The sequence below is a fragment of the Lactobacillus sp. ESL0260 genome (genome assembly GCF_003692935.1).
In the GTDB taxonomy this organism is placed as follows: domain Bacteria; phylum Bacillota; class Bacilli; order Lactobacillales; family Lactobacillaceae; genus Lactobacillus; species Lactobacillus melliventris.
The window spans coordinates 173014-229060 of sequence record NZ_REHO01000010.1; the positions used below are offsets into that span (position 1 = coordinate 173014).

A 56047-nucleotide genomic window follows, 5' to 3' on the forward strand; every position below is an offset into this window, starting at 1 on the left:
AAAAATGATACGCGTGTCGGCGTCCAGAAACTACTACTTAGTTACAATAATCGTCAGCAAAAATTAGCTAAGAAAAAAGCGGCTTTTTTAAAAAGATTTGCATATGAAAAAACGTTTTGGGCAAAAAGCCAAATAGTTGCTGGCGTAGATGAGGTGGGCAGAGGTCCATTAGCCGGTCCGGTGGTAACAGCTGCTGTAGTCATTGATAACAGTTTTGATCTAATTGATGTTAATGACTCTAAAAAATTAAGCGCCAGTCGGCGTTTAGAATTATATCCATTAATTTTAGAAAAAGCAGTTGATGTGGCAATTGGAGTTAAAAGTCCTGAGATTATAGATGAAGTAAACATATACGAGGCAGACCGGTTGGCAATGGCTGAAGCGGTAAAGGATTTACATGTTAAAACTGATGCCTTGCTGGTTGATGCCATGCAAGTACCGGTTAATCTACCTCAGGTTCGATTAATTAAGGGAGACTCTAAGTCAAACTCTATTGCCGCAGCCTCGGTTGTAGCTAAAGTTTTCCGGGATAAGTTGATGGCGGACTATGCCCGAATTTATCCGGAATACCATTTTGAGGAAAATGCTGGTTATGGCACTCAAACTCATATTCAAGCGCTCAAAAAATACGGGCCATGTCCAATTCACCGCAAAACTTTTGCACCTGTAAATTCTTTTTATCAATAAAAAATATTCCTCCTTTTTACGTATTTGTATATAGGAGGTTTTTTTATGGAAATTACCAGCTTTCTTTTACGCCTGAAATTACAAAAAAACATCGGTTATGTTAAGATGTTACGAGTTGCGAGTCAGTTAAATGTTGATGAGGTCACTATTCAAACTATCAAAAATTTGGATTTGACAAGCAGCTTGATTAAAACCTGCATTAATGCTTATAATGACATGCATGCAGATAAAATGATTAAAAGAGTAGAAAAACAATGTCAAATTATCAGTTTTTTTGATTCTGAATATCCTGAGAACTTACGTCAAATATACCAGCCACCGTTAATTTTATTTTTACAAGGTAATGTACAATTGCTGCAAAAAAACATCGTAACAATAGTCGGCTCACGGCAGGCGACCAGTTACAGCAGTATTGTTTTGAATAAGATTGTACCTAACTTAATAAAAAATGATTATGTAATTGCCAGTGGCTTGGCCAAAGGCGTAGATGTAATGGCACACAAAGCAACATTAAAATATCATGGTAAAACAATAGCGGTGGTAGGTAATGGCTTAAATCATTATTATCCCATGGTAAATTGTCATGTGCAGGAACAGATTGCACAAAATGGGTTAATACTAAGTGAGTACCTACCAGATACTCCGCCTAAGCCATTCAGATTTCCTCAACGAAACAGAATTTTAGCTGGTATAGCTGAAAGTGTAATTGTCACAGAAGCCAAGCAAAAATCTGGGTCTTTAATTACAGCTAATTTAGCTTTACAAGAAAATCGTAATATCTATGCTGTTCCGGGTCCAATTACCAGTGAGCTTTCTCAAGGACCTAATAAACTCATTCAAGCAGGAGCTTATCCCATTACTAATTTTGATTTCTAACTTGAAAGATTTGACAATTAGTAGTTAAATATTCTATTCTCAATTAAGTATTTAAAAAAGAATTTAATGAGGAGGCTTTTGATGCCTACTAAATCAAAGCCAAAGAAACGTAAAAAAACATTAGTCATAGTTGAGTCTCCGGCAAAGGCTAAAACTATTGAAAAATATTTGGGGCGTAATTATCGTGTTATCGCTTCAAAAGGACACATTCGTGACTTACCTAAATCACAGATGGGAATTGACTTCGACAATAATTATAAGCCAAAGTATATTTCAATTAGGGGTAAGGGCGATACCATTAAGGAACTTAAGTCTGAAGCTAAAAAAGCTAAAGATGTTTATTTAGCGTCCGACCCCGATCGCGAAGGTGAAGCCATTGCCTGGCACGTTGCCCATGTTCTTAATTTAGACCAAAAAGACAAAAATCGAGTTACTTTTAATGAAGTCACTAAAGATGCCGTCAAAAACAGTTTTAAAAATCCTCGAACCATCGACATGGATACTGTTAACGCGCAACAGGCCAGGAGAATTCTGGATAGAATTGTGGGCTACTCTCTTTCTCCTATTTTATGGGAAAAAGTTAAAAAAGGCTTGAGTGCTGGACGTGTTCAGTCAGTTGCTTTAAAGCTGGTGATTGATCGGGAAAAAGAGATCAAGAACTTTAAGCCCCAGGAATACTGGACAATTGACGCTGAATTCAAAAAAGCGGCCAAGACTTTTAAGGGTCAATTCTGGGGGATAAACGGCAAGAAAACTGATTTGCCGAATAATGATGCTGTACAAAATGTTTTAACTAAAGTCGATAAAAAGAAAATTTTTCAAGTTGAGAATGTGGTTAAACGTGAACGCCGGCGCCAACCAGCTGCTCCGTTTACTACATCCACTTTGCAGCAGGAAGCCAATAAGCGCTTGAATTATCGTACTAGGAGAACAATGAGTATTGCTCAACAATTGTATGAGGGAATTAGTCTGGGTAAGCAGGGCACTGTTGGTCTAATTACCTATATGAGAACAGACTCTAAACGTACTTCTCCGGTGGCGCAGGCTGAAGCTTCAAGATTTTTAAACGAGAAATATGGTAAAGAATACGCTGCCAAAGGGGCTCGCCATTTTAAAAATCAAGAAGATGCTCAAGATGCCCACGAGGCAATTCGACCAACTAGCGTCTATCGCACACCAGAGTCGCTTAAATCCGTTTTAACAACTGAACAGTATCGTTTATATAAGTTAATTTGGTCTCGCTTTTTAGCCAGTGAAATGACTCCTGCTGTATATGATACGGTAAGAGCAGATATTACTCAAAATGGAGTAATTTATAGAACAACCGGTTCTAAAATGAAATTTGCCGGGTTTACCAAGGTTTATGATAACCAGCAGGAAACCAATATTGAACTGCCGGAATTAAATAATGGCGATGAAGTCAAACTGACTAAATCAGATAACAAGCAACATTTCACCATGCCACCTGCTAGATATACCGAAGCAAGCTTAGTTCACGCGCTTGAAGAAAATGGTGTCGGTCGGCCTTCAACTTATGCGCCTACTATTGATACAATTCAGCGTCGTTATTACGTGAAATTGGATAGTAAAGCGATTGTACCAACCGAATTGGGGGAGATCGTAGACAATTTAATTGAGCAATTTTTCCCTGATATCGTCAATATCGATTTTACGGCCCAACTTGAAAATGACCTTGACGGAATCGAAGAGGGTAAGAAAAACTGGGTTAAAGTCATCGATGAATATTACCATCCCTTTAAAAAAGAATTAGACAAAGCCGCTGCCGGTATTAAAAAGGTGCAAATTAAGGATGAGCCTGCAGGATTTAATTGTGACATTTGTGGTGCACCAATGGTTATTAAAATGGGACGTTATGGTAAGTTTTATGCTTGTTCTCGTTTTCCTGATTGTCGTAACACCAAAGCAATAGTGAAAAAGGTGGGCGTTATCTGTCCTAAATGTGGCAAGGGTGACGTTATTGAGAAAAAGTCTAAGCGTAACCGTAAGTTTTATGGTTGTTCGCGCTACCCGGATTGTGATTTTGTTTCCTGGGATAAACCGATTAACCGTAACTGTCCCAACTGCGGTCATTTTCTCATTGAAAAGAGAAATAAAAAGGGACCTGTTGTTCTTTGTCCGAACGGCGATTATAAAGAAGAAGCCAATAATGAGAAAAATCCGTTAGAAAGTTAAATTTATGTTAATATCATCAGATCATTTGTGGTTTGATGATATTCTTGTATATAAGAAAATAATTTTAGTAAAGGAATATGATGATATGCCTGAAAAAGTAACTGTAATCGGTGGTGGCTTAGCTGGTAGTGAAGCAGCTTGGCAATTAGCTAAACGTGGAATCACGGTTGATTTTTATGAAATGCGTCCGGAAAAAATGACTCCTGCTCATAAAACTGACCAGCTGGCCGAACTGGTATGTACCAACTCAATGCGTTCGAATCAATTATCTAATGCGGTTGGGTTATTAAAAGAAGAAATGCGGCAACTTGATTCACTAATTATGGCGGCTGCTGATTATTCTCAAGTTCCAGCAGGAGGAGCACTTGCAGTTGATCGGACTGAATTTAGCGGCTATGTCACAAGCAAGTTGCATTCTTTACCTAACGTTAATTTTTACACCAAAGAAATTACACAAATCCCGTCTGACACGATTGCCATTGTTGCAACGGGTCCTTTAACTAGTGACAAGCTTGCCGCAGAAATACAAAGGTTTTCTGGTGCAGAAAGTTTGCATTTCTTTGATGCCGCAGCTCCGATAATTGCTGCTGCTTCAATCGATATGAACATCGTTTATAAGAAATCACGTTATGATAAAGGAGAGGCTGCATATTTAAATTGCCCCATGACAAAAGAAGAGTATGAGAATTTTGCGCAGGAATTAGTTAATGCCGAAACGGCTGAAGTTCACGACTTTGAAAACAGTGATGTTTTTGAAGGTTGCATGCCGATTGAGGTAATGGCAAAAAGAGGACCTAAGACAATGCTTTTTGGTCCCCTTAAGCCTGTAGGGTTAGAAGATCCGACTACTGGCAAAATTCCTTATGCCGTGGTTCAGCTCAGACAGGATAATGCAATAGCATCAATGTATAATATAGTTGGTTTCCAAACGCATCTTAAATATGGCGAACAGAAACGCGTTTTTTCAATGATTCCCGGTCTTGCTCATGCTCGTTTTATTAGGTATGGTAAAATGCATCGTAATACTTACATGGCTTCACCTGCAGTTTTAACACCAGCATATGAGGCAAAAAAGCAGCCTGGCTTATTTTTTGCCGGTCAAGTTACCGGGGTTGAAGGCTATGTTGAAAGTGCCGGCAGTGGTCTTGTTTGTGGAATTAATGCTGCCAGAAGAGCTAATGGGCAAGAACCGGTGACTTTTCCCAAATTAACTGCTTTAGGTTCGATGGCTAATTATGTCACTAGCGCTGATATGAAGCATTTTCAGCCAATGAATGCCAGCTTTGCACTAATACCTGGACTAGAAGGGCCTAAGGTTCGTAATAAGAAAGAACGTCATTTACAAATAAGCCAGAGAAGTTTAGAGAGCTTGAAGGAATTTCAACAGAAAGTATTGAATTAAATGAATGAACAACAAGATGATTTACTAATTCTTTTTACCGACTATTTACTCAATGAGCGTCAGTACAGCCCTAAAACAATTAGTTCCTATCAAGCCGACTTAAAATCTGCAAAAAGGTTTTGGCAGGATTCAGGGGGATTTGATGGTTGGGAAAAAATAGGTAGAAGAGACATTGAAATATATCTGCAGCACTTAGCCGATCAAAATTTAGCGCGTTCGACACAGTCGCGCAAGATGTCTAGTCTTAGGTCGTTTTACCGCTTTTTAACTAGACGCAAAATTGTTAAAATAGATCCGACACAGACCATAATTCTACGTGCCAAAGAGCGCAAATTACCTCAGTTTTTTTATGCTCCTGAACTTAAGCAGGTTTTTGACTCATTATCTGGAACTGACCCGTTAACTTTGCGTAACTTGGCATTAATTGAATTGTTTTATACTACGGGGATGAGGGTCAGTGAAGTAAGCAATTTAAAAAGAAAACAAATAGATTTAGATTTAAAGATAATTTTAGTTCATGGTAAGGGTAATAAAGATCGGTATGTTGCTTTTGACGATCAGACTAAAGCTGCTTTGGTCAAGTACTTGGAAGATGGTCGTAAGCAACTTTTAAATGATCAGGAAGATTTAGGCTATGTATTTCTAAACAACACAGGAAAGCGGCTAACAGAACGTGGTATCGAGTATATTATGCAAAAAGTTTTCAATGGAGCTGGCATTAATGGTAAAGTACATCCGCACGAGTTGCGCCATTCCTTTGCAACGGCAATGTTGAATAACGGCGCCGACTTGCGTAGTGTACAAGAACTCTTAGGCCATGATAATTTGTCAACAACTCAAATATACACGCATGTAACTATGAGTCATTTGCAGGCAAACTATGAAAAATACTTTGCTCGCAACGATAAGAAAGATGAGGCAAAATAATGACTACAATATGTTCAGTAAAATTTAATGGTAAAACCGCAATTGCTGGTGATGGCCAGGTTACTTTAGGAGAAAAAGTAATAGCCAAAGCTACTGCTAAAAAAATAAGACGTATTTATCATGATCAAGTGGTAATTGGTTTTGCTGGTGGTGTAGCTGATGCTGTCAGTTTGCAGGATATGCTTGAAGGTAAACTGGAAGCTTTTGGTGGAGATTTACGCAGGGCAGCCGTTGAAATGGCTCAGGCTTGGCGTAAAGATGCAACTTTGCAAAAGCTGGAAGCAATGCTGATTGCGTTTAATGAAAAAGATCTTTTGCTAATCTCGGGAAACGGTGAAGTGCTTGAACCCGATGAAAATGTAGTGGCGATTGGTTCTGGCGGAAATTTTGCCCAAGCAGCCGCAATTGCAATGACCAGACATTCCTCTAATATGACTGCCAGTGAAATTGCTCATGAAGCAGTTGAAATAGCCTCTGGAATTGATATCTTCACTGATGATCAGATTATCACAGATGAATTGTAATAACGGAGCGAAAAAATATGGAAACCAAAACACCTAAACAAATAGTTAACTTACTTAATGAATATATAATAGGGCAGGATGAGGCCAAGAAAGCAGTTGCTGTTGCTTTGTATAATCGTTATCGCCGAATGCAACTACCAAAGAAAATGCAAGAGGACATTACCCCCAAGAATTTGTTAATGGCTGGCCCTACTGGTGTTGGTAAAACAGAAATTGCCAGAAGATTGGCCGCAATTGTCAACGCCCCGTTTGTTAAGGTAGAAGCTACAAAATTTACTGAAGTTGGTTATGTGGGCCGTGATGTGGAATCGATGGTCCGCGATTTAGTCAATGAAGCGGTTCGTATGGAAGAAAAGGATCAATTTGACCGTGTTCGCCCTCAGGCAGCTAAAGAAGCCAATAAAATTTTAGTACGCTTGCTTGTACCCGGAATTAAGCGTGATAAGCGAAAGAATCAAATGCAGGAATGGCAAGACATGATGTCAATGATTATGGCGGCTGGTCAAAGCAATGATCAGACTGCGCCAGCAGATCAAGAAGAGATAACAGATGATATTCGCAATGAGAGATTGACTGTTTCAGAACAGTTAAATAAAGGTCTGCTTGAAAATCGTGAGGTTACAATCGAAGTTGACCAGGCTCCAAAGGTTAATCCGATGGGTGACATGATGGGGCAAATGGGAATAGACATGAGTTCAATGCTTAATGATTTAGTACCTAAGAAGAAAATCAAGCGAACACTTCCTGTCAAAGATGCCCGGGAAGTTTTAATTCAACAAGAATCCCGCAAAATGATTGATTATGATTCTCTTTATCAAAAGGCAATTGAACGTACCGCCAATAATGGAATCATTTTTATTGATGAAATTGATAAGATTACAGCTGGCAACCAAAAAACTTCTGGAGAAGTATCGCGTGAAGGTGTGCAAAGAGACATTTTGCCAATTGTTGAAGGCTCAACAGTTCAGACGAAATATGGCCCGGTAACTACAGACCATATTCTCTTCATTGCAGCAGGCGCTTTTTCAGAGTCCAAGCCGAGTGATCTTATCCCCGAATTACAAGGACGTTTTCCAATTAGAGTGGAACTTAATGCCTTGTCAAAAGATGACTTCGTCAAAATCCTTAAGGACCCTGAGGACTCATTATTAGAGCAATATGTAGCACTGATGAAAGCCGATGGAATTAAGTTAGTCTTTACACAAGAAGCAGTTGAGCGGATTGCGCAAATTGCTTACGATGTCAACCAAGGAACAGATAATATTGGTGCCAGACGGTTGTCAACAATTCTTGAGAAATTACTAGAAGATGTCTTATACGAAGGCCCGGACATGACGATGGGAGAAATTACAGTAACTGAAGCATATGTTAATGAAAAACTTAGTGATATAATAACAAATAAAGATCTAACTAAGTTCATTCTTTAACAAAGGTGATGATTAAACATGAATTACACTATCAAAAATAGCATTCTTAAAGTTGAAATTGCTAGTAAGGGTGCTGAAGTGCAAAGTGTAAAAAGTTTACATAGTGGATATGAATATATTTGGCAAGCAGATCCTCAAGTTTGGAATAGACATGCACCTGTTCTTTTTCCAATAGTTGGAAGACTAAAAAATGACGAATACACTTACCAAGGAAAAACCTATCATTTAACTCAACATGGTTTTGCCCGTGATTTAGAGTTTAAAGTGGTAAGTCATACAGATGAAAGTATTACATTTTTGCTGACGGATTCTGAAGCGACCCGGAAAGTTTATCCCTTTAAGTTTGAATTGCGGGTAAATTACAATTTACTCAATAATCTATTGGAAGAAAACTTTACCGTTGTTAACAAAACGGATGGTGAAATGATATTTGGTATTGGTGGTCATCCTGGATTTAATATCCCTACAAGTAATACTTTAACCAAGGAAGATTTTTACTTTAGTACCAAACCTTCTCGTGCACGTGTTCATATCCCTTTGAAAGGTGCATATTTGGACTGGCCTAATCGGTCATTGGCTTCTACTAACAGCTTAATTACACTTAGCGATCATCTGTTTAAAAATGACGCGCTAATTTTTCAAATGCGGGGCCACGATAATAGGGTATCTTTAAAAACTGATGCTAATAATTTTCATGTAAATGTGTGGTTGCGAGATGCACCATTTGTGGGCGTGTGGTCACAATATCCAACAACTGCCGATTATGTCTGTATTGAACCGTGGTGGGGGATAGCAGACCGTGCTGATACCAACCAAAAGCTGGAAGAAAAGTATGGTATGAACCATCTTGCAGCTGGAGGAACCTTTACAGCTGGTTTTAGCATGGCTTTCCATGATCAAGATGAATAATTTTTTAGTTCAAGATAGCAAAAGAGGAAGTACGAGACTTCCTTTTTTCATGCCTTAAAAATAAAAAACAAATATTGCGAACAAATGTTCATAAGTTTATAATGAAATAGCTAGCTGTTGAAGCTAGCCGTATTTATTTTAATGGTATTTATAGTTGGTGGTGTCTTTTCTTATACCAATACCACAAGCCAAAAGGAATTATGTTTTCTTGGTGCTGTAATAAGCGCTTAATATTGCTTCTGTGACGAATAAACAAGATAATCATGATGCAGCCGACAATAATTTCCAAAAAAACATCATGAAAAAAGAAAGTTGTAATAAATATCAAAACTACAGCAATCAGGCTTGAAAGACTTACATAAGACGTGATAAAAACTAATGGTAGAAAAATAAGAGCGCAAATGCCGAAAAACTTGAGATTATAACCTAAAAAGAGCCCGGCACTGGTTGCTACAGCTTTTCCGCCCTTAAATTTGAGAAAAATAGAGAATGTGTGTCCCAAGATTGCCAGGCCACCACATATTAGCAGAACATATTTGGGCATATTAAGATGAAATATACTTGGTAAGTTGGTAGCGAGGGTTCCTTTTAAAACATCAACGATGAGAACCACACTGCCGGCAAATGGTCCGAAGACGCGAAAAGAGTTGGTAGTGCCAATGTTGCCGGAGCCATAGTCTCTAATATCTTCAGCAAAAAAGATTTTACCGACGATCACGCCTGTAGGAAATGACCCTATCAAATATGCTAGAATAAATATCAGAATTAAATTTAAATTTATCATTTTTATCCCACTCTCTTAAAGTCTAATGCTATTTTAGCAGAGATTATTGCGTTTGCGGGCTAAATAATAAATGATTTTTAACTGGAGGAGTCTATTTGGTTAAAACAAATAAAAAAATAAATTCTTATGATGACTCATCAATTCAGATTCTTCATGGTCTGGAAGCCGTGCGTAAACGTCCAGGCATGTACATTGGCTCAACCGATGTGCATGGCTTAAACCAGCTAGTCTACGAAATTGTAGATAACTCGGTTGATGAAGCAATGGCCGGATTCGGTAACGAAATTGATGTGACGATTCATAAAGATAACAGTGTGACGGTTCGTGACTTTGGCCGGGGTATGCCTACTGGAATGCATAAATCGGGTAAACCAACTATCGAAGTCATCTTAACCGTTTTACACGCTGGGGGTAAATTTACCGAGCAAAACTATAAAACCTCAGGTGGGCTTCATGGTGTTGGATCCTCTGTGGTTAATGCTCTTTCCAGTTATATGGCTGTCAAAGTTGTGCGAGAAGGCACTGCCTATGAAGAAGAGTTCAAAGATGGTGGTCATCCAGTTGGGACTTTAAAATGTTTGGGTAAAACTAAAGAGCCGACAGGAACTACCATTACTTTTAAACCTGATGAAAAAATCTTTTCAACAATCAGATATAAATACGAAACTATTCAAGAGCGCATCAGGGAGTCTGCTTTTCTGTTAAAGGGCGTGCGCTTTGTTTTAACTGACGAACGTGAACCCGAACATCATGATGACTTTAAATATGATGATGGCATTAAAGCTTTTGTCTCATATCTCAATGAGGGCAAAGATTCTTTAAGCGATGTTTTTTATTTTTCCGGAAAACAAGATGAAATTGAAGTTGAGTTTAGCGGTCAATACAGTGACAGCTACTCAGAAAATCTGGTTTCTTTTGTTAATAATGTGCGCACTTCAGACGGTGGCACTCACGAAGTAGGGGCCCGTAGTGGCTTTACGCGTGCTTTTAACGACTATGCTAAAAAGCAGGGCTTGTTAGGTAAAAAAGATAAAAACATTGACGGGTCGGATTATCGCGAGGGCTTAAGCGCTGTGTTATCAGTCAAGATCCCTGAAGAGCTGTTGGAGTTTGAAGGGCAGACTAAAGGTAAACTGGGCACTCCGCAAGCAAGATCTGTTGTTGATGCAATCGTTTATGAAAAAATGTCATACTACCTGATGGAAAAAGGCGAGCTGGCTCAAGAGCTGGTAAAAAAGGCGCAAAGAGCAAGGGATGCTCGTGAAGCTGCCAAAAAAGCGCGCAATGAAAGTCGAAATGGTAAAAAACGGCGCAAAAAAGAAGTGCTTTCAGGTAAGTTAACTCCAGCACAATCACGCAACCCCAAAAAGAACGAATTATTTTTGGTTGAGGGTGACTCAGCTGGTGGTTCCGCAAAACAGGGTAGAGACCGTAAGTTCCAGGCAATCTTGCCTTTACGTGGTAAAGTTTTGAACACCCAAAAAGCCAAGCTTCAGGATATTTTTAAGAATGAAGAGATTAACACTATGATCTACACTATCGGCGCCGGAGTCGGAACCGAATTTAACGTGGAAGACTCCAATTACGATAAGGTAATTATCATGACGGATGCCGATGATGATGGTGCCCATATTCAGATTTTGTTGTTAACCTTTTTCTACCGTTATATGAGGCCAATGATTGAACATGGTAAAGTTTATATTGCTCTGCCGCCTCTTTATCGTCTGCAAAAAGGTCGTGGTAAAAAGGCTCAAGTGCAATATTCCTGGACCGATGAAGAGCTTGCTGCCGCTGAAAAGAAAATGGGTCGCGGTTATACTTTACAGCGATTTAAGGGACTGGGAGAAATGAATGCCGAGCAATTATGGCAAACAACTATGGATCCGGAAACCAGACTGCTTATTCGTGTCAAAATCGATGATGCTGCTTTGGCGGAACGGCGCGTTACCACATTAATGGGAGATAAGGCTGGAGCCAGACGAAAATGGATTGAAGAAAATGTTAAGTTTAGATTAGGCGATAACACTTCAATTTTAGAAGAAGAAAATGAATAAAAGAGGTTTTTAATTAATGGCTACAAAAGAACGAATTCGTGAAATGCCGCTTGAGCAGGTCATGGGTGAACGTTTTGGAAGATATTCAAAATACATTATTCAGGAACGGGCCTTACCGGATATTCGTGACGGGTTAAAACCCGTGCAAAGAAGAATCCTTTATGCCATGTTCCAGGATAACAATACTTACGACAAACCATTTAAAAAAGCAGCTAAAGCTGTGGGTAATATTATGGGTAATTTTCACCCTCATGGTGACAGTTCAATTTATGGAGCTTTAGTCCACCTCTCACAAGATTGGAAAATGCGTGAGCCTTTAATTGAAATGCATGGTAATAATGGCTCAATGGACGGGGATGGCCCCGCAGCTATGCGTTATACTGAATCTCGTTTGAGTAAAATATCTAACATGTTACTGCAGGATATTGATAAAAATACAGTCAATATGGTCCTGAATTTTGACGATACCGAATATGAGCCCACCGTTTTGCCGGTACGTTTTCCCAATTTACTAGTTAATGGTTCTACCGGTATTTCAGCGGGCTATGCTACAGAAATTCCGCCACATAATTTAACCGAAGTAATTGATGCGACTATCTATTTGCTAAAAAATCCTAATGCCACTCTTAGCGATCTGATGCAATTTGTCAAAGGTCCTGATTTTCCAACTGGAGCAATTGTTCTGGGCGAAAAAGGCTTACGTGAAGCTTATGAGACAGGGCGTGGCCGAATACAGGTAAGAGCTAAATCTTCTATTCAAGAAATAAGAGGGCACCGGGAAGAAATTGTAATTACGGAAATTCCTTTTGCTGTTAATAAAGCCCTGTTAGTTAAAAAAATGGATGAGATTCGGCTTAACAGAGAAATTGACGGGATAGCTGAGGTCCGGGATGAAACTGACCGTCATGGTTTGTCAATTGTAGTCGAATTGAAAAAGGGCGCCGATGCACAAAATATTTTAAATTATCTCTTTAAAAATACTGAATTACAGGTTTCCTATAATTTCAATATGGTTGCTATTGATCACATGACGCCAATGCAAGTTGGCTTAAAGCATATCTTGTCCTCATACTTAGAACATGAAAAAGAGGTAGTTACCAAAAGAACTAAGTATGATTTAAATAAAGCTGAAGAACGTCTGGAAATTATCCAGGGTTTGATTCATGCCATGGACATTTTAGATCAAGTGATCAAAGTCATTCGCTCATCAAAAAATAAGGCTGAAGCTAAGAAAAATTTGTCTAATGAATTTGAATTTTCAGCTCGACAAGCTGAAGCAATTGTTTCTTTGCAACTATATAGACTTACTAATACCGATGTAGATGCTTTAGTTAAAGAGCAAACGGAATTAAGCGAAAAGATAGCTCGTTTTAAGGAGCTTTTATCTAATAACAAAACTTTGGAAAAGGAAATAGTTAAAGAACTATCACTTGTTAAAAAAGAATTTGGTAATCCAAGAAGGACCGAAATTTCTTCTGCAAATGCTAAGATCCAAATTGATGAAAAAGCTCTAGTAGCCGATGAACAAGTACGTGTGTTGATAAGTCGCGATGGCTACTTGAAAAGATCTTCTATTCGTTCCTGGCAGTCAAGTGATGATGAAGATAACGGCTTGCCAAGCGGGGATGATGTGGTATTTGAAAAAACAGTATCTACTTTAACCAATTTATACCTTTTTACCAGTCGAGGAAATGTTATTTACCGTCCGGTAAATGAACTAGTTGAGGCAAAGTGGAAGGAAACTGGCCAACATTTGTCTCAAGAAATTGGGTTAAATGATGATGAAAACATTATTCGTGTATTTGACCTCGACAACTTAAACCAAAATGTCAACTTTTTACTTGCTACCAATGATGGCTATATCAAACAATTACAATTAAGTAATTTGCAACCTACAAGAACTTATCGTTCACGAGCAATTACAGCGCTAAAAATGAAAAAATCAGACAGCATGGTTGTTCGCGTTGATTTAGTTAAGAATAACAGTAATGACGAAATAATTTTATTTACTCATAACGCATATGCTATTCGCTATAATTTGGTAGAAATTCCAGAATCTGGAGCCAAATCGTTTGGAGTAAAGTCTGTCAATCTTAAGCCTGCGGACTATGTCATTTCTTATATCTTAATAAATCCTAATTATCTTGACTTGGTTCATGTTGGCATAATTACACAAAGAGGGGCGTTTAAACAATTTAAAGCTAATCTGGTAAATAAAGTATCACGTGCCAAACGAGGGGTACTTGTATTACGAGAACTTAAAACTAAGCCACACCGCATTGTCGCGGTTACGTCTTATGGGCAAGATCATACTTTAATTGTAACCACTAAGAGTAAAAGGCACATAAAGATCTTAACTAGTGCTTATCCGTTAGGTGATAGATATTCGAATGGTTCATTTGTGATTGATACTACTAGTGACGGGGAGCCAGTTAATATAAAACTAAGTAGGCCATCAGGCAATAATTAATTTTAGTTTATTTAATGATATCAATAAATTGTGAAAGTGCTTTATTGAATTATAATAATACTTTGACACAAAGGGGTTTTTGATTGATAATAGCATATATATAGAGCCATATTATTGTTAAGATAGAAGGAATAATATTATGCCTAAAACAGATACAATACTCTCAACCAAGTCCCTACATTATTTTTTGCAATTAATTGATACTATGAATTATACTCAGGCAGCTCAAATCCTGGGCATTACTCAACCGGCTTTAACTCAACAAATTAAGAAAATCGAGCATGCAATTGGAACGCCGTTATTTGGACAAATGGGTAAAAAGCTTTACCTAACGGAAGCGGGTAAGCAATTGCAAACTGGAGCGATTCAATTGCTTGGAACCATTAATTCTGTGGTTAGTGATATTCAAGAATTTACTCAGGCTGACAAGGGTAATATTGCAATAGGTGTTTTAGAAAGTGTTGATTCTGATCTGCTCAGACGGTTTTTGATTGAGTTTAACCAAAAGTTTCCGAATATTACTATTAGTATCTCTTATTTTAACCGGAAAGATCTTTGGTATAATCTTGATAATAATTTAATTGATTTAGGCTTGCTTTATGTTCCTGAAACTGCTAAGAAAAGTCAATCCAATATTCAGAATCAGTATGAACAAATGAAGGTCACACAAGAGAGATTGACAATTTTGACACACAATTCTAATTTTGTGGCAAAAAGGGCATACCCAGTTTCCAAATTTTTAGGAAAAAATTGGGTACTTTATCCGGATGGCTTTTATTTAACTCAATTACTAAAAGATAAATTAGGCTCAAAATTAAATGCTAAAAACGGGTTAAATGTTCCTTTAACCTTTACTTCGACAAAGCAAATGGTTGATACAGCGCAGGAAACTGATTATGAGACAGTTGTAAGTGAATCATATTATCAGCTTAACCAAGACGAAATTGATTTAAAACCAGTATTTTTAAAAGGTGTTCCCAAATTCACAACATCAATTATCTATCGCAAGGGTAAGAAAGAAGTTCCTCGGATTGAAAACTTTTTGGCCGAATTTAAAAAGTTTTTGAAAGTTTAATTCATCTTACAATCAATAAGACATAATCAATTATTTAAACTAAAATATAAATTTAAATTTTTTCTGGGAAGAAAAGGTTTTATTAGGTAAACTAGAAGATAAGTAAAAAAATTAAAAGAAACAGGGGAAAGTTAAATGGAAAAAGAATTAGTTTTTGGTCATCAAAATCCAGATACTGATGCCATAGGAACAGCGATTGCATATTCATATTTGCAAAATAAATTAGGCTACAATACAGAAGCGGTTGCTTTAGGTGAACCTAACGATGAAACAGCCTTTGCCTTAAAGAAATTTGGTTTTGAAGCACCAAGAGTTATTAAAACAGCTGCTAATGAAGTGGATAAGGTAATGCTAGTCGATCATAATGAACCGCAGCAAAGCGTTTCCGATATTGATAAAGTGACTGTAACACATGTTGTTGACCATCATAGAATTATGAATTTTAATACAAGTATGCCTCTGTTTTATCTTGCGGAACCTGTAGGTTGCACAAGTACAATTATGTATGGACTGTACAAGCATTTTAAGGTGGAAATTCCCAAAAATATTGCTGGAATTATGCTCTCAGCAATAATATCAGACACATTATTGCTAAAATCGCCAACTACTACTGAGAGAGATAAAAAGGCTGTTCAGGAACTTGCAGAAATTGCTAATGTTGATTACCAAAAATATGGTTTGGAAGAACTGAAGGCTGGAACCAATATAGCAAGTAAATCGGAAGAAGAATTAATTGATCTAGATGCTAAATCATTTGATTTGAATGGCAAGAATGTTCGGGTTGCTCAAATCAATGTAGTTGACTTACCAGAGGCTTTGGAACGTAAAAAGGCTTTCTTAAAGACAATGGAAGACTCCGCCAATTCTGAAGGCTACGATTTATTTATGCTGCTTATAACTAATGTACTTGACTCAGATTCAACTGCATTAGTTATAGGTTCAGATGAGGCTTTGGCTTCATTTGAAAAGGCATTTGGTGAGGTTAAGGATTCTGAAATTAGCTTGCCAGGTGTTGTTTCAAGAAAGAAACAGGTTGTGCCACCGTTAACTGAAGCTTTTAAGTAATTTAAAAAACACGAAATAGAGAAAATCTATTTCGTGTTTTTTTAATCTTTGTTAATTTCTTTAGCCAAAATGATGAATGATTTGCATACTCTTTCAGCTTTGTCAGGTGACATTTTTCTAAGTTCATTAAGAACCTTCTTAATAAATACTGGAGTATTATCTTGATGATTTTCAACTTTAACTTCTTTAAAGCGATAAGCATTCATAATAATATCTGGTGTAGTTGTATTTAAGGCTCTGGCAATGGAGTCAAGCTTTTGAATACTAATATTCTGGTTTTTGGTACGCTCAAGACGGGAAATAAAATTGACCGATAAATCGCTTAATTCAGCGAGATCCTCCTGGGTTAATTTCTGTTCACGTCGCCTGCGACATATTTCTTTTCCTAAATTTATACTCATGGAATAAATTCAACCCTTTCAAAAAAATAAATCCATATTCTATAATAACAGATTAATTATAGAATTAAACATTAAAATAAAAAAATAATGAATAAAACACTTGCTTTTAGCAAAATTAAACTCAAACTAAATGTTTTAAACTATACCCCACATAGTATTGTAAGCTATTTTTTGGGAAAATAAAATAAAAAAGCACCAATTAATAAACCTAAAGTGAAAAAGGAAAGATTGGCAAATATTATATCAAAGACTGCTTTCGCTTGCCAGGGCTGCGAGTAGAAAGACACTTGCTCAAAAAAGAGCACAACTAAATGGGTTTATATATTTATCAAACTTAGAAAGCGCTTTTATTTATATTTTTCCATATTTATGCTAGTTATTTTGAATATAGAAATTAACTGCGGATAGATTAACTATATTTTGGGGTAGTATGTTATAACTGTTCGGGTAATTCTTATATTGCAAGTTAAAATTAAACTGAAATTTCTATCTCAATCATAAAAATACACTGTCAGTCTTTATCAGAAAACTTTTAGCGAATTTTGAATATCAAGTAATTTTTGCTTGAGTTCAAGCGGGTGATTTAGGTTTGATATATTTCATCATACTGCAGTAATAAGATTAAACTTCGTATAATATATATTATGTAAAGTTATATTAGAAATTAAAGATAGAGGGCTGATGGACAAATACCTTGCTTAAATGTTCTAAACTAAAAATTTTTAATGCTCACACAAGTATTTAGAGTCTTTTAAAATTCAAAAATCGCTTAACTAATCAGTTAACCGCTATTAATTATCTCAGTATCAGTCAAATTTTTCTGACATAGGCAGATTTCCATATTCAAATTTAAAAAAATAATATGGAAACAACATTTAGTTTAAATTGTAAAAGTTTAAGCATTGAGTGTGAATCATTAGTGTAAGTTTAACGACTTTTTTAAATTGTATAAATCAAAAGTGCGCGAATTACTAAAAATAGTACTATTACGTCTACGTCACTTTTGTTTTATTGCTTTCATTAAAATTATAGTTTTAATGAAAGCAAATAAAGGAAATATTGCAGTCAGAGTTTCATTTACATCAGACGTTAAAGCTCACAATTTAGCAATTAACGAGCAAAATTTTAAGCTGGATATATTAAATTTTGCTATAAATATAAAGTATAGCTTTTAGATAAGCCTGCCTTCCCCCTCTTTAAAGCTACGCTACAGTCCAGCTTTAATTACTTGAATTTCACTCCTAATGCCCCCTAATTTTGTTCTAAATACTATATTTTATCTATTAATTGTTGGACTTAAATAGTCAAATCACCCTCTTAATTTCCAGCAAATTAAGCTACAGTTTAAAATAATCTATATGCTAAATTCATTTGAGCGAGTGCCTATTTATTTTCCCTTTCTTATTTAGAGTAATAAGAACAAAATAGACAAACATACATTCTGGTTTTGCTTTATAATAGAATACATAATTATTTTAGTCAGGAGAATTTTGTTACGTGGAAACCAAAAAATACTTAGATCTAATCGATGATGAATTAAAAAAAATGCCGGATTTTGTCAAAGATTATAACTTTGGCACCAATCATTCTTTAGCTACATCCTATCAATATTTAACAGAAATCAGACGTTTTTTTGATTGGCTGCGCCAAGAAGGCATTTCACAGGCAAAAAATAATCAGACAATTGAAACCAAAACTTTGGCCAAATTGCAACGCAATGACATTATGCTTTACATCAACTATTTAGGCCACGTCAAAAATAAGCAGGGTAATCTTAACTCCCCCACTACCATCAACCGTTCCATAAATGCGTTAAGGTCCTTGTTTAAGTTTTTAACCATAACTGCCGACAATATTAATGGTCAGCCATATTTTGAACGAAACGTAATGCTTAAAATTGATTCCCTCAATAATACTGAAACGCTGAACTACCGCGCACACGTCTTAGAATCACACATGTATACCGGCAAATTAAAGTATCAGTTTCTAGACTTTATTGCTACTAAATATGAACTTCAATGCAATAAACATGCTCTACCTGGTTTTAAAGTTAATAAAGAACGTGATATGGCAATTATTGCATTAATTTTGGGAACAGGAATAAGGGTCTCAGAATGCGCAGGAATTGATGTTTCTGACATTAATTTTAAAAAGGCTACGTTAGACGTAACACGTAAAGGTGGTCAAAGAGACAGCGTTCCAATTGCCGAATGGACAATAATTTATATCAGACGATATCAAAAGATTCGCCAGGAACGTTATTCAGCCTCAAAAAAAGATTCAGCATTCTTTCTTACACGGTGGCACAATAAAACCAGAAGGATTACTGCCAGTGCAATTGAAAAGATGGTTAATAAATATTCAGCTGCCTTTGGTCATCCACTTACCCCTCATAAATTGCGCCATACTGTGGCTTCAGAATTATATGGTGTGACTAAGGACCAGGTTTTGGTTGCTCAGCAACTGGGACAAAAAGGAACTTCAGCAACTGATTTATATACCCACGTTGATCAAAAAAAGCAAAGGGCTGCATTGAATGAGATTACTGAAGCTGATAAAAATAACAGTAAAAAACAAGCATAATCATACTTGCTTTTTTGGTTATTCGAATCTGGTCTGCCAATTTGAGCTTTGGTTAGCCTCAAAGCACATTTTTATTTCTGCTAAAGAGTTTCGTGGTACTGACAAAGGTGGCAGATTATCAAAGTCAAAGAATGAGCATTTTTCAGTTTCAATATTATTGACAAATTTTCCTCCTAAATCTCTGCAGAGAAAAATAACATTGCATACATTGATAGCGCGTTCAACGCGCTTTTTGTAATGAATGTTAGTTGAATGGTTATTTATGGCAATGAGTTGCTCAACCGCAATTCTATGTCCAGATTCTTCTTCTGCCTCCTTTATACAATTTGCTTTAACCGTCATATTTGGCTCACACCACCCGCCTGGCATTGACCATAAATTGTCGGTAGACTCTTTCACCAGCAAAATTTTTTGGTTATTAAAAATTGCTGCTCTGGTAGATACTTTAGGTGTCTGATAACCGTCATCACTACTAAATAACCCCTTAATCACATCAATCGGCTCACCAGTTTTAGCAGCCATCATCTTTGTGGCAATTTCTCTTATCTGTTGGTATCTTTCTCTATCAAAACGATCGTGGCCGTATTCAATGCCATCTTGAGCAATACTTTGTAGTTCTATTGCCCACCTTGATAGTTGGTCTAATTTTTTCATAAAAAGCCTCAATTTTTTAGCAAAAAAGCAGCCTCTCAAAGGTTGCTCTTACTTTGTTAAATCAATTTTATCAATATCTATCATCCAGCCAATGGCAAAAGATTTTTCTCCCAAATGCGTCGCAATAACCGGACTAAACTTCGTTACTGAAATATTTTGCTTGGGAAATTTCTCCTTTAAAAAGTCCTCTGCTTCTTCAGCTTGACTTTTATCATTAGAATCAATGATAAAAAGTTTAATTTGGTCTTTATAAGGCAACTTATCAATCTTTTCCACTGTCAAGCTCTTAATTTTGATAAAAGCTCGTTTCATAGATCGAATCTTATCAAATGCCACAATATCCCCATCTTTAAAAGTAAGCAGTGGCTTAATGTTCAGCATGGATCCAATAAAAGCAGTTGCATTGCTCAAACGACCACCACGACTCAGATTTTTTAAATCGTTGACGACAAAAATCTCATCTATGGTTGATTTGATTTTATCTAATTTTGCCAGAATGGTATCAAGGTCAACACCATTCTTTATCATTCTGGCTGCAGCTAAAACCAAATTTCCCTGCAGACGAACTGTCATCCTTGAATCTATAGCATGTAGATTATATTTGGGATTGTTTTCCGATATATTACAAAGCGTCTGATAAAATCCTGAAATTCCGCTTGATAATGTAATTGCGATAATAGCCTCATAACCTTCATCATATAAGCGATCAAAAAGACGAACTAAATCACCGCTACTAGGCTGAGAAGTCTTAGGAAAATCTGCTCCTTCTCTTTGCATCTTAAAGAGCTGGTCAGAAGTAATATCAACATTTTCTAAGTACTCTTTTTGACCTATGATTATAGGAATAGATATAACAATAATATTGTTTTTTTCCGCCTCTTGTTTTGTTATGGCGCTGGTACTATCAGTAACTAAAGCAATCTTCATCTAACTTACCTTTCGCTTTTGTCTGTACAACATACAAGAATTATAGCATAAAAAAATAAGTGTTTCGACCATCAACTAGCAGAACAAATTATTTCTCACTTCTTTGCACTAATTCACTGAAAATATGGTTGAAAACTGCTACTTCTTGCTTGCTAATCCCGCGCAGTAGCAATTCTTCAATCTCTTTTAATACACGTTTTAATTGAACGACTTTTTGAAGTCCTGTTTCATTAAGCAAAACAGTTTTGCTTGAATCTCTCTCGGATCTTTTAACAGTAATAAAACTCACTGTTTTTTTCTGTTGTAATTGTCTGCTCAATGTCGATAGCGAAATTTTTAAGTTATCAGCTAAATCTCCCATTTTTAAAGCTGCATTGTCATTTTGATCGAAATATAGCAAAATTCTAGTTTGTGATAAATTTAAGCCACATTTTCTATTTATTTCGTTTTTTATATTTCCCGCAATTGTGCTAAAAGATAAAACATCCATTTAACTACCTTTTCTGATAAAAACCAAAATAACTTATAAGCATGTTTTTAAAAAGTCCATATGTTTTCCCAAAGAAAATTAGTTTGTGAAACAATTGGGTTACCTGTATAGTAATATTATTTACTATTATTTTTTGCTTATAAATATTTATATTGATAACTTTAAATCTATATTACCAGTATATCAGTTTTTTGCAATAGCTGCTTTAAAAAGTAGATTTATAATTAATATATGATTAGTGGTACTCTTTTTTAAGATTTATTCATAAAAAATGCCTAAAGCGAATACAAATTGTTTAATAATTGATATAATAGTAAGCGTGTTTTGAGGTGATAATTATGGCTTTTGACGGCTTATTCATACATAGTCTTTTAAATAGTGTTAAGCCAAAAATAATCAATGGTCGGCTTTCAAAAATATACCAACCATTTGAACAAGATTTAGTATTAACTTTTAGAAAAGAGCGCAAAAATATTCAGTTGTTATTATCAGCTAATGCGCAATACCCTAGGTTTTACATAACTAACCAAACTATTGCCAATCCTGATAAGGCTCCCACTTTTGTGATGGTGCTGCGCAAATATTTGGAAGGCTCAGTATTAAAAGAGATTGAACAACTAGGCGTTGACCGCATAGTAAATTTCAATTTTAGTAATCGTAATGAGCTGGGAGATCAAGTTCAGTTAGTTTTATCATTAGAATTAATGGGACGACATAGTAATGTCATACTCTATGATCAAAAAAGTGGACATATAATCGATTTGCTTAAACGGATTAATCCAGATGAAAACAGAGTGCGGCTGCTTTTACCTAAAGCAAAATATGAATTACCGCCCTTAATATCTGGAATAAACGGCTTTGAAGTGACAGAAAAAGAGTTTAAAGAAAAGGCTATACATTCCGATCCAGTAGATTTTGCTGGTCAAATTAGTGGCCTGGATCGTGACGATCGCCAGGAGCTCATTGGTTATTTAGAAGATGATTTTTCTTATTCGTCCTTTAAGACTTTTATGGGTCAGTTTAATAAAAAGGGCGCTTTTATATTAAAAACGCCAAAAAATAAACGTAAGATTTTTCCCTACCTACCCTACCATCTTAACCTGACAAAAGAAAGTGCTGATCCGGATATTAATCATGCTTTAGCTGAGTTTTACGAGTATCAGTCAAATCAGGATTGGGTACGACAGAAGTCAGCTCAAATTGAGCGACTAATCAAAAATGAGTACAAAAAATTAACCAAAAAAATCATTAAGCTCAAAAAGCAGCTGGAACAGGCAGAAAATTCTGAAGGATACAGGATACAAGGAGAAATCCTTAACGCAAATTTATCTCACGTTAAGCCAGGAATGACAGAAGTTTCTTTGCCAAATTATTATGATAATAATCGCCCACTAAAAATTAAACTTGATGTTACCCTCTCTCCTGCTCGTAATGCGCAAAAATATTTCACTAAATATAAAAAATTACGTGATTCTATTAAACACGTTAAAAAGCAAATATCTATTGCTCAGGATAACTTAGATTATTTTGATTCTGTTCAGACTGCAATTGATAATGCTGAACCGCAAGATATCGATCAAATTACTGAAGAGTTAATGAACCAGGGATATTTGAAGAAGCCCCAAAAACCAAAACGGAAAAAGAAGATTACCGAAAAGAATTTGAATAAATTTCGTATATCTTCGGGTAAAACTGTTTTAGTTGGCAAGAATAATTTGCAAAATGACTGGTTAACTTTAAAAAAAGCCAATAAAAATGATATTTGGTTTCATGTTAAAAATATTCCGGGCTCACACGTGATTTTGCAATCATCTGAAGCAACAGATGAAGACATTTTAGAAACAGCTGAAATTGCCGCATATTTCTCTAAAGCTAAAAATTCTGCGCACGTACAAGTCGATTATGTTCAAGATAAACGTGTCAAAAAACCAAATGGAGCAAAACCAGGCTTTGTCATTTATACTGGTCAAAATTCAATTGCAGTAACCCCTGAAAAAACCAGGGTATTATCTAAGAGAATAAATTAAAAAAACGAGGATGAAGAAAAAATCATCCTCGCTTTTTAAATCGGCTGAGTAGTTAAAGATAAAGACTCTAAAACACTTAAAATAAGTTCAGTAGTTTCGATGCTTGAAAACACTGGTATGTTCTGATTCAAAGCCTCATCGCGTATTCTAGTTGCATCATCACTAGCGGAATCAGATAAATTAGTAATATTTATTACCATATCAATCTTATGTTGGCGAATCTTGTCTAATAAGCTGCGAGAGCCATGACTAATTTTGGACACTATTCCAGTTGTAATACCGGCTTCTGCCAATTCATTAGCCGTACCCTCGGTTGCAATTATTTTAAAACCTAAACGATAAAATCTCTGAGCCAATTCTGTAACTTTTTTCTTATCTTCGTCGCGCACAGATATAAAAATTATTCCATAACTTGGTATTTTTAAACCACTAGCTTCATACCCTTTGTATAAAGCTTTTGCCAGTTCGGTATCCCTGCCCATAACAGAACCAGAAGACTTCATTTTTGAATCGAACGTATTTTCACTTTGATAATTAATATAAGAAAAGACTGGCATTTTAACAAATATAAAGCTATTTGAACGCCATAATCCACTTTTGTACCCTAATTCAGGCAAAGACTTTCCGATTAAAACTTCTGTCGCACATTTGGTAATATCCTTACCAAGAGCCTTGGAAAGAAAAGCGATATTATGGCCGGCATAAGGCTTAATTTGTAATAAATATACTTTTTTATCAACAATTAAGAAATGTAAAGTAAAAATACCGCGCATATTTAGACGTTTAATTAATGTAATAGCAAATTCAGTTAATAATTTCTTGGCCGTTTTGGATAAGTTTTGTGGTTTAAAAACAGCTATTGAATCTGACGCATGTGAACCTGTTTGTTCTAAGTGCTCAATAATACCTGGCAGAGTTACATTTTTACCATCTGAAATGGCAGTAATCTCATATTTATTTCCTTCAATAAAATGAGATAAGCTTACCTTAGAAAGTTGATTTTCTTCTAAATATTTTTTTAAGGCGGGTAAATCATAAACGACAGCTGATTTTTGCTTTACTCCCAAATTATTAAAACCACCAATTAAAATTGGAAATCCGTGTTCTATAATGAACTTTTGGGCTGCACTTTTATTAACAGTCGTTAGCACTTTGTTTTGACTTAAATTTTTTACTGTTTTAGTTAAGGCCTGCTCTATGCGATCTTTAGGATTAACATTCTTGTTACCTAAAATATTCAGACCGTTTTCGATTAATTTCTTACACAGAGCATTCATCTCTTTACCAGAAAATTGTATTAAAACATCTTTGATTTTTTCTTTCTCGGTAATTTGCAGAATACTTTCAACTGTAATTGGCTCAAAATAAACTTTGTCTACTCTCTTGTAGCTAATAGCAACTGACTCATCGTTATTTGAAAGCAAAATAATGTCATAATTATTATTATGTAAAGTATCAATTGCATGGCTTATCATGTAGTCGAATTCACTTGTAACTGACACTTGTGATGGCAGCATTCCAATTATTAAAACCTTTTTAGCGGCAGGCAAAACTCGGCTTTCGTCTTGAACTCCAAATGAGCCATAATATGCTTTAACTAATGGCTTAATGGTTCCCGCAGTGCCATCAATTTGCTGGAAGGCGGGTTTTAAATGTATTTTTGCAAGTTTTTTTTCAATTGCACCCACACTGCTGTTAGCTAAGTTAGCAATTAAGAGATTACGAAAGCCCCTCTTTTTGGCTTCAATTAGTAATTCATCGGTTAAGTGCTCATTTACTAATTTATGACCAATTTCAACTATATGATACAGTTTTTGAAAATATACCGGATGAATATGAACAATTTCATGTAATTCTTGATAACTAAAACCTTTTGCAATTGCAGCAAGTAGCTTAAGTAAATGTAATTCATCCGGTTGTTTTAGATCAGAAATAATTTCTGATTTATCCTTAGCTTTTTCCGCCTGCAAAACGCTTAGTGACATTTTTATATTAACTGTTGAAGCCAGACCTTTTAAAAAAGCAGATTCAAAATTTGTACCTAAACCAATAGCTTCTCCACTCGCCTGCATTCTGTTGCCTAATTTGTAATGATTGCTACCAGATTGCGTTAATGACCAAAATGGCATCCTAATGGCTACTTTATCTAAGGTCGGTTCGATTGCGGCATTAAGCCCTGATAACGGATCTTTAATTTCATCTAAACGATAGCCGAGTGCAATTTTACAGACAATATAACCTAAACTATATAGTCCTACCCTCTTAGACCAAATAGCGCTACGGGTTAGCCTCGGCTTTATCGATAAAACTTTGACTACAAATTTAGTACCTTCGTGTTTAACAGCAAAATGTATATTTAAAATTCCTATTATTTGTAAACTAGCCGCTATTTTTTGGGAAATTGCCCGAATTCTTTGTACTTGGTCATTGTTAAGAGTCAAGGCGGGCATTACAGCTGCTGAATCACCGGCATTTATAGCTACAGACTCAATAGTATCTGCTAGATTAGTAAAAAGCGTGTTTCCTGAACTATCACGAATAATATTGACAATTATTTCGTCCCAAGAAGATAAGTCTTCTGCTAAGTGATAATTGCCAAATGAAAAATTTTCCAGTCGTTTTTCTTTTTGTAAATATTCGTTCAGATCAGTAATATTATTAAAAATAATTTTTGGGTTAAATCCTGCATCTTTTTGTTTGATAAGCATCACAGGGAAGTGAACGGACTCTTCCAATTGCCTTTGCAAATTAATTGCATCGAAATCAGTTAGATTCCAATATTTGCTTGCCTCGATCTGATTTTCTGTCAAAAAAGCATTCATTTTTTGGTGATTGTCCATTGCCAAAGTGCCTTTGTTTAAAGTTAACAAGCGCACTCCCATTCGCCTCAAAATACCATCTTGAACAAGTTCCCGGGTAACTTTTAAGCCAGTTGTAGAGCCATAAGCAGATATAATGGCATTTGGTTCTTCCATGCGAATTATTCTTTTGAGAAATTCCAAGGTCATTGGTTCAAGATATACGGTTAACCCGGGCTTCTTATCAGTAGAAATAGTTGCAGGGTTAGGATTGACTAAAACTACTTGAATATCCTCTTCGAAAAGTGCTTTAATAGCATCTTCAACTAATAAATCAGTCTCAGATACTTTACCGACTAAAGTTGGACCTGATCCAATGATTAATACTTTATCTAAATCATTATCTAAAGGCATGTTTACACCATCATCTTTACAAAGTTATCAAAAATGGGAAGAGCATCTAGACTTCCTGGTGCTCCTTCGGCATTGAAAGCTGTACCAATTACCTTATTGGTTTTATTACTGTAACCGGCAAGTAATTCACTGTGAAGATCGTAAAATTCTCTTTCCATTTTGAATTGAACGCTGTTTGGCAGAACCAGTTGATCAATATTCATAGCCACTTGCCAAATCTTGTTTGTATTTTGATCAATAACTGGATAATTAATGCCACTATATGGTTGCGGTAAGTCAACAAGTTCGAAATTCAAAAAATCGCTTAATGCTAAAAATCCCAAGCCAATTCCCCAAATTGGAATTTGACCATAAAATGCTGAGAGAATTGGTTCTAGGTCTGGCATTAATTCATTTGGCCTGCCAGGCCCTCCCGAGATGATAATTCCTTGCGGTCGCAAATTTTCAATATCGGGCACAGCAACATTATATGGTAAAACTGTAGCATTAACCTTTCTTAAAGATAATTCTCTAAGCATGGAATGCTTTAAACCAAGATCAATTATAGCTACGGTTTTCCCTACATTAGGTACTGCATAAGCATTCTTAGTAGAAACAGCCGCAGATTTGTTTTTGGGCAAAACCAAGGCTTTAATTTGGTCAAAAGCGTGTTCATCATTTGTGTCCATAATTGACGCTTTGATTGTTTTCTCCTTATTCAAAAGATGAACTAAAGCTCTGGTATCAACATTAAAAATTGCTGGTATATTTTTTTCTTTTAAAAAAGAAGCTAAATCCTGGAAGTTGCCACTTTCGGAAATATTTTGCGCAACATCATTAGCTATTATTCCTTTTACCGTCGGATTAATGCTTTCATAGTCAATAGCGTTAATGCCGTTGCCACCAATCATCGGTGCAGTGAATACGAGAATTTTGCCTGCATTGGTTGGATCGGTCAAAGCTTCTTGATAACCAAAATTACCAGTTTGCATTGCTAACTCACCGGTAGAAATTATGGAAGCTCCTAAACCCTCTCCTGGAAAAGATTGACCATTTTCCAGAATCAAATATCGTTTCATTTAATCACTTTTTTCTCTCAATTCAGTCAGTCTTTGCAAAAAAATTCGTGGAGGTTTTACTGCAAATTCGAGCCATTTACCAGTTGTTGGCTGTCTGAACCCTAATACTTGAGCATGCAAAAATTGACCATTTCCCTTTAAGGTATGATGCGGTCCGTATAATGGGTCCCCTGCAACAGGATGTCCAATATAAGCAAGGTGTACCCTGATTTGATGAGTCCGACCCGTTTCAAGACGACATCTGAGTAAACTGTAATTTTGAAACTGTTCAAGAACAGTAAAATGTGTAATAGCTTCTTTGCCGTTGCCTACTACAGCCATTTTTTTACGATTATACTGATCGCGTCCAATTGGAGCTGCTATTGTTCCTTGTTTTTCAGAAAAATTACCGTGTACTATTGCTAAATACAGTCTTTTATTAGTTTTTGTGGCCAATTGTTCTTCTAAACTTTCACGTGCAAAAGCATTTTTGGCCACCATTAATAAACCAGATGTATCCTTGTCAATGCGATGGACAATTCCTGGACGAAATCCTTCAGGACTTTTAGCCAGGTTTTTCGTATGAAATAATAATGCATTAACGAGTGTGTGATCTGGGTGTCCAGCAGCTGGATGAACAACCATACCTTGAGGCTTGTTAACTACTATAACGTCATGATCTTCATAAACTATGTCTAATGGAATATCTTCTGGGACTAGAGCCAGTGGCTTTAATTTTGGAACAGTAACCAAAATTATGTCATTTTTTTGTACTTTATAGGACGACTTAACTATTTTTTGGTTAACCAAGATATTTTGATCATGGAGCAATTCTTGAATTCGCGAACGTGATAAAGAAGGAATTGCATTTGCCAGCACTTTGTCTATTCTGCCCTTTTCATCATGGATAACAATCTGGTATTTATTTGGCATCGTTTTTTTCGCTTTCGTCAAAAAAGAGCAAATAAATAAATACCAATATTATTCCAATTGTAATTGCAGAGTCAGCTATATTAAAAATATTGAAGTGAATAAAGTCAACTTGAATCATATCAATAACATATTTTAAATGAATACGGTCAATTAAATTGCCAATAATTCCGCCTAAAACCAGTGCTACACCAGAATCAAAAAGCTTACTGTGAAAATCGTTTCGTAACAGGTAATATAAACAAATTACGATAGCGATAATACTAATCAGGTAAAAAAGTCCCATTTGACCAGGCAAAATATTCCAGGCTGCTCCGTCATTTTGTACATAGGTAAATGAAAAAACGTGTGGTATAATCTGCTGAGTTTCTCCCAGCTTGTAATTACCTGCAATAAAAAACTTTAGTCCTTGATCGAGAAGTACAATAAATAATGAAATAATGAAATATAAGAATTGCATCGATATTTTTTAAAATAAGCCACTAATTTTACCATTATTGTCGACGTCAATATCTAATGCAGCTGGATGTTTAGGTAATCCTGGCATATCTAAAACATGTCCGGTTGTGATAACAATAAACCCAGCTCCATTTTTCAAACTAGCGCCCTTCACATGCAATGTAAAATCGGTTGGTGCTCCCAATAGTTTTTGATTATCAGTAAATGAGTACTGTGTCTTGGCAATAATGACTGGCAGCCTATCCTTCCCCATTTTCTCAAGTTCATGAATATCATTTTCAGCCTTTTCAGTATATTCTACTTTAGCTGCATGATAAATTTTTTGTGCTATTTTAGCAATTTTAGTTTTTACCTTATCATCTTTTTGATAAGTAGGCACGAGCTTGCCTTCACCTGAATTTGCTAAATTAAGGACAGCTTTGGCGGCTTCTATTCCGCCCTTTGAACCCTGCTCGTGATAATCAACTACAGCAGAATCAATTCCTTCTTCTTTAATCAATTGCTGTAAAAGTGAGAGTTCATTTTCACTGTCAGTTGCAAAATGATTAATTAAAACAATCACAGGAATTCCATAGTAACGCATATTGTTCATATGCCTCTTAAGATTTGCAAAACCGCTACGTAAAGCAGACAGATTTTCTTTACTTAAGTTTTCAGTGGTACCTTCAGCTTGATATTTTAAAGCACGGACAGTTGCCACGACCACACTGGCATCAGGCTTTTTAGCCAAATGTTCAGATACAAAGTCCATGAATTTTTGACCGCCTAAGTCGCTGCCGAATCCTGCTTCAGTTAAAACATAATCACTTAAATGCAATGCTAAATTAGTTGCCATAACGGTATTGGCACCATGGGCAATATTGGCAAAAGGTCCACCGTGTACAAGAGCGGGTGTATGTTCAATTGTTTGCACTAGGTTTGGCTTTAAGGCGTTAGAAAGCAAAGCTGCAATTGCACCCTCAAATCCCAAATCCTTAACGTAAACGGGCTTATCATCTTTAGTGTAGCCCACGAGCATTAATCCAATTCTCTTTTTTAAATCATTAATGTCGGTAGCCAAACACAAAATGGCCATTAGTTCATTGGCAACCGTAATTGCAAAACTTGATTTGTGCTCAATCCCGTTGAATTTGGAACCTTGTCCTACAGTGATATTTCTTAAACTACGATCGTTTACGTCAATTCCCCGTTTCAAGAGAATCCTGTCAGGATCTAGATCGAGTTCATTTCCTTGATAAATGTAGTTGTCTACTAAGGCCGCTAAAGTGTCAATAGCAGCTGTCAAGGCATGCATATCTCCCGTAAAATGGAGATTAATGTCTTCCATTGGAATAACCTGGGCTTGTCCGCCACCAGTTGCTCCACCTTTTAAGCCAAAGACCGGACCCATTGAAGGCTCGCGTAAAGCAATCATCGTTTTCTGGTGTAACTGATTGTTAATGGCATCTCCCAGACCAATAGTCATTGTTGATTTACCTTCTCCAGCTGGAGTAGGAGAAATTGACGTTACCAAAATCAATTTACCCAGGTGCTTTTTCGCCAATGTCTTTTTAATTGCCTGCCAATTAATCTTAGCTTTATTATTGCCATATGGCTCAATATCTGAGCTGCTTAAACCAACTTTAGCAGCAATTTCGTTAATGGGTAATGCGTGTGCTTCTTGTGCAATTTGAATATCTGATTTCATTGCGCATGCCTCTTTCTGTATATAAAATTTAATAACTAAACATCCATCTTATGTAATATCCTTTTCATATTAGAATTTAGGTCCCACCTTTTCTTTAATCAATTGTCATTATATCAAACATTAAGCATTTTTTACGCATAACCTGCTATAAATTAAGAATAAAGCTAAATTTTCTGCAATAAATAAAAAAGCTACTTTTGCCAAATTATGATATGACCGCCAAATTTAGGACAAATTTAGCGGTCACATCACTATTTTATTTTTCAAATCTTAACAAATAATAATGCCCAAATTCGTCCAATTTAATTTCATAAATCTTAAAAATATGCCATTGCAGCAAAATTGTTGGCTCAGATAACATTTTGGTCTTAGAACGAAATGGGAGTTTGAATATGCTCGTATCCCAGTATGAATTAAAATAAGTATAGAGCAATAACATAAAGAAAAATAAAATACAAATAAGTGCTGGCCAATTAAAAGCTTTAGTGCTTTCATATAAAAATATCAGACTCAAGAAAAATACAATTAAGATCCAGCAAAAATAAATTAATCCACTACGACCTAAAATAATAAAGTGCTTTTTTTTCATAAAAATCCCTGTTAATACCAAATTTCTGTATTGAGGTTACTGTGATTAGTAGTATCGAATAAAGTTTTCATATAATCGCTAAATTGCGGCCTTTGACTAACTAAGATTTTAAATTCCTTAGAGGAGTATAAATTTTTTAGTTGCTTTTTTTCTATATGATTATGGCCAGTAAAATATTGATAATTCATTTCAATAAAAAGACGGCTTACTTTTTGTAGCAGTCTAGCTTGGTCATCGTTTAAGTGATCTTTTTTATTTGAATTACCAGTTAAATTTCTTATTTGAATGTTCTTTAAGTAGCTGTGAAAGTGAACCAAGTTCGAATCTAGCCGTTCTTTTTTAGTTAAAAAAGGTTTCATATCAAATGTATGACGCTGATATTCAATGTGATCGGGTCTTACTTTGACTATTCCGTATCCTTGGTCGTATGAACAAAAACTTGAAGTAACAATTTCTGTAGTGGGTGTTTTTGCTTGAGGCTCAACGATATTTTGAGCATGAATGTGGCCAGAAAAAGCAATTTTAACCTTATAATCCTGGCATAAACGGCATAATGTTTGAGCATTATTTAAGACAAAGCCGCGATTTACTGCTGGATTATGAACATAAAGATTATGGTGCATGAATAAAAGTGGTTTAAGGTGCTTCATCTTAGCACTTTCTAACTGCTTTTCTAACCAGATAATTTGTTCTTCACTTATTTGTCCTTCAGTAGCGGGAGCACCACTAGCTTCATGTTCACCATAAATATTGGAATCAAGTAAAATTAATAGGTATTCTTTATTTAATTGTACGCTGTATGCCAATGAATTAGGATCAATACTCTGAGCACAATCATATGAGCTTTTAAAAATTCCTTGCCAATCAGTGGGACTTATTTGATGGGCATAAAGCTGATTAGGACCTTGAAAAGCCCGGGCCCACCCATCATATATGTCGTGATTTCCTGGCAAAACCAGTAATTTTGTTTCATTTAAATTACGAAAAATTTCTGCAAATTTTTGTGCCGAAATAAGCTCACCGTTAAAAGTAACGTCCCCAGTAACAATAATAGCAGCCGGCTTTTTTTTATTAGCAAAATCAGTAAAAGCCCTTAAAGCTGTTTCTTGATATACCAGGTCTTTACCTTGACTGGTATTTTGAATACGTTGAAATGCTTGACCATCATCATGCAAGCTATCTGCAATTAAATGCGTATCTGTAATCACCCAAAATTCGGTATTTACTTTATTTGTAATCATTTTTTCTTGCCCAATATTGGTAGAAATCAACCCTTAAGTTGCCATTAAAAAGTTTGCGCTTTTTGGTTGCTTTTTTACCAAAAAATTTTTCAAACGCAGGATCGCCAACCAAGTAATACTGGCTGAATGTGTCATATTTTAAAAGAGACTCACCCATTTGTTTATAAATTGCCTCAGCTGATTCCCGATCTTTCAGCCTTTTACCATAAGGTGGATTAGCGATTATAACCCCATTTTTTAAGTCTGTGGCAAAATCCTTTACTGCAACCTGTTTAAAGTAAATATCCTGTAAAACACCGGCATTGTTGGCGTTTAATTTGGCAATTTCTAAAATTGATTGGTCGATATCACACGCCCATATTGGTTGGTCAAGAGGTTTAATTTCACTTTTAGCTTCTGTTACCAATTCATCATGAATTGAACTGTCAAACCAGTCAAAGCCGTCAAAAGCAAATTGGCGCCAGATACCAGGGGCAATATTTTTCCCTATTAGAGCAGCTTCAATAGCTAAAGTACCTGAACCCGTCATGGGGTCAATCAAAGGATGACTACCATCGTATGGAGTTAGTTTTAATAATCCTGCCGCAAAATTTTCTTTCAGCGGTGCTCCACCGTGCTCAATACGATAGCCTCTTTTAAATAAACTGGCGCCAGTAGTGTCTAGAGAAATGCGGACAATGTCTTTATTGATGTGAATATCAAGAGGATATTCATTACCATTTTCTGGCAAAAAACCGCGACGATGGTACTGATCGGACATTTTATTTACAATCGCCTTTTTTACGATTGATTGAATACCAGGTTCAGAGTGCAACTTTGATCTGACAGACCTGCCTTTAACAGGAAACTTAGCGTCAACTGGTAATAGTTCTGCCCAATCAATATCATATACCTGATTAAAAAGGGTATCAAAATCAGTCGCCTTGAACTCTTTGAGTAAAATTTTAACGCGGTCTGCCGTTCTTAACCACAGATTGGTTTTGACAATATCTTTTTGATCGCCTTCAAAAAATACTCTGCCATTCTCCGTGTGAGTTTGGTATCCCAGCGCTTGTAGTTCCTTTGCAACAACGCTTTCAAAGCCGACACCCATGGTTGTATATAACTGATATTTTTTCATCTTTTATTCTTTCCTTTAAAAAAAGCGTTGAGCCCTTTGAAAAGCTCAACGCTGCCAATGCAAATTTCTGTAAGCCACGTTCTGTTCAAGTATTTGTGGCATAAATACCTGTAGCAGCCATCTATCTTTGCTATATTAGTAGCAATCCAATCTTTAGTTCATTTTCTTAGATTGAACGCCCCCACCAAGTTTGGGTTGCACGCTCGCAGGGTTTACCTCGTTCCACCAAAAGTGTTTCCACTTCTGCTTCGTCACTGTGGCACTTTTCAGAATATTCATGCATATCATTAGAATGACTTAGCACTTTTTTCGCCGTAACTTAAAATTCTTTAGCTTATTGGGCTAAATACGAACACTACAAGCATCTCAGCTCGTGCGTGCGTGGACTTTCCTCAGCCTGACCTGTTTCAGATCAAACCGCGACTGCTCAAAAATTGCACCATTAAGAATTATATCAAAGCTTAGTCTTTTTGTAACCCATAAACTCGCTGTTCAAGATTATAAACTTTGCGTTCAAGAGTCGAAATTCGTTGAATAATGGCCATATTGGTGGAATTTTCAGTTTGTGTATCTGATTTATTAATTGGATTGAAACTCTGCGTTGAACGTTCATGATTAGGGGTATATGTCTTGATACTTTCCGCAGATGTTACTGGAGTTATTCTCCTTGTTTTTTGTGATTCAAGAGCTTGCTCTTTATGATGGTCATCCATTAATTCACCTTGCAGCTTGCCAATTTGGCCGTAAAGGTCTTCAATTATTTGCTCAAATGTGTCATAATCTGCAATTACTTTATCTAAAAAAGCGTCAACTTCATCAGGGTCTAAGCCTTTAACTTTTGTCCTAAATTGTTTTTTTAAAATATCCTGTGTGGATAGTTGAATATCATTTAAATCTGCCATGATAATATACAACTCCTTTTTTTATCACTTTTATTCTAGCAAAAACTATCCATGCTTAAAACAAAAATGTTAATTTTAAAATAAAGTTATCCTTATTCTTTATAATTATCTTCTTGATTTTCTTGATACTCCTCAGCTTCATCTTGTAGATCATAAAAATCAATTAATTCGAGCGGATATTCTTTTGTTTCTTGGTATTTCTTGATTAAATTATAATCAAACTTGGGTTTACCTGGATTTTCAGGGTCATAAAGCATTAAGGCTCTATCTGTATGTAGTAGCATAAAATTCTGGTAATTGCGCAGTTGAACTGGGTTTTGATAAGGCTCATTAGATGTAGAAGCAAAAAAGTCAACTTGACTTTTTAAATTAAGATACTTTTCTTGATTGCTTTCATTCCATCTGCCGGCAAAGTCTTCATAAGGAACAATAATAGATGTTCTTAAGGGATATTTTTTCCGCAATGAAATAGCCACTTCACTGGCCCATTGCTCTACTCCTAGATTTGCTCCAGTTATTACCCAATCTAGCTGGTCATTTTCTAGTAAATTTAACATATGTTTTTTTAAAACTAATTTTATGATTTTGATTTTGGGATCCTTATCACCGAATGTGTTTAACTCGTAATTACGGTACCCAGTTACCCATAGTCTTTGCATAATGAAACAAATGGCTCCTTGTTCAAAAACTTTTTCTTTATTGCTATAATGCTAGCAGGAGTGATATTTATGGTCAAATATCCAACCGGCAGTTCTGCCGCTTTTCGCAGTTTAAATGATAAGCCCCAAGCTTCACATAAAAGAAGAAAACATAAAAATATTAATTTTTCCGATCGAGGGATGAACCTTGAACAGATGATTAATGAATCTAATAAATATTATCGTACTAAAGAAATAGCCGTGGTACATAAAAAACCTACGCCTGTTCAAATTGTTAAGGTAGACTACCCTAAAAGATCACGTGCAGTAATAAAAGAAGCATACTTTCGCCAGGAATCGACCACAGATTATAATGGTGTATATAAAGGTTACTATTTGGATTTTGAAGCTAAAGAAACCAAAAACAAAACTAATTTTCCCTTAAAAAATTTCCACGAGCATCAAATAGTTCATTTAGCAGAATGCTTGAAGCAAAAAGGAATATGCTTTACAATAATAGGATTTACAAGCTTAAACCGCTATTTTGTTACTCCCGCAAGCACAATTATCAAAGCTTGGTGGACAAAAAACAAAAGTTCATTAACATTAAAAGAAGTCGAGGATTGGTCAATAGAGATTAAGAACGGTTTTCAACCAACACTTCCGTATTTGAAAGCTGTAGATTCTTTTATCTCGGATAGGAAAATACACGATGACAAATAAAAATTTCAACTCAAATAATGGACGTGAATCACGTAAAAACTACCGCCAAAGTTTACCTAAACCTTTGTGGCGCCGCATACTTAAGTGGACGTTTTTGGTTATTTTTCTATTTCTGGTAGCCGGCGTTGGTCTATTTGCATTTTACGCTAAGGATGCTCCCAATATTAGTCGCGCTGACCTTGAAAGTGGCGGCTCTTCAGGATTATATAATACAAATGGTAAATTTGTAATGTCTTTAGGTACCGAAAAGCGATTATACGTTAAAGACAGCGAAGATTTGCAACTGTTAAAAGATGCTATCGTATCCGTTGAAGACAAGCGCTTTTATAGGGATAAATTGGGAATTGATCCGATTAGAATTGTTGGATCAATGTTAACTAATGCCAAAAGTAAAAGTATTTCTGCCGGTGGTTCTACTATCACCCAGCAGTTAGTTAAGCTGACAAAATTTTCAACAGCTGCTTCCCAACGAACTTTACGCAGAAAGGCTCAAGAAGCCTGGCTGGCCATGAGAGTGCAGCGAGAATACAGTCATGATGAAATCTTGGAATTTTATATAAATAAAGTTTACATGAATTATGGCAATACAGGAATTGGCACCGCGGCTAATTTTTATTATGGTAAAAAAATTGGAGACTTAGACTTAGCTCAAACAGCGATGCTGGCAGGAATGCCTAATAGGCCGACTGTTTATAATCCTTATACCTACCCGCAATATGCCAAATACCGCCGTGATATTGTTTTAAAGGCGATGTTGAAGAATAAGAAAATCTCGCAAGAACAATATGATGAGGCTAGCAAGGAAAGCATTAAAAAAGGTTTAAAACCGCATAATCAGCGTAAACAGTCAAATTTACGTAAAATTAATGATCCTTATGTTAAAGAAGCAATCGCTGAGGTTAGAGCCAAGGGTTTTGATCCTTTCCGTGATAATTTAAAAATTACGATTAATATGGATCAGAAAGCTCAAAAGAAACTATATCAATTGGCTAATAATGGGCAAGTTCCTTTTACTAACGACAAAATGCAGATTGGTGCTTCCGTAGTTGATCCTAGCAATGGTCATGTGGTAGCTATATTGGGCGGCAGGCACCTGCCTTCTTCAGTCCAGCTAGGCTTAGATCGGGCTGTACAAACTACCCGTTCAACTGGATCTTCAATTAAGCCTGTTCTAGATTATGGCCCTGCCATTGAATACCTTAATTGGTCCACTGCTAAAATGTTAGATGACAGCAAATACGTCTATCCGGGAACAAACGTCCAATTATACGACTGGGACAATAAATATGACGGCATGATGACTATGCGGCATGCCTTAGAACAATCACGTAACGTTCCTGCAGTAAAAACATTAAGAGAAGTCGGCATACCTCGTGCGAGAAAGTTTGCCGGCAAAATGGACATTGATATTCCGAAAGATTCCGGCCTGTCTGTAGCTATCGGCGCGAATGCTTCCAGTTTACAAATGGCGGGAGCTTTTAGTGCATTTGCAACGATGGGTATTTATCATAAACCGCAATTTGTTTCAAAAATTGAAACTCCTGATGGATTAACCAGAAATTATGATTCTGAGGGTATTCGTGTTATGAGTAAAGCCACAGCTTACATAATTACGGATATGTTAAAAGGTGTTATAAAACATGGTTCCGGCAGAAATGCCCAGATTAATGGTTTGTATCATGCAGGCAAAACCGGATCAGTTAAGTATTCAGAACAGGATTTAGCACGTTACCCAGGGTACGCAGCTACTCCAAAGGATTCTTGGTTTGTTGGTTACACACCTCGTTATGCAATAGGTGTTTGGACCGGCTATGATAACCTGAAAGATGGGACTATTTCCGGCATCGGACAGCAGTCAGCGCAGCTTTTTTATAAAAACATGATGACCTATTTAATGAGAAATAAAGAAAATGTTGACTGGCAAAAGCCTGACTCGGTGATTAGGGCTAGAATTGCTAAAAATTCGAATCCTCCGGAGGTTTCTTCTACTGGGGAATGGCAACTGTTTGTTCGTGGACATTCTCCTGTCGGCATAGTTGATGATAGCAGTGACTATGATGAAGATGATGAAAAAACTAATACTAATAATTCATCTTCTACCAGCAATACTCAAGAAAGAAATTCAGTTCATCACGAAAATGGTTCAACGACCCAAAACAATAAAAATGAAAAGAAGGATAAGGATTTAAAAGATAAGCCGCAAACTGGTAATACTGGTAAAGACAATTCATCTGATTCTAGTCAAAATAATGATGCAAATAATTCCAATTCTGAAAATAACCCGCACCATGAACAAAAGCCGAACAAGCCTGGGGGCGAAAGTAATAACTCGGCCAATGACGAGAATCATCATTAATTAAAAGAACCGCTGAAAAAATTTCAGCGGTTCTTTTATTATTTTCTTACAAGTAAGTAAACAATTAGTTCTATTAGGCCAATAAAAGCAAAAAAGATTATTAAAACAGCTAAAGAAATGAGTTTGACATTCATTGTATTAGCTGTACCCGTGCCATCATAGGGACGCAGCCAGAGAAATAATGCCATACCAGCAAATAAAACAACTAAAATAATGTTAGTTATGCGCCACCTACTCATGTTTTAAAACCCCTTTTAATTAATTTGTTAAAGGAATTATACTATTTTTTTAGTTTTTAAGCACTATTTTTCTTTTAAATAAGTATAGGGGTCATTCTTGTCCCGTGCTGTCATTGAGTAGCGACCAAATAAAATCATAGCGTGATGTGTATGAATCCATTCACTTTTAGGTAAAATTTCCTCTAATCTCTTTTCTACTTCCAGTGGCTTAGCATTTTGCGGTACTATATGAAAGCGCTTGGAAATTCTTGACACGTGAGTATCAACCGCTATCGCAGGTATACCAAACCCTTCCGCTAAAACAACATTAGCGGTCTTCTCTCCGACTCCGGGTAAAGAAATCAGACTTTTTTTATCATGAGGAATTTTACCATCATATTTTGAAACCAAAATTTCAGCTGTTGCTTTTAAGTGCTTAGCTTTAGAATGATAAAGTCCAATTTGGGAAATATGTTTTTCTATTTCGGTAATCGTCGCAGTTGCCAAGTTTTTTGGTTCAGGATAATCCTCCATAAATTTAGGCATTACTCGATTTACCATTTTATCAGTGGTTTGAGCGCTCATTAAAACCGCGCATAATAAATGGAATTTATTATCCCATACCAATTCACTTTTTGCGTCAGGATACATTTTGTTGATACATTCTAAAACTTTTCTGGCTTCTTTAGTACTAAGAATTTTTTCTGCTTCCATTTAGCGATTCCTCCTCAAAAACTTTTGGACCTCACTCACGGTTTTTAAATTGTGTCTTTGCCAATTTAACAGAATGCGATCGATGTACTTTAAACTATATGCCTGAGATAAAACAGCTTCCCGCAAAGCCAGCCTGATAATAGCAGGATCATAATGATCAACGTTTAGCCAGGCAGCAACTTCTTCGCGTTCGATTGGGCTTAAGTAGCGGCCAAATTCAATTTCAAATTGGCGAACTAATTGATTTAGAGGACTGTTGTCAATTACAGAGGTTGAATTATCTTTGCCATTTTTATTGAGGGTACTATCAGTTTTTCCTGCCAACAATTTATCCAGTTTGTCGTACAGCTGGTTAAGGTTATATTTATTTCCAATCATGCCCTTTTGATCAGTTACCTGATCAATTACCAAAAAATTTTGTTCAATTAATTTTTGCAATAAGGATCCAATTTCTGCAACGGAAAAATTAGTGTTGGCCGCAATTTCTTCATTAGTTGGAAAGAAGTCTCCTTTTTGAGCAAACATTTCCAGTTGCAAAATGACCATCATTTCAGCGTCATCGATTTTTAGCTGGGGATAATAAGCTAGCAAACCGTTTGATAACAGAGTTACACCTAAAGCACGGTAATCATTATATTGCATGATTTTTCTCCTTTAAAAAAGTTGAACTAAAGTAATTTTAGTTCAACTTTTAATTATCTTATTGATTTTATTATTAAGGCTCAAGTCTGTTAATCATTCTTGGGAATGGGATAGCTTCACGAACATGGTCTAAATTACAAATCCAAGCAATTACCCGTTCAAATCCCATGCCAAAGCCTGAATGAGGTACGCTACCATATTTACGCAAATCCAGGTACCAGCTATAATCATTTTCATTTAAGCCAGCTTCATGAATTTGTTTAAGTAAAGTATCGTAATCACTTTCACGTTCAGAACCACCCATTATCTCTCCATAACCTTCAGGTGCTAGAACGTCTGCACATAGATATTCCTTAGGGTTTTCAGGATTCTTCTTCATATAAAAAGGTTTAATAGCGGTTGGATAATTTACAATGAAGAACGGACGATCAAATTGTTCAGAAATAAAAGCTTCATCAGGTGCGCCAAAATCATCCCCCCATTTAAAGTCTCGTCCATCATCCTGCAACATTTTTACTGCATCATCATAAGACAAGCGGGTATAATTGCCCTGAGAAGCTGGCTCAAGCTTCTTAGGATCTCTTCCCAAAATTTCCAGTTCATATTGGCAATTTTGTAAAACTTGTCCAGTAACATATGACAAGAACCTTTCCTGCAAAGCAAGAGATTCAGCTTGATGCATCCAGGCCATTTCCGGCTCCATCATCCAGAACTCGGTTAAATGACGACGAGTTTTTGACTCCTCTGCTCTAAAAGTTGGGCCAAACGTAAAAATTTTTCCGAATGCTTCAGCCCCTACTTCACCATAAAGTTGACCAGATTGTGAAAGGTATGCATCCCCACCGAAATATTCAGTATGGAATAATTCCGTAGTTCCTTCGGGAGCAGAATGCATAAAAATCGGAGCATCAAATTTTATAAAACCTTCATTTTCAAAGAAGTCAACAGTTGCTTTGAAAATGACGTTTCTGATTCGCATGATCGCAAACGGGCGCTTGCTTCTTAACCACAAATGCCTGTGATCAAGAAGAAATTCAATACCGTGTTCTTTGTTCCCGATAGGATAGCCTTCATTATTAGTAATAAGCTTCAAATCCGAAATCTGAATTTCATAACCAAAGTGAGAACGTTCGTCTTGATGAACAGTCCCCTTGATGTAGAAACTTGCTTCTTGATGCAGTGATTTTGCTGTCTCAAAAACTTCATCTGAAACAGCATTTTTACGAACAACGCCTTGGAAAAATGCTGTACCATCACGTAATTGTAAGAAAACTATCTTGCCACTTGAACGTTTATCCGTCAGCCAAACGTGCATCTGCACTTCCTGGTCGACATGATTGCGACAATCTGCTATAGAAATTAATTCTGTCATAAACTTTTATTCCACTTTCCTTATCATAATCAAATTAATAATACCAAAGTTTGAGCAATTTAGCGACTTAACCTACTAATTTTCCATTTTTAAAATCAAAAAGTTGATAATGATATTCCCCCGCATCATTTTTAGAACTTACTTCCCAAACCGGCTTATTCTGATACCAGCCTAGATTTACCTCAGTAATTTTTGCAGATGGCCTTTTAGTACTGTATTTGTTGCGGATAACTGCTTCATTCACACCCTTACTTGCTGGATATAAATATGCTCTTTTAGATCCGGGTAAGTAAATAAAATAATAGGTCTTATGATTTTTGGTCAGACCTTTTAAAGAATAGCTGTTAATGCCACGATTCAAATGATAGGTTTTTTCAGTGTACCTGATTTGGGTCTTTTCTAGAGCAATTCTTTCAAGCTCGCGGGTTTCTGTTCTTTCGGGATTGCCAGCTTTATAAAAAATTATAATAAAAGCAAAGTATAACAATACCAATATTAAGAATACCCATGCTAAAAATTTAAGTGTTTGTTTTGTATCATCTTGTATCATAGTTCTCTAGCTTTTCTTGTAAATCATTCAAAGATATTTTTTTGACTTTAACCGGAACAGCAGCCAGAAAAATAGGACCATAATCTTTAGACCAAATTCTGGAATCTAATATTAAAAATTGCCCTTTATCCTGCTCTCCACGTATTAGCCTGCCCATTCCCTGCTTAAACCGAATAACCGCACGTGGCATCGTATCAGAATGAAAAACGTCAATTCCGCTGTCAATGAGCTGTCTTTGGCGCAATTTAACTTCAGGTAAATCAGGGGCTTCAAATGGCAATTTGGTTGCTATGACCAAATCTACACCACATTCGTGAAAATCTATTCCTTCCCAAAAACTATCTGCCCCAAGTATCAGAGCTTTTTTAGCGATGGCGAATCTTTTGATAATACGATTATTTGACCCGGAAACACCCTGAGCCAAAATTTCAAAATCGCGTAAGTTGGGCGAATTGATAATAGCACTAAAAGTGTTTTTAATTTGTTCTAAATTTGTCATTAGTATTAAAACATGATTTTTATCTGCCAAGTCATTTTCAATAATTTGTGTTAGCTTTTTTTCGCAGGTAGGATCATTGATATCTGGGAAATCAGTTACAGATAAAACCTCAAGATGTTTTGCTAATTTAAATGTGCTTGTTCCGATGTATTTTTGTGGTGCTAAGTCGGTTAAACCCAAAAGTTTAATTATAAAATCAAAACCATTTTCACTAGTCAAAGTTGCACTTACAAATGAAATGTGATCGAAGCGATCGTATATTTTCTGCAACTCTGGCGTTGCGTCAAGCATCAGCCAGCTTAAATTGGCACTCAAAGGATCTTGAGGATTAGTTAAAGTCACAATGAAGCCTTCTGATTCAACATAAGCTTTTTTACGAAGTAAATCAGATAGCTGATAGCTTTTTGTAATAAAATCATCCAGTTGATCAATTTGGCCTGAAGTTTCACTTAAAATTGCATCCCGGTCAATATTTGAATTGTCAGTTTCATTGTACATCTTAAATAAAATTTGATTAGTATTCTGCCTGATGTCTTCCAGTTTCCGCTGCAGTTCAGTCAGCTTAACTAAAAACTGACTATTTTTGGGAAATAAATCCCTTCCTCTAAAGCTAAGCAGCAAATTACCATTAGCCAAAGTATTTTGGCTGACAGCCTTTTTCTTTTTAGAACAAAGTAAACGCTGCAAATGATTAATTACCTTAATTAAATCAAGGATTGCCGGATCCAGCTTTTCCAATAAAAAATTAAACTGAACGTCATTACCGTATTGATTAAATACACTGTCATCGGCATAATAAAGCAAATTACGCAGATGGTTGAGAGCTCCCCATAATGATTCGAACTGAAACGAATCGTTTCTAGAATTGATAACATTGTCAACAAAGCGGTGAGCCTCGTCAATAACGAGATAAGGATTTTGTCCCCAAATAGTATCATTATAATGGTTGGCTAAATAGGCGTGATTGGTCACTAAAATGTCAGCCTGCTCTTGCCTTTGTCTAGCCAAGTTCCAAAAATCAACGCCCGCAAAAATGCTACCAACGCGAGCATCTCCAGGATGGGCAATTTGAGTAAATAAAGGTGCACGATAGTTAGTAAGCTGCAGTTCGTCTAAATCGCCGGTCTTAGTTTCGGTTAACCATACTAAAATACGCATTTGCAAAACTAAAGTCAATTTATTAGGAGTACCTTGATATAAACTCTGATAAAAGCCATCTAGATCAAGGTAATGACTGCTGGCTTTGACTTCTTCGGCTTTTAAGTCTAACTTGGTAACGTTCAATAATTGGGGTATTTCATGATTAATAATCTGTCTTTGCAAAACTTTTGTAGGCGTAGCAATTACTAATTTTCTATTGGTATATAAATGATAGGAATAAGCAAATAAATAAGAAAAAGTCTTACCGGTGCCATTAGGAGCTTCAACTAATAGTGTCCTTTGCTTTGAGGCGCTTAAAAACTGTTCAATGCGATTAATTAGGTCTACCTGCGGTTGCCGGTAATTAATTTTATTTTGAAACAGCTTCTTTTTTGCGCTATCACTTTTCGGAAAAGTAGTTGACGACTGACCTGCGATGATTGCTACTTTTTCCTGCTTACGCAAGATTATTTGTCGTACTTGTTGGTATGCAGAAGATAAAGGACGTTTCTCTTTACGTGCATCATCAGCAATAGTCGTAAAGATCCAAGAAGTGTCGCGGATTAAACCGTGCGCCAAAGAGCTTAACGTGTTAAGAGTAGCTTGGGGTAAACTTTCGAGCCGCTCAATAATTTTTATTAGTAAAACTGCAGTGCCATATGCATCAGAGTCAGCTTTATGGGGGTTTAAATGTTTAATGTGCAATAATGCCGTTAAATCGCTCAATTTATATGATGGTTCCGTAGGAAAAGCAATTTTGGCCAGCTCCACGGTGTCAATTGCACGATTGGTTAAGGGCTCATAACCATGTTGTACTAATTCATAATTTAAAAACGGCAAATCAAAATTGACGTTATGAGCAACGAAAACAGTATCCTTTAAAATTTTTACAATCTTTGGTGCATAAAAAGAAAAATCTTTTGCATGAGCCACATCCTTATTATGTATATGAGTCAGATTTTGGACCGCTATTGGAATTTCACGGTGGGGGTTAATCATAAATGAATATGTTTTGACAACTTTCATATTTTTAATAATGGCGCAGCCAAACTGGATAATATGATTGTTATCTTCTCGCTGTGTTCCGGTAGTTTCCAGATCAACAACTGCAAATACGGTCTGCTCAAATGATTTCATTCTGCATTAGCCCTCCTTTCTTTACTTAACTTCAACAATTTGACATGCATCTAATAAGATTAAATATTTAGCTTTAACTTTTTGGTCGGAAAAAGAATTTAAAGCTCTTTCATATAAACGCAATTGCCCCGCATACTTTTGCTTAATTTTGGCGATAGCTAATTCTAAATGGCTGTGATCGATATGATCAGTTTTATAATCAAACAATATTATGCCATCTTTTTCACTAAAATAACCGTCTATTGTACCATGAATTAAAATTTTTGCATCCGGGTCACTGAAATTAGCAAATAGAACGTCAGCTGGCAACAGACTTGAAAATTCAATTTCGCGCTGCAGATTTGCAGGATTTTCCCAAAATTTTTGGGCAAAATCACTATGAACAAACCAATTTATTTGTTGCAAATTTAAACTGGCAACAATTTTGCTGTTGAGTTTATTTTGTTTTACTAATTGCTGCACTTCTTCTTCAACTTGGTTTGCTTTGCCTGAGCCATGATAATCATAGTATTGCAGAAGAAGGTGCATTGCCGTCCCAATTTCCGCCCCAGTAAATTTTGTCTGATACAAAAAGTCAGGTTTAGTATCAATCGGTTGCAAATAACGGTTGGTAGAAGAAATCAGGTGCGCGTTTTCAAGTTCAGCATCAAGAGGGTCATTAAAAGCTTTTTTAATTTCAGATACAGACTGATAAGCAGTTGTGTGACTTGCGTCTTGAAAAGTATAATTAAAATTAAACAGTTTTTTGGTATATTGTGCTAGTGCTGAAATGCTTTCAGTTTTGCTTTCTTGCGGGCTAATTTCTTCTTGAAAATGAACTTTTTCGTCATGGTACTGGATATAAAGCAATTCTTGACTAGTTTCCGAGGCTGAATTGATATCACTAATTTTTTGACTTAAAAGCTTATCCCATCTGATTGATGGACCAATCAGACTCATAGGATTTAAAGCGTTAAGCTTGCTGCTCAACGAGAGATGTCCTTTTTGATCAGCTTCATTTTGCCAATTTTCAATTGTCTGCGGTAGATTCTTTAAATCAGCTACCAAAATTAACTTTTGCTTAGCTCTAGTCATCCCCACATATAAAATGCGCGCTTCTTCTTCTAAAAGTTGTCTCTTCTTAGATATATTTGCAATAGATTTAACCAGGGTATCAGCACGATAATGTTTTTGCTTGATAGTTAAACCTACAGCACTTGAATTGATAATATAATTGCCGCTTAAATCCCTCTTTTGAAATTGATGCTGCAAGCCTAAGTAAAAAACAATGGGAAATTCCAAACCCTTGGAACTATGTACAGTCATTAAGCGCACGGAGTTGCCAGCTTCTTTAGTTAAGAGTGGCTGGGCCAAGTCCTTTTGGCTGCGTCGCATTCGCTCGATAAAATTAATAAATTGATATAGGCCCTTAAAACCAGCGCTTTCATAAGAAGCAGCTCTTTCATATAAAGCCTCTAAATTAACTCTTCTCTGCTTGCCATTAGGTAGAGAGGTCATAATTTCAAGCAGGCTGGTTTTTTCATAGATACTCCAGATCAATTCTGAAATTCTATGTGTTGCAGCGAATTTACGTAATTCTTCGAGTTGATTCAAAAAATCTTTTACTTTTTGACTAAGTTCGTTACCCACGGCAACATAAGAAGTTAAAGCGTTGTAAAAACTGGCATTCTGCGTATGAATTCTGATAGTACTGAGTTCTGGTTCTGTAAAATTAAAAAGAGGCGACCTTAATACAGCTACTAAAGGAATATCCTGGTCTGGATTATCAATGATCCTGAGGTAGTTCATGATAATAGTTAATTCTAAAGTTTGAAAATAATTTTTCGCATCGGTAACCATTATTGGAATATGGCTTTTGGCAAACTCTTGCATAATTTCAAGATTATTGCTGCGACTTCTGGTTAAAATAACAATATCACTGTACTTAAAAGGTCTTAAATGATTGCTATTTGGCGAACTTTTGTCATAAACTAACAAATTTTCTTCTGCGAATTTGTTAATTCGGTTAATAACCATCGCAATTTCAGCTGAATCAATATCATCAGTATCTTCATCTTGCGAGCTTTTTTCGTTGTTATTTTTTTCATGAAAAAGTATTTCAGTCGCGTCAGGAAGATTTGAGGGATAATATTTGGCACCATAAGTCAGCTGACTCTCATGGTTATAATCAATGCCACCAAAGTCAGTTGTCAAAATATTTTTAAATATTTGATTAACAATAGAAATAACTGGCTTAGAGGAGCGGAAATTGTCCGACAATAAAATTCTTTCTTCTTTTGCTTGATTTTCTTTAAGGGCTGCCTCTTGATATTTATGTAAAAACAAACTTGGTTCGGCCTGTCTGAAACCATAAATTGATTGTTTAACGTCGCCAACCATAAACAGATTGTTTTGACCATCTTTTTTAATTAGTTGCAAAATATTTTCTTGTAGCGGATTGATGTCCTGATACTCGTCGACCAAAATCTCATTAAATTTATTTTGATAAAATGTCCGTGCCATTTGTGATGCAGAAGTGTCTTGGCTGAGAATTTGGTAAGCTAATTGTTCCATGTCACTAAAATCAAGTAGGTTTTCTGCTCTTTTAAGTTCATTGAAACGGTCAATCAGTGCCAGTTCTGCTTTTACAACCGCAGTCATTATTTGCTGGCCTTTTTGCATCATGGACAATTGCTCTTTTTCGTCAGTGGCATAAAAAGAGGTAAAGGCAGTAAAAATCTGATCTCTTGCTTCTTTTTTAAAATCAGAGCACTTGTCATAAAAAGCAATAATGTCTTCGTCCCATTTTTTAGATCTATGCGGATTACCTCTGAAAATACAAGCACGTAGTTTTTCTCGCTGATCATCATATGTGCTATCATTTTTCAAGTCATGCAAATAACCACTAAGACATTTTGCAAACAAGTCAAAACTTTCTTTTAATTTGTGCAGTTCCTTAGTAGCCATGACCTCACTTTGACACATATGCTCTAACTTATCAGCAAGATTTTGAAAAAGATCGACTAAATAAGGCTTAATTTCTTTCTGCCACAAAGAAGATTTGCTTACTTCTTCTCCCATCTGATATTTTTGGGCTAACCCTTGTAGCCATTGGCGATAATCAGGTTTTGCCATTGCGTAATTGTATAAATCTAACAATAAATTCTGTGGTGATTCCGCATCCCTGTCACCTGCAAAATTGTCATAAAAAGCTATGAAGTCTTTATCTTTTTTCTCTAAAAACTCTCCTTCAACTTCTTTCAATGCCCTTTCTCGCATTAATTCTGCTTGTGAATCGTCAGTTAGTATACTGAAGCTGGGGTCAATGTTAATTATGTAATAAAAGCGATGGATTACATCCAGACAAAAGGCATCAATTGTAGAGATATTGGCAGAATTAAGCAAATTTAACTGTTGACGCAAGTATGAATTGTTTGAAGACTTCTGTATTTCATTTGATAATACTTCTTTAATCCGTTTTTTCATTTCAGCTGCAGCTGCTTTTGTAAATGTAACTACTAAAAGCTGATCAACACTGACACCAGAAAGAATTTCTTTCATTAAACGTTGCACAAGAACGGTAGTTTTACCACTACCTGCTGAAGCTGATACAAGTATGTCGCGACCATGATCATTAATAGCTTTTTCCTGAACGGCTGTAAATGGGGTTTTCTCTTTTTCTAGAACCATCTTTAATTTCTCTCCTTTAGCCGTTTTTTTATCTTTTCCAACAGTTCCTCCCTTTTCAGGCTTCCTACTTGATGATATTTATTTTCTTTCAACATGGCATCAAAAAAGAAAATATCACGAAAGTCTGAATAAGTTAAGGCATTTTTTCCATTCCCATATTTATAGGGATTTAACTTTACTTTTCCCGCTAAAATTTGACTGGAGGCATCTTTAATAAGCTCTTCGTCGTATTTGAGCAATAATTCAAATTCATCACTATTGAAATAATTGCCACCAAATTTTAAAGATCCATCTTTTGTGGAACTAACTCCGGCATAAATGGAAGAAGTACTACGTGGGTTATTTAAGTCAGGCTCAGCAGCGAGCATTAATAGCTGGTCGTCATTAATTAAACCGGTATATTTAAGTTTAATTTGGCCATCTAAGTAGTCTTCTTTTATCTGCAAATTAGTGTTATACAAGTTTTTGCTATTTAGCCTCTCAGTTTGTCTGGTAACTGTTTGGTAAAAAGCACCTAAAAGTGAGAGTGGTTCAGAACCAGCAAAGAATTTGTGGTTTTGCATTAAAACATCTAGATATGAAACCATTTGTAAAGAAATACCTTCGTAAAATAATCCCAGATCAAATTTTTTAGCTGAGGATTTATAATCAATTACTTGAGCAATTAATTCGTTTTGCTCTGGAACCTGAGCCAAATCAACTCGATCTATTTTTCCTCTTAAATTAACGTAATGATTGCCTTTTATGCCTGGCAGCTTAAAGTTAAGTCCTTGCACCTGCTCACCTTTTCCAAAACTGAGCTCTGAATATTTAGCACGCAGAGGGGTTTTGGAAACTGCATGGTGCCAATTGCTTGCCACTTTACTGGTAGTTTGATCAAGGCATTTAAATAAAAACTCATTGAATGGATCATTTAATAATTGCTGGTATCTGGCTTCGCCTTTCATTTTGGTACGTGCAATTTCCAGTAACTGATTAAGTGTTTCATCATCAATTTCTTTTAAATCAAGTGAACGGTCATTTAGTTCCTTAACCAAACGATCAAAAGTTTCGTGGAAATAATTGCCAGCTTGTATAAAATCAAATTCATTTTCAAATCTCTTATGAAGGCGTAAGCCATATGTTAAAAAATATTCGTATGAATTTTCATAAAAGGTTTCCAACTGGGAAACTGAAGAATTGAGGTTTGACCCATATAATTTTTGTGCCAAATCAGGGCCGATATTTTGGGGTTCATTTATAAAATTACTTCCCTCTATGACTTTAGCTGTTTTTTGCGGTAAAAGTTTAGCGGTTAGCTTTAACAATTCTTTAACATCAATGTCTTTTTTTGCCTGGTTAAGATAACTTAAATATCCTAAACTTGCTTGGGCATTAGTAATAAAAGACAATAGCTGACTCATTTCTTCTGGCAGATTATGCTGCGAAAATTCTGCTGCACCAGCATTCTTAAACCTTTCATAATAGATTGAAGGTTGAACTGTGTCTCCTTCATCAGAGGCTAAAGAATAAGTTAAGTAAACTTTATCCTGTGCTAAAGCCAGACAAATACCAAACTGGTAATTTTGATCCCAGTTGCTTAATTCTTGTCTGTCTTCAATATATGAGTCTTCACCAAAATCCTTTTTCAGTTCTGCTAGGTTTTCTGGACTTAAAAACCCGGGAGTGTTTTGTATCTGCGGCAGCCCATTAACCGTTGCGCCCATAATAAAAACTTGTTTATAGCCACTAACTTGAACAATCCCCATTTCAGATAAATTGACTGCATCAAGTGTGGCCGGAATTTGCGAAAAGGTAGCTTCCTTAAAACCATTGATCAGTACATCAAAAAAGCTCTTAAGGTCAAAACTGTCCGGATTAATCAGTAAATAATCATGTAAGAGGTTGATCAATAAGTCCCACACCTGCTCAGACTGACGCGCTTCTTGCAAGGCTCCACTCTCTTGAGCATCAGCACGCCATTTTTCTAAAATATTATTCACACCGTTTCGAGTTAAAAAGTCGAAAAAGGTCGTAATTGCTTTTTGGGTATCTGTCTCATCTTTTAAGCTTTGGAACAACTTGGTAATTTGTTTAACAAAAAAATCCTTTAGTTTATCTATTTTGTTAACTTCTTCTGGTACCTTGTCTAAATCAATTACCTCTGCAGCCATATATTCAGTGAAACTTCTGCGCCAAAGATTATGGTTAATGCCGTGTGCCAGAACAAAATTTTCCAGCTGATCAACATCGTATATATAAGCAGATTCATCTAGATACCACTTCGGGATAATAAGCCTAGTTTTCATGATTGCCAGCATATTTTGCGTTTGAAATGGTCTATTCAGCAACTGCGCAATATTTTCAATCAAAACAACCAGAGGGTGATATTTCATTTCCTGCTGCAAGTCATTAAAAAACGGAATTTGATTCTGCCTTAAAATTGGGGTTAAATAGGTTTCGTATTCATGTAAATTAGGTGCCAAAACCAAAAAGTCCTGGTAACGATAATGCCTTAAAGCAACCTGCTGATAAATGGTATGAGCAACGTAATAAGCTTCAGCGTATCTATTGTCAGCACGCACAAGCTGCACCTGATCCAGTTCACCAATATCACTAACCGTGCCCGTCCAAAATTCATTGAGTAACTCTCTTTTGGTAGGTTTGGGACTAATAATTGTCGTTGATATTTGATGAGGCAAATTACGAGTTTGAATGTACTGCAATAGCTTATTGATGGTAGTTTGAATAACGTAATCATAGTCTCCCGGTTCAGGTTTAGGGTTAATTTCACCCTCTTTGGTTTTGAAGGCCAAGGTGACGCTATGAGCTTTGGCCATCAATAATTTAACGGTTAAGCATTCTTGCAGTGAAAAATGGGAAAAATCACTGAAGTAAAAGTCGGTTGTGCTTAGTCCCTTGCAGGCAGCCAGATATTCATTTAATTGCAATTGAATTTCATTTGAAGTAGAAAATTTACCTTTAATAGCCTCAATGAAAGCAGAATATAAAATATTCAAATCTGCAACTTTGTTTTTGGTTTCAAGATCAAGAGTATCCAGATCAATCTCGTTAAGGTCCAAGTTACCTTCGCGTATTTGCAAAATTGTGTCATACAATTGTTTGAGCAAGCCGGGATTTAAATTGGTGGTTTGAAAGAGATGCAGCTGCTCTTTTTTTTGCTCAATGATTTTTGCTAAAAGCATAGCCGCTGCAGCATCATCCAGCTCTGTTGGTAAGCCCTGTTCGGCATCTTTTAAGAAGAACCAGGCCAACCTGGAAAAAGATAAAACTTGTAAATTTTTCACTGATTGCTCTGTCTGGTTTTTACTAACAGCTAGCCTGTCAATTGCCCTGACTTCTGTGGTAAACTTAATGTGATTAGGAACGATGACAAAAGTTTTATGATTAGGAAAACGCTGATAATTTTCTATTGCTTCCTGTAAAACTTTTTCCTGCATGGGATCGGTTTGCCGACCTAGTAAAATTTTAATCATCTGTTCTGCGCTCCTTTGCCATTATTTTAGCATAGGAACTAAAAATTTTTAAAAACAATAAGGATCTTAAATAAAATGAAATCAAGTTTTTTAGGACACGGAAAAGTTATTTTAATTGGTGAACATTCAGTAGTTTATGGCTATGATGCTTTGGCATTGCCAATCACTTCTTTGCATATTAAAACAACTGTAGAACCATCTGAAAAAATGTGGATGGATACGGCTCATTATCAGGGGCCTTTTTTTATGGCTCCGGATGAATATGATGGCTTAAAATATGTAGTTAAAACAATGTTGAAAAAAGCCGTAAGTCAAGCAGCTCTTAAAATAACCTATACGGGAGAGATTCCAATTGAACGCGGTTTAGGTTCTAGTGCAACCGTGGCACTGGCGACTACGCGCGCAATGAATGATTATTTCCACTTAAATTTAACTGAGACTGAAATTATTAATATAACTAACCACGCAGAAATGATTAACCATGGTAAAGCATCGGGTCTTGATGCTGCCACTGTTAATTCTGATTGCCTCATCTTTTTTAATCAAAAAGATGGTCCCAAGCCGCTAAGGTCGAAATTACAAGCTACCTTACTTATCATGGATACAGGTGATTTGGGTAGTACGAAAAAAGCTGTCACTCAAGTTCATAAGCTTCTAAATGAATCCCCGACAGCGCAAAACAATCTTGAGCAATTAGGTAGATTAGCTGATGAAACTAAAACTGCCTGGTTAAATAAAGATGCAGCGACAGTAGGCTCATATTTTAATCGGGCTCAAGAAATATTGCATTCATTTAACCTTTCAACTGGTAAGATTGATCAATTGCAAAAAATAGCTCTCGCAAATGAGGCCTTGGGTTTTAAATTGTCTGGCAGTGGACTGGGCGGCATCGTGATTGCTTTGTGTCGCAATGAGGATGATGCTTTTAAAATAGCCCATAAATGTCAAAATATTGTGGCACATAGTTGGATTGAGGAAATTTAATTTATGGAAAAAACAGTTCGTGCTCATACCAATATTGCCCTGATCAAATATTGGGGAAAAGCAAACCAAAGCCTGCGTTTACCACTAATGTCCAGTTTGTCTATGACACTTGATCAATTTTATACCGATACTAAAGTTTCTGCAGGTCCTAAAAACCAGTTTTGGTTAAATGGCGTTGAACAAAGCGGACACAGTTATCAAAGGGTTTTTTCTTTTTTAAAACTGTTACAAGAAAAATTTGACGTTAAGGGTAATTTAAAGGTTGAGTCAGTTAATCACGTTCCTACAGCTGCAGGCCTGGCCTCTTCCAGTTCTGCTTTTGCGGCCTTAGCCGGAGCCTTTTGCGTGCACTATGGTATTAATCTGTCAGCAGTTGAACTTTCCCGTCTGGCTCGTTGGGGTTCAGGTTCAGCCAGCAGGTCAATATATGGCGGCTTTGCGATTTGGCAAAAAGGTACTGATAATGAATCATCCTATGCATATGCTTTAGATGAAAAACCCCAAATGGATCTACAACTATTAGTGGTTGAACTGGATAAAAACCCTAAAGAATTATCCTCTACTCAGGGCATGAAACAAGCACAAACCTCTCCTTTTTTCAGGCCCTGGCTTGAGCGTAATCAAGCTGAGTTGGCCCAGATGGTTGCTGCTATCAAAGCAAATGATTTTTCAAAACTGGGTAGTTTAGCAGAATTAAATGCGTGTGAAATGCATGCTGTTAATTTAACTGCCCAACCGGGTTTTACATATTTTGAGCCTGCAACTATTAAAGCAATCAAATTAGTAGCTGATTTGCGCAGGCTTGGTATAGAATGTTACTTCACAATAGATGCCGGACCTAATATAAAAATCTTAAGTCAATTAAAAAATGTAAAAGATATTACTAAGAGGTTTGTATCCGAATTCCATAATGTTAACATAATAAATGCAAGTTTTGGTCCAGGTATTTCATGTCTGAACTAGTTAATGTAAATTAATTGATTAGGAGATTTAATTCTTTTGATAACAGAACAAGCACCCGGAAAATTATACATAGCTGGCGAGTACGCAGTATTAGAACAAGATTGTCCTGCAATTTTAGTCGCAGTCAATCAGTTTATTCGCGTTTCAATCATTAAGTCGAAATCAAAAACTGGTTTAATCCACTCTAAACAATATTCTCAAAGCTCCATTCATTGGGTTAGAAATGGCGCAAAAATGGTTATTGACAATCGTGATAATCCATTCGAATACATTTTGGCTGCAATTTCATACACGGAACGTTTCTGCTTGGAACAAAAAGTCAAGATGAAAGTCTATGATTTATATGTCAATTCAGATCTTGATTCTTCGGATGGGAAAAAATATGGTTTGGGCTCCAGTGCTGCAGTTACAGTAGCCACAGTCAAAGCAATCTTGCGTTTTTATAATGTTGCTTTTAGTAATGAATTAGTTTATAAATTATCAGCCATTTCTCATTACTCAGTTCAAGGAAACGGTTCGGCTGGTGACATTGCAGCCAGTGTTTATGGTGGCTGGATTGCCTATCAGACTTTTGATAAACAATGGCTTGCTAATGAACTGGCTCATAAAACATTATCGGAAGTGGTCAATGAAGCCTGGCCTGGTTTGAAGATACAACTTTTAACCCCTCCCGCCGGCTTAAAACTAATGATTGGCTGGAGTCAAAAGCCTGCCTCCACTTCACGGCTTGTTGATGAAACTAATGCCAATAAGGCCGCCTTAAACGGACAATATCAAGAATTTCTCAGGCTTTCGCGTAAATGCGTACTAAAGATGATTGCCGGATTTGAACAACAAGATATTCAGTTAATAAAAAAGCAAATTCGAGTTAACCGTAAATTGTTGCAGCATTTTGCACAAATAAATCAAATTGCAATTGAAATTCCGCGACTTTCCCAACTGATCAATATCGCCGAATCATTTGGAGGAGCTGCTAAAACTTCCGGTGCCGGTAATGGCGACTGCGGTATTGTAATCGCTGATGCAAATACAGATACTGCCTATCTTGAAGATAAATGGCGCCAAAACGGTATAATGCCGCTAGACTTTCGCGTTCACCAAATTCGGGTTGCAGACTAGAGGAAGAACATGTCACTTAGATCTAATCGTAAAGAAGAACATTTGGTTTTAGCACAAAAATTTTATCAAGATAATAAACAAAATAGTTTTGATCAGATGCATTTGGTGCGGCCGGCTTTACCAGAAACTGAAGTAAGTGTCAAAGCCATACAAACGACAATGTTTGGCAAAAAAGTGGCAGCCCCCTTTTTTATTAATGCAATGACCGGTGGTTCTCATAAATCCTATTTGATTAATAAGAAATTAGGACAAGTTGCCGCTAAAACCAATATTGCTCTGGCACTTGGCTCAGCCAGCATTTTGACAAAAGAGCCTTCTCTTAGTGACAGCTTTTTGATTGCACGCCAACAAGACCCCACTGGCGTTTTAATTGCAAATGTAAATGCTAAAACTGCGGCCGAACAAGCACAAAAAATAGTTACAGAATTAAAGGCTGACGCTTTACAAGTTCATTTGAACGCAGTGCAAGAAATAGCCATGCCTGAAGGAGACCGTGACTTTTATTGGCTAAATAATTTAAAAAAATTGCGTCAAAAAGTAACAGTACCAATTATTATTAAAGAAGTCGGCTTTGGTTTAGATGAAAGAACAATTCATTTGTTGAAAAATGAAGGCTTCCAATTTTTTGATGTTGCTGGCAGTGGGGGCACAAATTTTGCCCAGATAGAAAATGCTCGTAATACCAATGATGTTTCTTATCTGAAAGATATCGGCTTACCCACTGTCATTTCAAGCTTAATGGCTGCTAAACAGCAGGTTGATTTTATTGTTTCAGGTGGCGTGCGTAATCCTTTGGACGTTTTTAAGGGATTATGTTTAGGTGGAAAAGCTGTTGGTATATCAAATGTTTTTCTACAAGCTTTAATCAAACACGATGTTAATTATTTGCAAAATCTTATTTTAGAATGGCAAGAAGAACTTGCTAATCTGCTAGCCCTTTATGGTCAAAAAGATTTAACAAAGTTAACTGAGATTAAAAAATATTATGATTTGCCGTTAAAAATAGCCATTGATCAGCTATTATAGGTTCTTATAAAAAAACAAATAACTATTGTCTTATATAAGATTTGAAGTTAACCCCCGGAATTGGACAAAGATTCCAATTCGGGGGTTTTCTTATGTCTAAATATTTACTAAAAACAAAATTAAAAGCAGTAGATTTGTATCAAAGAGGATTTAGTACAAAAGAAATTCA

The 56047-nt window shown here is 36.1% G+C and carries 42 protein-coding genes and 1 other RNA gene (1 of these 43 cut by a window edge); 20 read left to right on the forward strand and 23 right to left on the reverse strand.

Features of this window, described 5'->3' with window-relative positions:
- The 8 genes from F5ESL0260_RS04575 to F5ESL0260_RS04610 all read left to right on the forward strand — a co-directional run.
- Window positions 1–687: the 3' portion of a ribonuclease HII gene (locus tag F5ESL0260_RS04575; protein WP_122026038.1), read on the forward strand. It extends 69 nt beyond the left edge of the window; 687 of the gene's 756 nt are visible here — the last part of the coding sequence; the start codon falls outside the window, past its left edge; its stop codon occupies window positions 685–687.
- Window positions 688–732: 45 nt separating this feature from the next.
- Window positions 733–1563 carry a DNA-processing protein DprA gene (dprA, locus tag F5ESL0260_RS04580; RefSeq protein ID WP_122026039.1) on the forward strand — a complete coding sequence of 277 codons (831 nt, stop codon included), beginning with the start codon at window positions 733–735 and terminating at the stop codon, window positions 1561–1563.
- 81 nt (window positions 1564–1644) lie between these two features.
- Window positions 1645–3756 carry a type I DNA topoisomerase gene (topA, locus tag F5ESL0260_RS04585; protein WP_122026040.1) on the forward strand — a complete coding sequence of 704 codons (2112 nt, stop codon included), beginning with the start codon at window positions 1645–1647 and terminating at the stop codon, window positions 3754–3756.
- An 85-nt stretch (window positions 3757–3841) separates the two neighbouring features.
- Window positions 3842–5158 (forward strand): methylenetetrahydrofolate--tRNA-(uracil(54)-C(5))-methyltransferase (FADH(2)-oxidizing) TrmFO, encoded by a 1317-nt coding sequence (trmFO, locus tag F5ESL0260_RS04590; protein ID WP_122026075.1) that lies wholly within the window; start codon window positions 3842–3844, stop codon window positions 5156–5158.
- Complete coding sequence (xerA, locus tag F5ESL0260_RS04595) at window positions 5159–6085, forward strand: site-specific tyrosine recombinase/integron integrase (protein WP_122026041.1); 927 nt, start codon at window positions 5159–5161, stop codon at window positions 6083–6085.
- On the forward strand, window positions 6085–6609 hold the full coding sequence (gene hslV, locus F5ESL0260_RS04600) for an HslVU peptidase proteolytic subunit (RefSeq protein ID WP_046324812.1): 525 nt from the start codon (window positions 6085–6087) through the stop codon (window positions 6607–6609). The genes xerA and hslV overlap by 1 nt, the downstream gene beginning before the upstream one ends.
- 17 nt (window positions 6610–6626) lie before the next feature.
- Window positions 6627–8036, forward strand: a complete 1410-nt coding sequence (gene hslU, locus F5ESL0260_RS04605; RefSeq protein ID WP_122026042.1) for an ATP-dependent protease ATPase subunit HslU — start codon at window positions 6627–6629, stop codon at window positions 8034–8036.
- Window positions 8037–8054: 18 nt separating this feature from the next.
- Window positions 8055–8945 carry an aldose 1-epimerase family protein gene (locus tag F5ESL0260_RS04610; RefSeq protein WP_122026043.1) on the forward strand — a complete coding sequence of 297 codons (891 nt, stop codon included), beginning with the start codon at window positions 8055–8057 and terminating at the stop codon, window positions 8943–8945.
- A 148-nt stretch (window positions 8946–9093) separates the two neighbouring features.
- Here F5ESL0260_RS04610 and plsY read toward each other — a convergent pair whose 3' ends face one another.
- Window positions 9094–9729 carry a glycerol-3-phosphate 1-O-acyltransferase PlsY gene (plsY, locus tag F5ESL0260_RS04615; RefSeq protein WP_122026044.1) on the reverse strand — a complete coding sequence of 212 codons (636 nt, stop codon included), beginning with the start codon at window positions 9727–9729 and terminating at the stop codon, window positions 9094–9096.
- Between the two features lie 95 nt (window positions 9730–9824).
- Between plsY and parE the strand changes: the two genes are divergently transcribed.
- The 4 genes from parE (at window position 9825) to F5ESL0260_RS04635 (ending at window position 16393) form a co-directional block, all read left to right on the forward strand.
- Complete coding sequence (gene parE / locus F5ESL0260_RS04620; protein ID WP_233557710.1) at window positions 9825–11783, forward strand: DNA topoisomerase IV subunit B; 1959 nt, start codon at window positions 9825–9827, stop codon at window positions 11781–11783.
- A gap of 16 nt (window positions 11784–11799) precedes the next feature.
- Complete coding sequence (gene parC, locus F5ESL0260_RS04625; RefSeq protein WP_122026045.1) at window positions 11800–14253, forward strand: DNA topoisomerase IV subunit A; 2454 nt, start codon at window positions 11800–11802, stop codon at window positions 14251–14253.
- Window positions 14254–14392: 139 nt separating this feature from the next.
- Entirely contained in the window at window positions 14393–15328 is a 936-nt protein-coding gene (locus F5ESL0260_RS04630) for a LysR family transcriptional regulator (RefSeq protein ID WP_122026046.1), read from the forward strand.
- A 135-nt stretch (window positions 15329–15463) separates the two neighbouring features.
- Entirely contained in the window at window positions 15464–16393 is a 930-nt protein-coding gene (locus tag F5ESL0260_RS04635) for a manganese-dependent inorganic pyrophosphatase (protein WP_122026047.1), read from the forward strand.
- Window positions 16394–16434: 41 nt separating this feature from the next.
- On the opposite strand, the gene F5ESL0260_RS04640 is transcribed toward F5ESL0260_RS04635, so the two are convergent.
- Entirely contained in the window at window positions 16435–16794 is a 360-nt protein-coding gene (locus tag F5ESL0260_RS04640; RefSeq protein ID WP_034979176.1) for a helix-turn-helix domain-containing protein, read from the reverse strand.
- 1497 nt (window positions 16795–18291) lie between these two features.
- On the opposite strand from F5ESL0260_RS04640, the gene xerS reads away from it, so the two are divergent.
- Complete coding sequence (gene xerS, locus F5ESL0260_RS04645; protein ID WP_122026048.1) at window positions 18292–19377, forward strand: tyrosine recombinase XerS; 1086 nt, start codon at window positions 18292–18294, stop codon at window positions 19375–19377.
- 18 nt (window positions 19378–19395) lie between these two features.
- Here the strand turns inward: xerS and F5ESL0260_RS04650 are convergent, their stop codons facing one another.
- From F5ESL0260_RS04650 to F5ESL0260_RS04660, 3 genes are all read right to left on the reverse strand, one after another.
- Window positions 19396–20031, reverse strand: coding sequence for an NUDIX hydrolase N-terminal domain-containing protein (locus F5ESL0260_RS04650; RefSeq protein WP_122026049.1), 636 nt, complete (start codon window positions 20029–20031; stop codon window positions 19396–19398).
- Window positions 20032–20079: 48 nt separating this feature from the next.
- Window positions 20080–20958, reverse strand: coding sequence for a DegV family protein (locus tag F5ESL0260_RS04655; protein WP_122026050.1), 879 nt, complete (start codon window positions 20956–20958; stop codon window positions 20080–20082).
- An 88-nt stretch (window positions 20959–21046) separates the two neighbouring features.
- Window positions 21047–21448 carry a MarR family winged helix-turn-helix transcriptional regulator gene (locus F5ESL0260_RS04660; protein WP_199700506.1) on the reverse strand — a complete coding sequence of 134 codons (402 nt, stop codon included), beginning with the start codon at window positions 21446–21448 and terminating at the stop codon, window positions 21047–21049.
- Window positions 21449–21786: 338 nt separating this feature from the next.
- Here F5ESL0260_RS04660 and F5ESL0260_RS04665 point away from each other — a divergent pair, with 338 nt between their 5' ends.
- Window positions 21787–23475: an NFACT family protein gene (locus F5ESL0260_RS04665; RefSeq protein ID WP_122026051.1), complete on the forward strand. Its 1689-nt coding sequence runs from the start codon at window positions 21787–21789 to the stop codon at window positions 23473–23475.
- Window positions 23476–23510: 35 nt separating this feature from the next.
- On the opposite strand, the gene F5ESL0260_RS04670 is transcribed toward F5ESL0260_RS04665, so the two are convergent.
- The 10 genes from F5ESL0260_RS04670 to F5ESL0260_RS04720 form a co-directional block, all read right to left on the reverse strand.
- Entirely contained in the window at window positions 23511–26687 is a 3177-nt protein-coding gene (locus tag F5ESL0260_RS04670; protein WP_122026052.1) for a carbamoyl phosphate synthase large subunit, read from the reverse strand.
- 2 nt (window positions 26688–26689) lie between these two features.
- Window positions 26690–27745, reverse strand: coding sequence for a carbamoyl phosphate synthase small subunit (locus tag F5ESL0260_RS04675; protein WP_122026053.1), 1056 nt, complete (start codon window positions 27743–27745; stop codon window positions 26690–26692).
- The gene (locus F5ESL0260_RS04680; RefSeq protein ID WP_122026054.1) at window positions 27746–28657 is read right to left on the reverse strand and encodes an RluA family pseudouridine synthase; all 912 of its coding nucleotides are present in this window, start codon (window positions 28655–28657) and stop codon (window positions 27746–27748) included.
- Window positions 28647–29114 (reverse strand): signal peptidase II, encoded by a 468-nt coding sequence (lspA, locus tag F5ESL0260_RS04685; RefSeq protein WP_122026055.1) that lies wholly within the window; start codon window positions 29112–29114, stop codon window positions 28647–28649. Before lspA ends, F5ESL0260_RS04680 begins: the two co-directional genes overlap by 11 nt.
- 9 nt (window positions 29115–29123) lie before the next feature.
- Window positions 29124–30800, reverse strand: coding sequence for a formate--tetrahydrofolate ligase (locus tag F5ESL0260_RS04690; protein WP_122026056.1), 1677 nt, complete (start codon window positions 30798–30800; stop codon window positions 29124–29126).
- Window positions 30801–31400: 600 nt separating this feature from the next.
- The gene (locus F5ESL0260_RS04700; protein WP_122026077.1) at window positions 31401–32630 is read right to left on the reverse strand and encodes a metallophosphoesterase; all 1230 of its coding nucleotides are present in this window, start codon (window positions 32628–32630) and stop codon (window positions 31401–31403) included.
- Complete coding sequence (locus F5ESL0260_RS04705; protein ID WP_122026058.1) at window positions 32617–33750, reverse strand: class I SAM-dependent RNA methyltransferase; 1134 nt, start codon at window positions 33748–33750, stop codon at window positions 32617–32619. The genes F5ESL0260_RS04700 and F5ESL0260_RS04705 overlap by 14 nt, the downstream gene beginning before the upstream one ends.
- A 65-nt stretch (window positions 33751–33815) precedes the next feature.
- An RNA gene (gene rnpB / locus F5ESL0260_RS04710) (RNase P RNA component class B) lies at window positions 33816–34185 on the reverse strand.
- Window positions 34186–34211: 26 nt separating this feature from the next.
- Entirely contained in the window at window positions 34212–34652 is a 441-nt protein-coding gene (locus F5ESL0260_RS04715; RefSeq protein ID WP_122026059.1) for a DivIVA domain-containing protein, read from the reverse strand.
- A 92-nt stretch (window positions 34653–34744) separates the two neighbouring features.
- On the reverse strand, window positions 34745–35311 hold the full coding sequence (locus F5ESL0260_RS04720) for a DUF1273 domain-containing protein (protein ID WP_122026060.1): 567 nt from the start codon (window positions 35309–35311) through the stop codon (window positions 34745–34747).
- 69 nt (window positions 35312–35380) lie between these two features.
- On the opposite strand from F5ESL0260_RS04720, the gene recU reads away from it, so the two are divergent.
- Both recU and F5ESL0260_RS04730 read left to right on the forward strand, forming a co-directional pair.
- Window positions 35381–36013: a Holliday junction resolvase RecU gene (gene recU, locus F5ESL0260_RS04725; RefSeq protein WP_122026061.1), complete on the forward strand. Its 633-nt coding sequence runs from the start codon at window positions 35381–35383 to the stop codon at window positions 36011–36013.
- Complete coding sequence (locus F5ESL0260_RS04730; protein ID WP_122026062.1) at window positions 36003–38369, forward strand: transglycosylase domain-containing protein; 2367 nt, start codon at window positions 36003–36005, stop codon at window positions 38367–38369. Before recU ends, F5ESL0260_RS04730 begins: the two co-directional genes overlap by 11 nt.
- A gap of 38 nt (window positions 38370–38407) precedes the next feature.
- Here F5ESL0260_RS04730 and F5ESL0260_RS04735 read toward each other — a convergent pair whose 3' ends face one another.
- From F5ESL0260_RS04735 to F5ESL0260_RS04770, 8 genes are all read right to left on the reverse strand, one after another.
- Complete coding sequence (locus tag F5ESL0260_RS04735) at window positions 38408–38608, reverse strand: DUF3923 family protein (RefSeq protein ID WP_122026063.1); 201 nt, start codon at window positions 38606–38608, stop codon at window positions 38408–38410.
- A 63-nt stretch (window positions 38609–38671) separates the two neighbouring features.
- Window positions 38672–39301 (reverse strand): endonuclease III, encoded by a 630-nt coding sequence (gene nth / locus F5ESL0260_RS04740; RefSeq protein WP_122026064.1) that lies wholly within the window; start codon window positions 39299–39301, stop codon window positions 38672–38674.
- Complete coding sequence (locus tag F5ESL0260_RS04745; RefSeq protein WP_122026065.1) at window positions 39302–39943, reverse strand: DnaD domain protein; 642 nt, start codon at window positions 39941–39943, stop codon at window positions 39302–39304.
- Window positions 39944–40016: 73 nt separating this feature from the next.
- Window positions 40017–41315 (reverse strand): asparagine--tRNA ligase, encoded by a 1299-nt coding sequence (gene asnS / locus F5ESL0260_RS04750; protein ID WP_046324841.1) that lies wholly within the window; start codon window positions 41313–41315, stop codon window positions 40017–40019.
- Window positions 41316–41382: 67 nt separating this feature from the next.
- Window positions 41383–41865 carry a hypothetical protein gene (locus tag F5ESL0260_RS04755; protein WP_122026066.1) on the reverse strand — a complete coding sequence of 161 codons (483 nt, stop codon included), beginning with the start codon at window positions 41863–41865 and terminating at the stop codon, window positions 41383–41385.
- Window positions 41852–44641: a helicase C-terminal domain-containing protein gene (locus F5ESL0260_RS04760; protein WP_122026067.1), complete on the reverse strand. Its 2790-nt coding sequence runs from the start codon at window positions 44639–44641 to the stop codon at window positions 41852–41854. The genes F5ESL0260_RS04755 and F5ESL0260_RS04760 overlap by 14 nt, the downstream gene beginning before the upstream one ends.
- A gap of 21 nt (window positions 44642–44662) precedes the next feature.
- Entirely contained in the window at window positions 44663–48310 is a 3648-nt protein-coding gene (gene addA, locus F5ESL0260_RS04765) for a helicase-exonuclease AddAB subunit AddA (RefSeq protein WP_122026068.1), read from the reverse strand.
- A gap of 2 nt (window positions 48311–48312) precedes the next feature.
- Window positions 48313–51786, reverse strand: coding sequence for a PD-(D/E)XK nuclease family protein (locus tag F5ESL0260_RS04770; protein WP_122026069.1), 3474 nt, complete (start codon window positions 51784–51786; stop codon window positions 48313–48315).
- A gap of 75 nt (window positions 51787–51861) precedes the next feature.
- On the opposite strand from F5ESL0260_RS04770, the gene mvk reads away from it, so the two are divergent.
- The 4 genes from mvk to fni are packed head-to-tail and all read left to right on the forward strand — an operon-like array spanning window position 51862 to window position 55878.
- Window positions 51862–52770, forward strand: a complete 909-nt coding sequence (gene mvk / locus F5ESL0260_RS04775; RefSeq protein WP_122026070.1) for a mevalonate kinase — start codon at window positions 51862–51864, stop codon at window positions 52768–52770.
- 3 nt (window positions 52771–52773) lie between these two features.
- Complete coding sequence (gene mvaD / locus F5ESL0260_RS04780; RefSeq protein WP_046324847.1) at window positions 52774–53733, forward strand: diphosphomevalonate decarboxylase; 960 nt, start codon at window positions 52774–52776, stop codon at window positions 53731–53733.
- A gap of 36 nt (window positions 53734–53769) precedes the next feature.
- Window positions 53770–54852 (forward strand): phosphomevalonate kinase, encoded by a 1083-nt coding sequence (locus F5ESL0260_RS04785; RefSeq protein WP_122026071.1) that lies wholly within the window; start codon window positions 53770–53772, stop codon window positions 54850–54852.
- Window positions 54853–54861: 9 nt separating this feature from the next.
- Window positions 54862–55878, forward strand: coding sequence for a type 2 isopentenyl-diphosphate Delta-isomerase (gene fni / locus F5ESL0260_RS04790; RefSeq protein ID WP_122026072.1), 1017 nt, complete (start codon window positions 54862–54864; stop codon window positions 55876–55878).
- The last annotated feature ends 169 nt before the right edge of the window (window positions 55879–56047 follow it).

Excerpts from the sequence above, each read along its gene's own strand:
- recU (WP_122026061.1), top strand. The coding sequence starts at position 35,381 with ATGGTCAAATATCCAACCGGCAGTTCTGCCGCTTTTCGCAGTTTAAAT.
- F5ESL0260_RS04700 (WP_122026077.1), bottom strand. The coding sequence starts at position 32,630 with ATGATTACAAATAAAGTAAATACCGAATTTTGGGTGATTACAGATACG.
- fni (WP_122026072.1), top strand. The coding sequence starts at position 54,862 with ATGTCACTTAGATCTAATCGTAAAGAAGAACATTTGGTTTTAGCACAA.
- F5ESL0260_RS04635 (WP_122026047.1), top strand. The coding sequence starts at position 15,464 with ATGGAAAAAGAATTAGTTTTTGGTCATCAAAATCCAGATACTGATGCC.
- F5ESL0260_RS04755 (WP_122026066.1), bottom strand. The coding sequence starts at position 41,865 with ATGATACAAGATGATACAAAACAAACACTTAAATTTTTAGCATGGGTA.
- F5ESL0260_RS04650 (WP_122026049.1), bottom strand. The coding sequence starts at position 20,031 with ATGAAAAAATTAGACCAACTATCAAGGTGGGCAATAGAACTACAAAGT.
- F5ESL0260_RS04640 (WP_034979176.1), bottom strand. The coding sequence starts at position 16,794 with ATGAGTATAAATTTAGGAAAAGAAATATGTCGCAGGCGACGTGAACAG.
- topA (WP_122026040.1), top strand. The coding sequence starts at position 1,645 with ATGCCTACTAAATCAAAGCCAAAGAAACGTAAAAAAACATTAGTCATA.
- F5ESL0260_RS04745 (WP_122026065.1), bottom strand. The coding sequence starts at position 39,943 with ATGCAATATAATGATTACCGTGCTTTAGGTGTAACTCTGTTATCAAAC.
- asnS (WP_046324841.1), bottom strand. The coding sequence starts at position 41,315 with ATGACAGAATTAATTTCTATAGCAGATTGTCGCAATCATGTCGACCAG.
- F5ESL0260_RS04680 (WP_122026054.1), bottom strand. The coding sequence starts at position 28,657 with ATGCCAAATAAATACCAGATTGTTATCCATGATGAAAAGGGCAGAATA.
- mvk (WP_122026070.1), top strand. The coding sequence starts at position 51,862 with ATGAAATCAAGTTTTTTAGGACACGGAAAAGTTATTTTAATTGGTGAA.
- lspA (WP_122026055.1), bottom strand. The coding sequence starts at position 29,114 with ATGCAATTCTTATATTTCATTATTTCATTATTTATTGTACTTCTCGAT.
- F5ESL0260_RS04770 (WP_122026069.1), bottom strand. The coding sequence starts at position 51,786 with ATGATTAAAATTTTACTAGGTCGGCAAACCGATCCCATGCAGGAAAAA.
- F5ESL0260_RS04730 (WP_122026062.1), top strand. The coding sequence starts at position 36,003 with ATGACAAATAAAAATTTCAACTCAAATAATGGACGTGAATCACGTAAA.
- F5ESL0260_RS04675 (WP_122026053.1), bottom strand. The coding sequence starts at position 27,745 with ATGAAACGATATTTGATTCTGGAAAATGGTCAATCTTTTCCAGGAGAG.
- F5ESL0260_RS04720 (WP_122026060.1), bottom strand. The coding sequence starts at position 35,311 with ATGCAAAGACTATGGGTAACTGGGTACCGTAATTACGAGTTAAACACA.
- mvaD (WP_046324847.1), top strand. The coding sequence starts at position 52,774 with ATGGAAAAAACAGTTCGTGCTCATACCAATATTGCCCTGATCAAATAT.
- parC (WP_122026045.1), top strand. The coding sequence starts at position 11,800 with ATGGCTACAAAAGAACGAATTCGTGAAATGCCGCTTGAGCAGGTCATG.
- hslV (WP_046324812.1), top strand. The coding sequence starts at position 6,085 with ATGACTACAATATGTTCAGTAAAATTTAATGGTAAAACCGCAATTGCT.
- xerA (WP_122026041.1), top strand. The coding sequence starts at position 5,159 with ATGAATGAACAACAAGATGATTTACTAATTCTTTTTACCGACTATTTA.
- F5ESL0260_RS04735 (WP_122026063.1), bottom strand. The coding sequence starts at position 38,608 with ATGAGTAGGTGGCGCATAACTAACATTATTTTAGTTGTTTTATTTGCT.
- nth (WP_122026064.1), bottom strand. The coding sequence starts at position 39,301 with ATGGAAGCAGAAAAAATTCTTAGTACTAAAGAAGCCAGAAAAGTTTTA.
- F5ESL0260_RS04670 (WP_122026052.1), bottom strand. The coding sequence starts at position 26,687 with ATGCCTTTAGATAATGATTTAGATAAAGTATTAATCATTGGATCAGGT.
- F5ESL0260_RS04630 (WP_122026046.1), top strand. The coding sequence starts at position 14,393 with ATGCCTAAAACAGATACAATACTCTCAACCAAGTCCCTACATTATTTT.
- plsY (WP_122026044.1), bottom strand. The coding sequence starts at position 9,729 with ATGATAAATTTAAATTTAATTCTGATATTTATTCTAGCATATTTGATA.
- hslU (WP_122026042.1), top strand. The coding sequence starts at position 6,627 with ATGGAAACCAAAACACCTAAACAAATAGTTAACTTACTTAATGAATAT.
- F5ESL0260_RS04655 (WP_122026050.1), bottom strand. The coding sequence starts at position 20,958 with ATGAAGATTGCTTTAGTTACTGATAGTACCAGCGCCATAACAAAACAA.
- F5ESL0260_RS04715 (WP_122026059.1), bottom strand. The coding sequence starts at position 34,652 with ATGGCAGATTTAAATGATATTCAACTATCCACACAGGATATTTTAAAA.
- F5ESL0260_RS04665 (WP_122026051.1), top strand. The coding sequence starts at position 21,787 with ATGGCTTTTGACGGCTTATTCATACATAGTCTTTTAAATAGTGTTAAG.
- trmFO (WP_122026075.1), top strand. The coding sequence starts at position 3,842 with ATGCCTGAAAAAGTAACTGTAATCGGTGGTGGCTTAGCTGGTAGTGAA.
- F5ESL0260_RS04705 (WP_122026058.1), bottom strand. The coding sequence starts at position 33,750 with ATGAAAAAATATCAGTTATATACAACCATGGGTGTCGGCTTTGAAAGC.
- addA (WP_122026068.1), bottom strand. The coding sequence starts at position 48,310 with ATGGTTCTAGAAAAAGAGAAAACCCCATTTACAGCCGTTCAGGAAAAA.
- F5ESL0260_RS04690 (WP_122026056.1), bottom strand. The coding sequence starts at position 30,800 with ATGAAATCAGATATTCAAATTGCACAAGAAGCACACGCATTACCCATT.
- F5ESL0260_RS04760 (WP_122026067.1), bottom strand. The coding sequence starts at position 44,641 with ATGAAATCATTTGAGCAGACCGTATTTGCAGTTGTTGATCTGGAAACT.
- F5ESL0260_RS04660 (WP_199700506.1), bottom strand. The coding sequence starts at position 21,448 with ATGGATGTTTTATCTTTTAGCACAATTGCGGGAAATATAAAAAACGAA.
- dprA (WP_122026039.1), top strand. The coding sequence starts at position 733 with ATGGAAATTACCAGCTTTCTTTTACGCCTGAAATTACAAAAAAACATC.
- F5ESL0260_RS04610 (WP_122026043.1), top strand. The coding sequence starts at position 8,055 with ATGAATTACACTATCAAAAATAGCATTCTTAAAGTTGAAATTGCTAGT.